Source organism: Marinobacterium arenosum (assembly GCF_019795155.1).
In the GTDB taxonomy this organism is placed as follows: Bacteria; Pseudomonadota; Gammaproteobacteria; order Pseudomonadales; family Balneatricaceae; genus Marinobacterium_C; species Marinobacterium_C arenosum.
On sequence record NZ_JAILYN010000027.1, the window covers coordinates 1 to 57,671 of the forward strand.

The 57,671-nt window shown below is 63.1% G+C and carries 39 protein-coding genes (1 of these 39 running past the window's edge); 15 read left to right on the top strand and 24 right to left on the bottom strand.

Annotation, left to right across the window (positions count from 1 at the left end; genetic code table 11):
* Positions 1-398: 398 nt before the first annotated feature.
* The 4 genes from K6T12_RS13035 to dctP all read right to left on the bottom strand — a co-directional run bounded on the left by K6T12_RS13035 (position 399) and on the right by dctP (position 5,700).
* Positions 399-2,384 carry a methyl-accepting chemotaxis protein gene (locus K6T12_RS13035; protein ID WP_222223189.1) on the bottom strand — a complete coding sequence of 662 codons (1,986 nt, stop codon included), beginning with the start codon at positions 2,382-2,384 and terminating at the stop codon, positions 399-401.
* Positions 2,385-2,578: 194 nt separating this feature from the next.
* Positions 2,579-3,883 (bottom strand): TRAP transporter large permease, encoded by a 1,305-nt coding sequence (locus K6T12_RS13040; protein ID WP_222223191.1) that lies wholly within the window; start codon positions 3,881-3,883, stop codon positions 2,579-2,581.
* Between the two features lie 4 nt (positions 3,884-3,887).
* On the bottom strand, positions 3,888-4,562 hold the full coding sequence (locus K6T12_RS13045; RefSeq protein ID WP_222223193.1) for a TRAP transporter small permease: 675 nt from the start codon (positions 4,560-4,562) through the stop codon (positions 3,888-3,890).
* Positions 4,563-4,668: 106 nt separating this feature from the next.
* Complete coding sequence (dctP, locus tag K6T12_RS13050) at positions 4,669-5,700, bottom strand: TRAP transporter substrate-binding protein DctP (RefSeq protein WP_222223195.1); 1,032 nt, start codon at positions 5,698-5,700, stop codon at positions 4,669-4,671.
* Positions 5,701-6,183: 483 nt separating this feature from the next.
* Between dctP and K6T12_RS13055 the strand changes: the two genes are divergently transcribed.
* The 6 genes from K6T12_RS13055 (at position 6,184) to K6T12_RS21760 (ending at position 18,764) form a co-directional block, all read left to right on the top strand.
* Entirely contained in the window at positions 6,184-7,872 is a 1,689-nt protein-coding gene (locus K6T12_RS13055) for an efflux RND transporter periplasmic adaptor subunit (RefSeq protein WP_222223197.1), read from the top strand.
* Between the two features lie 11 nt (positions 7,873-7,883).
* Positions 7,884-10,016, top strand: coding sequence for a hypothetical protein (locus K6T12_RS13060; protein WP_222223199.1), 2,133 nt, complete (start codon positions 7,884-7,886; stop codon positions 10,014-10,016).
* A gap of 42 nt (positions 10,017-10,058) precedes the next feature.
* Positions 10,059-10,925, top strand: coding sequence for an efflux RND transporter periplasmic adaptor subunit (locus K6T12_RS13065; RefSeq protein ID WP_222223200.1), 867 nt, complete (start codon positions 10,059-10,061; stop codon positions 10,923-10,925).
* Between the two features lie 287 nt (positions 10,926-11,212).
* On the top strand, positions 11,213-13,555 hold the full coding sequence (locus K6T12_RS13070) for a DUF4347 domain-containing protein (RefSeq protein ID WP_222223202.1): 2,343 nt from the start codon (positions 11,213-11,215) through the stop codon (positions 13,553-13,555).
* Positions 13,555-15,840 (top strand): putative bifunctional diguanylate cyclase/phosphodiesterase, encoded by a 2,286-nt coding sequence (locus K6T12_RS13075; protein WP_222223204.1) that lies wholly within the window; start codon positions 13,555-13,557, stop codon positions 15,838-15,840. The genes K6T12_RS13070 and K6T12_RS13075 overlap by 1 nt, the downstream gene beginning before the upstream one ends.
* 395 nt (positions 15,841-16,235) lie before the next feature.
* A complete protein-coding gene (locus K6T12_RS21760) occupies positions 16,236-18,764 on the top strand; it encodes an EAL domain-containing protein (protein ID WP_222223206.1) in 2,529 nt (842 codons plus the stop codon).
* Positions 18,765-18,801: 37 nt separating this feature from the next.
* Here K6T12_RS21760 and K6T12_RS13085 read toward each other — a convergent pair whose 3' ends face one another.
* Positions 18,802-19,767 (bottom strand): GlxA family transcriptional regulator, encoded by a 966-nt coding sequence (locus tag K6T12_RS13085; protein WP_222223208.1) that lies wholly within the window; start codon positions 19,765-19,767, stop codon positions 18,802-18,804.
* Positions 19,768-19,922: 155 nt separating this feature from the next.
* Between K6T12_RS13085 and K6T12_RS13090 the strand changes: the two genes are divergently transcribed.
* The 4 genes from K6T12_RS13090 (at position 19,923) to K6T12_RS13105 (ending at position 24,771) form a co-directional block, all read left to right on the top strand.
* Entirely contained in the window at positions 19,923-20,813 is an 891-nt protein-coding gene (locus K6T12_RS13090; RefSeq protein ID WP_222223210.1) for an alpha/beta hydrolase, read from the top strand.
* 76 nt (positions 20,814-20,889) lie between these two features.
* On the top strand, positions 20,890-21,771 hold the full coding sequence (locus tag K6T12_RS13095; RefSeq protein ID WP_222223212.1) for an amidohydrolase family protein: 882 nt from the start codon (positions 20,890-20,892) through the stop codon (positions 21,769-21,771).
* Between the two features lie 228 nt (positions 21,772-21,999).
* Positions 22,000-23,970, top strand: coding sequence for a methyl-accepting chemotaxis protein (locus K6T12_RS13100; RefSeq protein ID WP_222223214.1), 1,971 nt, complete (start codon positions 22,000-22,002; stop codon positions 23,968-23,970).
* Positions 23,971-24,312: 342 nt separating this feature from the next.
* Positions 24,313-24,771 (top strand): REP-associated tyrosine transposase, encoded by a 459-nt coding sequence (locus K6T12_RS13105; RefSeq protein ID WP_255611719.1) that lies wholly within the window; start codon positions 24,313-24,315, stop codon positions 24,769-24,771.
* Between the two features lie 100 nt (positions 24,772-24,871).
* Here the strand turns inward: K6T12_RS13105 and K6T12_RS13110 are convergent, their stop codons facing one another.
* From K6T12_RS13110 to K6T12_RS13160, 11 genes are all read right to left on the bottom strand, one after another.
* Positions 24,872-26,200, bottom strand: a complete 1,329-nt coding sequence (locus K6T12_RS13110; protein ID WP_222223216.1) for an MmgE/PrpD family protein — start codon at positions 26,198-26,200, stop codon at positions 24,872-24,874.
* Positions 26,201-26,265: 65 nt separating this feature from the next.
* The gene (locus K6T12_RS13115) at positions 26,266-27,102 is read right to left on the bottom strand and encodes a nitrilase-related carbon-nitrogen hydrolase (protein ID WP_222223218.1); all 837 of its coding nucleotides are present in this window, start codon (positions 27,100-27,102) and stop codon (positions 26,266-26,268) included.
* 70 nt (positions 27,103-27,172) lie between these two features.
* A complete protein-coding gene (locus K6T12_RS13120; protein ID WP_222223220.1) occupies positions 27,173-28,060 on the bottom strand; it encodes a glycine betaine ABC transporter substrate-binding protein in 888 nt (295 codons plus the stop codon).
* A gap of 70 nt (positions 28,061-28,130) precedes the next feature.
* Positions 28,131-28,862, bottom strand: a complete 732-nt coding sequence (locus K6T12_RS13125; RefSeq protein WP_222223222.1) for an ABC transporter permease — start codon at positions 28,860-28,862, stop codon at positions 28,131-28,133.
* A 14-nt stretch (positions 28,863-28,876) separates the two neighbouring features.
* Entirely contained in the window at positions 28,877-30,031 is a 1,155-nt protein-coding gene (locus K6T12_RS13130) for an ABC transporter ATP-binding protein (protein ID WP_222223224.1), read from the bottom strand.
* A 49-nt stretch (positions 30,032-30,080) separates the two neighbouring features.
* Positions 30,081-30,734, bottom strand: coding sequence for an ABC transporter permease (locus tag K6T12_RS13135; protein ID WP_222223226.1), 654 nt, complete (start codon positions 30,732-30,734; stop codon positions 30,081-30,083).
* Positions 30,735-31,470: 736 nt separating this feature from the next.
* Positions 31,471-32,877 carry a sodium-dependent transporter gene (locus K6T12_RS13140; protein ID WP_222223228.1) on the bottom strand — a complete coding sequence of 469 codons (1,407 nt, stop codon included), beginning with the start codon at positions 32,875-32,877 and terminating at the stop codon, positions 31,471-31,473.
* A 263-nt stretch (positions 32,878-33,140) separates the two neighbouring features.
* Positions 33,141-34,208: a Leu/Phe/Val dehydrogenase gene (locus K6T12_RS13145; RefSeq protein ID WP_222223230.1), complete on the bottom strand. Its 1,068-nt coding sequence runs from the start codon at positions 34,206-34,208 to the stop codon at positions 33,141-33,143.
* A 53-nt stretch (positions 34,209-34,261) separates the two neighbouring features.
* Entirely contained in the window at positions 34,262-37,729 is a 3,468-nt protein-coding gene (locus K6T12_RS13150; protein WP_222223232.1) for an indolepyruvate ferredoxin oxidoreductase family protein, read from the bottom strand.
* Between the two features lie 402 nt (positions 37,730-38,131).
* Complete coding sequence (locus K6T12_RS13155; protein ID WP_222223234.1) at positions 38,132-39,322, bottom strand: amino acid aminotransferase; 1,191 nt, start codon at positions 39,320-39,322, stop codon at positions 38,132-38,134.
* Between the two features lie 130 nt (positions 39,323-39,452).
* Positions 39,453-42,929 (bottom strand): indolepyruvate ferredoxin oxidoreductase family protein, encoded by a 3,477-nt coding sequence (locus K6T12_RS13160; protein ID WP_222223236.1) that lies wholly within the window; start codon positions 42,927-42,929, stop codon positions 39,453-39,455.
* Between the two features lie 247 nt (positions 42,930-43,176).
* On the opposite strand from K6T12_RS13160, the gene K6T12_RS13165 reads away from it, so the two are divergent.
* The gene (locus K6T12_RS13165) at positions 43,177-43,656 is read left to right on the top strand and encodes an Lrp/AsnC family transcriptional regulator (protein WP_222223238.1); all 480 of its coding nucleotides are present in this window, start codon (positions 43,177-43,179) and stop codon (positions 43,654-43,656) included.
* 87 nt (positions 43,657-43,743) lie between these two features.
* Here the strand turns inward: K6T12_RS13165 and K6T12_RS13170 are convergent, their stop codons facing one another.
* A complete protein-coding gene (locus K6T12_RS13170; protein ID WP_222223240.1) occupies positions 43,744-44,442 on the bottom strand; it encodes a M48 family metallopeptidase in 699 nt (232 codons plus the stop codon).
* Positions 44,443-44,707: 265 nt separating this feature from the next.
* Here K6T12_RS13170 and K6T12_RS13175 point away from each other — a divergent pair, with 265 nt between their 5' ends.
* From K6T12_RS13175 to K6T12_RS13185, 3 genes are all read left to right on the top strand, one after another.
* Positions 44,708-46,801 carry a TonB-dependent receptor plug domain-containing protein gene (locus K6T12_RS13175; protein ID WP_222223242.1) on the top strand — a complete coding sequence of 698 codons (2,094 nt, stop codon included), beginning with the start codon at positions 44,708-44,710 and terminating at the stop codon, positions 46,799-46,801.
* Between the two features lie 86 nt (positions 46,802-46,887).
* A complete protein-coding gene (locus tag K6T12_RS13180; protein ID WP_222223244.1) occupies positions 46,888-47,790 on the top strand; it encodes an ABC transporter substrate-binding protein in 903 nt (300 codons plus the stop codon).
* 26 nt (positions 47,791-47,816) lie between these two features.
* Positions 47,817-50,408 carry an ATP-binding protein gene (locus K6T12_RS13185; protein ID WP_222223246.1) on the top strand — a complete coding sequence of 864 codons (2,592 nt, stop codon included), beginning with the start codon at positions 47,817-47,819 and terminating at the stop codon, positions 50,406-50,408.
* A 461-nt stretch (positions 50,409-50,869) separates the two neighbouring features.
* On the opposite strand, the gene K6T12_RS13190 is transcribed toward K6T12_RS13185, so the two are convergent.
* The 7 genes from K6T12_RS13190 to glnA all read right to left on the bottom strand — a co-directional run bounded on the left by K6T12_RS13190 (position 50,870) and on the right by glnA (position 56,931).
* Positions 50,870-51,244 (bottom strand): hypothetical protein, encoded by a 375-nt coding sequence (locus K6T12_RS13190; protein ID WP_222223248.1) that lies wholly within the window; start codon positions 51,242-51,244, stop codon positions 50,870-50,872.
* A 16-nt stretch (positions 51,245-51,260) separates the two neighbouring features.
* Entirely contained in the window at positions 51,261-51,740 is a 480-nt protein-coding gene (locus tag K6T12_RS13195) for a DUF2489 domain-containing protein (protein WP_222223250.1), read from the bottom strand.
* 129 nt (positions 51,741-51,869) lie between these two features.
* Positions 51,870-52,184, bottom strand: coding sequence for a hypothetical protein (locus tag K6T12_RS13200; RefSeq protein ID WP_222223252.1), 315 nt, complete (start codon positions 52,182-52,184; stop codon positions 51,870-51,872).
* Positions 52,185-52,211: 27 nt separating this feature from the next.
* On the bottom strand, positions 52,212-52,604 hold the full coding sequence (locus K6T12_RS13205; RefSeq protein WP_222223254.1) for a tRNA (cytidine(34)-2'-O)-methyltransferase: 393 nt from the start codon (positions 52,602-52,604) through the stop codon (positions 52,212-52,214).
* 106 nt (positions 52,605-52,710) lie between these two features.
* Positions 52,711-54,138, bottom strand: coding sequence for a nitrogen regulation protein NR(I) (gene glnG / locus K6T12_RS13210; protein WP_222223256.1), 1,428 nt, complete (start codon positions 54,136-54,138; stop codon positions 52,711-52,713).
* A complete protein-coding gene (glnL, locus tag K6T12_RS13215; protein WP_315853606.1) occupies positions 54,122-55,192 on the bottom strand; it encodes a nitrogen regulation protein NR(II) in 1,071 nt (356 codons plus the stop codon). Before glnL ends, glnG begins: the two co-directional genes overlap by 17 nt.
* Before the next feature lie 332 nt (positions 55,193-55,524).
* Entirely contained in the window at positions 55,525-56,931 is a 1,407-nt protein-coding gene (gene glnA, locus K6T12_RS13220; protein WP_222223260.1) for a glutamate--ammonia ligase, read from the bottom strand.
* A gap of 609 nt (positions 56,932-57,540) precedes the next feature.
* Here glnA and typA point away from each other — a divergent pair.
* Positions 57,541-57,671, top strand: the beginning of a protein-coding gene (typA, locus tag K6T12_RS13225; protein WP_222223262.1) for a translational GTPase TypA. 1,687 nt of this gene lie beyond the right edge of the window; the window shows 131 of its 1,818 coding nt (coding positions 1-131); the start codon lies at positions 57,541-57,543; the stop codon falls past the right edge of the window.

Consider the following 57,671-nt stretch of genomic DNA (forward strand, 5'->3'; position numbering starts at 1 on the left):
TTACCAGTCTGGTGGATTACTGGCGCCAGCTTGCGGTGTTCACATGAACCGCCGTGGTACGGAACCGTATGCCCGGTGGTGTGGGAGGACGGCGGGGGTAACCCCGCCTCCTACCCGATCCCGCTTGCCTCCACAGAACGCCTGATCCTGCGTTTATGCCCTTAAGTCTGGGTGCGCGGCCCGATCCACCGGCTGGCAAAAAGAACTCGCTCGTACCTCGCTCAAACAGCTTTTTGCCTGATCGCCGCTGTATCGAACCGTGCTCGGGACGCTCAGAGTCGGCGTAGTTAGGGGTGCCCGGCCAGGGGTGCCAGCGGCAAGGCTATGACTGGCGTAGAGGTTTTCCTCTGGTCTGCTGATAACTCACCACTCACCACTCACCACTCAAAACTTAATCCCTACAACTTAAACCTTTCCAGCAACGCCTGCTGTTGCTGGGCGACGCTCAGCAGCTGGTTGCTGCTCTGCGCCGCCTGTTCGGCGCCCTCGGCGGTTTCGGCGGCGGTGCCGTTGAGGCGGGTCAGGGTCTGGCTGATCTCCGCCACCGCCTGATTCTGCTGCCGGGCCGCTTCGGCGATCTGGCTGTTCAGTGCGCGGATATTGGCGATCGCGGCGTTCATCGAGCTCAGCGACTGCTGCGAGGTATTGGCGTGCTCTACGCAGTGCTCCGCCTGCTGCTGGCTGTCCTGCATCGCATGGACCACCTGCTGGATGCTGGCTTGCATGTTGCCGATCATCTGCTGGATCTGCTGGGTCGAATTGCGGGTGCGGCCGGCCAGCTCACGCACCTCGTCGGCCACCACCGCGAAACCACGGCCGTGTTCGCCGGCCCGGGCCGCTTCGATGGCGGCATTCAGCGCCAGCAAGTTGGTCTGTTCGGCAATCGACTCGATGGTCTCCAGGATCAGGTCGATCTCGCTGCTGTAACCGGCCAGTTCGTCGCTGACCGTCACCGCCCGGCCGATCGTGCCAGCCTGGCTATGGATCCCCTGCAGGGTATCCTGCACCTTATCCGAGACATCCTGGCTCAGGTTTTCGCAGGCCTGGGAGGCGTCCAGGGTGGTGTCGCTGTGGCGGGCCACCTCGTTGACGCTGCTCTCCATCTGCACCGAGGCGGCGGCGGTCATCTCCAGCAGGCGGCTCTGCTGCGACATCGCCTGGGTGGTCTGCAGGCTGATGGCGGCGTTGCGCTGGGCGGCGTCCGACAGATGCACGGCGCCGTCGGCGATCTGGCCGAGGATCTCCTTCAGACTGCCGACCACCGCGTTGAGCGAGCCGCCCAGTTGGCCGAATTCGTCCCGGCGCTGCTGGTCGAAGGTTACCCGCAGGTCGCCGTTCTGCACCGCGGTCAGCTGTTGCCGGATCTGGCTGAGCGGACGGTTGATGGTGCGGATCACCACGACTGCCACCAGCAGCGCGACCAGGCAGGAGCCGGCCGACAAGCCGATGATCAGTGAATGGCTCAGGCTGCTGTTCTGTTCGGCGGCCAGCCGGGCCTGGTCGGCCAGCTGTTGCGCCTGCTCGATGAAGGCGGCACTGGCGCTGCGGCTCTGTTGCAGCAGCTGGCGGGCCTGGGTCCGCTGCTGGCGCAGCGCCTGTCGGTTGTCGTACTGCTGCCGGTACAGGTCGACCAGACCGTCGCTCCCGTGGAAGTGTTTAACCAGCTCGCTGATCAGCGATTCGATCTGACCGGCTTTCGGTTCCACGTCGGCCAGCGCCTGGAACTTGCCGGCCGGCTCGCCTTTGCGGCGGGCCATGGCGGTCGACAGCGCCTTGATATCACCGCTGCGCTTGAACGCGATCAGCTGCAGGCGCTGGTCGGTCAGGCTGCGGCTCAGGCCGTTGACGGCGATGGTCGCCTTGATGTTCTTGCCCTTGCTGAGTTTCTGGTAGCGCTGGATCCAGGAGGTGATCGAATCGCTCTGGCCCTGGAAGCGGATCTCCTCTTCGATCACCTGTCGATCGAGCTGCAGCCGCTGGCCGTGCAGTGCCATCAGCTGACGGGCGTTGTCGCCAAAAGCCGTGCCGAGCCGTTGTACCTCGGCCAGCGAGGCCGACAGTTCGGGCTGGCCGGCCAGTTGCGGCGCCAGCGCCGCCAGCTTGTCGTTGAAGCGGTTCAGGGCGTTGTCGAAGTTTTCCCGCTCGGCGCCGAGCGCCGTCTTGTCCTCTTGCGCCAGGGCGCTGAACAGCGCCTGGTTGGCCTGTTGCAGCTCGATCATCTGGTCGAAACTGCCGACCAGCAACGGCATGGCGGTATCGGTAACATGGTGCAGGCGCCGGTTGATGCTGTCGTTGCCCAGCAAGCCGCCGCCGCCGACCACCAGGATAAAAAGCACCAGGGTCAGAAAGCCGAGAGTGATTTTCCGGATCACGGTCAGGCTCATATCCATTTCTCCAACAGTGATGTGTAGGCTGCAAAAACCTTGTCAGACCGGGCCGGGGGAGGGGACTCAGGCGACCCACTGCAGCGTGGCGGGGAGGGTCGCCGCGACGCCGATGGCCGGCGCTGGCACAAGGTTTCGAACGATGAGTAAAGCGCCGGTCCGGGCGGGGCGCCCGGCCGGCGGCCGGTTGGTCGTTACTCGATGCCCATCAGCTCGCGCGGCAGATACAGCGCCAGGTCCGGGATGAAGGTGACGATCAGCACCATCGGCAGGTGGCCGAAGATCAGGAACTTCAGCGTCGGCACGATGTACTTGTCGAGCGGTAGCTTACTGACCCCGCCGGCCATGTAGAGCATTGGCGCACAGGGTGGCGAGACGTTGCCGAGGCCCAGGTTGACGCCGACGATGGCGGCGAAGTGGATCGGGTGGATGCCGAGCTGGCCGATCACCGGCAGGAAGATCACCGCCGCCAGCACCGCGCCGGAGATGTCGTCGACGATCATGCCGATCAGCAACAGCAGCAGGTTGATCACCAGCAGGATGATGATCTTGTTGTCGGAGATCTGCAGCAGCGCCTCGGCCAGGTGTTTCGGGATCTGTTCCATGATCATCGCCCGGCTCATGATGAACAGGAAGAACAGCACCGCCAGGATCGAACCGGTGGTGATCACCGCCCGCACCGTGGCGTGGCCGAGCGACTTCATGTTCAGTCCCTTGTAGATATACAGCCCCACCGGAATGGCGTAGACCACGGCGATCGCCGCCGCTTCGGTCGGGGTGGCGATGCCGCTGTAGATCACGCCGAGGATCAGGATCGGCATCAGCAGCGCGAAGCTGGCCTTGTAGCCGGAACGCACCACGCCGCGGCTGGCTTCGGCGAACGAGACCTTTGGCGCCACGGTGATGGAGGTGTTGTTGCGCAGGAACCAGAAGTTCAGCCCGCAGTACACCAGCGTCAGCAGGATGCCGGGGATGATGGTCGACAGGAAGGCGGCGCCGACCGAGATGCCGCCGGTGATCGAGAACACGATCATCGGGATGCTCGGCGGGATCAGCAGCGCCAGCACCGACGAGCAGGCCACCAGCGCGGTGGCGTGGCCCTCGGGATAACCCTCGCGGGTCATGCGCGGAATCATGATCTGGCCGATCGCGGCGATCGCCGCCGACGAGCTGCCGGAGATGGCGCCGAACAGTGCGCAGGTCAGCACGGTGACCGCGCCGAGACCGCCCTTGATGCGGCCGACGAACGAGTTGACGAAGTCCAGCAGCCGCTCGGAGATGCCGCCGACCGCCATCAGGGTGCCGGCCAGTACGAACAGCGGCAGGGCCAGCAGCGCGAAGCCGCTGGCGGTGTTGAAGCCGTGCGGTACCAGGAACGAGATATTGTTGCCGGTCAGCACGGCGAACATCAGGGCGCCGATGCCGAAGGCGAAGGCGACCGGGATTTCGATCAGCAGCAGTACCACCACCGCCAGCATTACAAGAAGAAAGGTAACCATATGCTTAACTCCCGACGGACTGGTGGTCAGGGACGACGTTGCCATGGCGCTGGGCACGGTGGCGCATCAGGTCGCGGAACTCGGCGACCGCCTGCAGCAGGAAGTAGCCGGCCATCATCGCGAAGCCGACGATCATGCTGGCGCTCCAGAGCCCTTTCGGCCACTGCATGTAGAGGCTCAGACGGCCCTTGTCGATCACGAACAGCGCGTACTTGATGGCGAAGAAACCGAACGCGCAGGCGGCGATGATGCAGATGCAGGAGCCGATAAAGCGGATCAGCCGGATCTTGAACGGATCTTTAAGCACCAGCGAGACCACACCGCCGTGGATATGCTCGCGTACCCGGGTGGCATAACCCATGCCGAGGAAGTAGACCCAGACACCGAGCAGGATCGACATCTCCTCCATACCGGCAAACGGTGATTCCAGCACGTAGCGCAGGATCACCTGGCCGAACATCAACCCGGCCAACGCCAGGCCGGCGAAGATCATCAGGGCGCGGAACGCCTTGTCGAACAGGGCCTCCAGCTTGATCAGCTTGCGCTCGATCGGGCCGGGATCAGGGTGGAACAGGGATGTCAGGTGTTCGGGGGTATCGTGGTCGGACAGTTCAGGATCGTAGCTGTAGGAGTCGGTGCCGACCGGACCGACCGGGTGCTGTTTAATGGGCTGGTTCATGGCAGAGACCTCACGGATGTAGCAGCGGGGCGAGCCGCCGGCGCGGGGCCGGCGGTTCGAGGGGGCGCTCAGCCACGGGCCGTGGCTGGCGCACCGGGGTGTGAGATCAGTTCACGCCGGCGATGGCGCGAACCTTGTTCATGATCTGCGGGCCGACCTGTTTCTCCATAAACGGCCATTCGTTGGCGTACAGTTTCTCCTTGGCGGTCTTCAGCTCTTGCGGGCTCAGTTCCACCACGTTGATACCGGCCTCGCGCACCTGGTTCAGGAAGCCTTCGTCGATGCTCTGAGCCTCGCTCCATACCCACTGCAGAGTGGCGTTTGCGGCGGCGTTCAGCTTGTCACGCTCGGCGGCCGGCAGCTCTTCGTACCAGCTCTTGTTGACCAGCCAGAAGGCGTGCTCGAAGTAGTCGCGGGTCAGGATGTAGGACTCCAGCACGTCGCGCATCTGCCAGATCTCCACCGCCGGACCGAAGGCGCGGCCATCGACGGTGCCCAGCTGCAGTGCGGTGTACAGTTCGGAGTAGGGCATCGGCACGGCGGTGAAGCCCCAGTTCTTGAAGCGCTCGATGGCGATCGGTACCGGCGGTACCCGCACCTTCACGCCCTTGGCGTCGGCCGGGAAGCTGGTCGGCTGTTTGCCGATCCCCTTGCGGATCGCCATCGAGCCGAAGCCGGTCGGGATGGTGCCCAGCGCGACCAGGTCGAGGTCGGCCAGGATCTGGTTGTAGACCTCCTGGATCTCGCCGTTCGGGCCGTACACCTTGCGGGCGTCATCCCAGTTGTCGACCACGTAGCCGAGCCAGGTCAGATCCAGTCGACCGTCGAATTCCGAGGCGCCGAAGGTCAGCGTCATCGGGATCACACCCTCCATGCTCTGCTCGAACAGCGAGGTCCAGTCGCCCAGGTCACCGCCCGGGTGGTAGTCGATCTCCAGCTTGGAGCCCTGCTTGGCCAGCTGTTCGCGGAATTTCTCCGAGGTTTGATGGAAGATGTGTTCGGACGGGTAGGCGTGGGCCAGGATGAAGCTGTCGTCGGCTGCGGCCTGGGTCGGCACTACGGTCGTTGTCAGGGTGGCTGCAGCCAAAGTGCAGCTGCACAGAAGGGATTTCAGGGTATTGCGGCTTTTGCGGAACATGCGTTGCCTCCGGTTCAGACATAGTTGTTTTTGTTGTGTCTGCCGGTCAGTGTGCGGTGGGGCTTGGTTGTTGTAAATTCGTTCTGAGTAATGCTCGGTTTAGTGTTTGTTTAAGTAAATGTTTTGCTGTTTTTTCGACGTTACTGCGGTTTTTTTGAAAAATATCAGCACGATCGCTTCGTTTTTTAGGCTGAGGTTGTCCGGTTCGGTGCGACTGGTACCCAGGGCATTGGTGGACTGGTACCCAGTTTTCAGCATGCCTCGGCGCAACGCCCGAGGCTGACGCTCGGAAAAGCCGCACCGGCGGCGGCCGGATTTGCTGTTACTTTTCTGTTCTATAGTTAAGAAGCTTTTGAGCTGGCAGCCGATTGGCGTGTTGCCTGGCTCGACAGCCTGGGGATCTCAACGCCACTAACACTGGTCTTGACTATGGACACGTTGGCCCAATCCTGGCTCGCGTTACAGTGTCAGCAGATCACGGATGTGACACAGGGACTTATTCTGTGGGGACGTCCGCAACGGCTGAAACCACTGGCCCGCTGGCCCGAAGCCGCAGTACCTGATCCAGCCCTGCAGGGCTGTGCCGAGCAGGCCCTGACGGAGCAGCGGGTGGTCGAACAACCATCCCCTTCCGGTCACCTTATCGCCGTCCCTTTGTGTCTGCATGCAAAGCCTTGCGGCGCAGTGGCGCTGATGCTGTCCGAACGTGGCGCTGAAGGCCGTCAGGCGGCGATCCGACTGTTGCAGTGGGGGCTCAACTGGCTTGAACTGCTGCTCAGCCGTAAAGCCCTGAAAGCGGAAACCGCCCCGCTCGACCCTCTCCATCGCTTGCCCTTGATGCTGCTGCAGCGGTTGCTGGCGGCGGGCTCCTGCCAGGCGGCGGCCGACTTGCTGGTCAGCGAACTGGCCGGTCAGCTCGGCTGTCAGCGGGTCAGTCTCGGTCTGCTGCAACGCGGCCAGGTACGGGTTCTGGCGCTGTCCCACAACATCAATTTCGACCAACGCACTCAGCTGATGCGCCAGCTGAGCGCGGCGATGGCGGAGTCGCTGGATCAGAACGATCAACTCTGTTACCCGCAGCAGGGCCGCGATGGCCTGATCCGGCTGGCCCATCAGCAGCTGGCTCGGCTGCAGGGCGCCGACTGGCTGCTGACGCTGCCGCTGCGCGACGGCCGGCAGGCGATCGGCGCGCTGACCCTGGAACGCAGCGCCCCGCTCGATAGCCGCCAGTTGGAAGTGGTTCACTACCTGGGCGAGACCGTTGGCAGATTGCTGGAGACCCGCCGGTTGGCTGAGCAATCCTGGTCGGGCCGCGCCTGGCAGGCTGGGCGGCACTGGCTGAAGGGCCTGGTCGGTCGCGGTGGTTGGTCCCGCAAGCTGGCGCTGCTGGCCGTGCTGGCGCTGCTGCTGGCGCTGGCCGTTTACCAGGCGCCCTACCGGGTGACCGCCGATGCCAGCATCGAAGGCGAGATAAGCCAAGTAGTGGTGGCCGCGCAGGAGGGCTTTATCGCCGCCGCCGGGGCGCGGGCCGGCGATCGGGTCGAGCAGGGCCGGCTGCTGGCCACGCTGGATGATCGCGATCTGCAGCTGGAGCGGCTGAAGTGGCTCAGCCAGCGCGAGCAGTACCTGAAGGAGTACAACGGTGCGCTGGCCAGTTACGACCGTGCCCAGATCAGCATCCTTAAAGCGCAGATGGAGCAGGCCCAGGCGCAGATCGAACTGATCGACCAGCAGCTGGCGCGCAGCCGGCTGCTGGCGCCGATCGACGGCTTTATCGTCGAAGGCGACCTGAGCCAGTCGATCGGTGCGCCGGTGGAGCGGGGCCAGGTGCTGTTCGAGATTGCGCCGCTGGAGCGCTACCGGGTGGTGCTGCAGGTGGAGGAGCGCGACGTGGCGGCGGTGGCGGTTGGCCAGTCCGGCCAGTTGCGGCTGGCCAGCCTGCCGGACCAGCCGCTGGCCTTCCGGGTGCAGCGGGTGGTGCCGGTGCTGACCAGCGCCGACGGCCGCAACTACTACCGGGTGGAGGCGGAACTGGCGGCGGAACTGGACCAGCTGCGACCGGGGATGACCGGCATCGGCAAGATTGACATCGGCCAGCGCCGGCTGGGCTGGCTCTGGTTCCACCGGGCCGCCGATAGCGCCCGGCTCTGGGCCTGGTCCACATGGCAGTAGGAGTGACGCCTATGCCGTGCGCCGACTGGCAATCCCTGGCTGAACTGCGACCGCAACTGCATCCCCATGTCCAGCTTCATCGCCAGCGCAACCGCAACCGGGTCGGCTACATGCTGGAGGACCTGGCCAGCGGCCAGTGCTACCGGTTGTCCGAGGAGTCCTGGCGCTGTGTCGGTCTGATGGACGGTCGCCACAGCCTGGCGCAGATCGATCAACAGCTGACCGAGCAGCTCGGCGAGCAAGCCCCCGGCCGGGAAGCGCTGATGCAGCTGATGGAGATGCTGCACTGTGCCGACCTGGTGCAGTGCGGTCTGGCGCTGGACAACAGCGACCGGATCCAGCGCCGGTATACCCGCCAGGCGCTCTGGCGGCAGTGGTTGCGCAATCCGCTGGCACTGCGGATTCCGCTGATCGATCCGGACCGCTTCCTGGAACGCTGGCTCTGGCTGGCGCGACCGCTGTTCAGCCGCTGGGGGCTGCTGCTCTGGCTGGCGCTGGTATTGAGCGCCGCATTCCAGGCCTGGCTGAACTGGCCGGCACTCAGTGACAACCCGCTCGACCGTATCCTCAGCACCCAGAACCTGCTCTTGCTCTGGCTCTGTTACCCGCTGCTGAAGGCGCTGCACGAGTTCGGCCACGCCTTCGCCACCAAGGCGTTCGGCGGCGAGGTGCATGAGATGGGGGTGGTGTTCATCCTGCTGGTGCCGCTGCCCTATGTGAACGCCAGCAGCGCCACCGCCTTCGCCGAGCGCTCGCGGCGGATCTGGGTCAGCGCCGCCGGCATCATGACCGACCTGCTGCTGGCCTCGCTGGCGCTGTTCATCTGGTTGCAGGTGGAGCCGGGCCGGATCAGCGCCTTGGCCTACTCGGTGGTGTTACTGGGCAGTGTCTCCACGCTGCTGTTCAACGGCAACCCGCTGCTGCGCTTCGACGGTTACTACCTGTTGTGCGACCTGGTCGGCCTGCCCAACCTGGGCCCCCGTGCCGGCCGCTACCTGGGTTACCTCTACCTGCGTTACCTGGTTGGCGAGGGCGGTCTGCAGTCTCCGGCCAACGACCGATCCGAGGCGGCCTGGTTTGTCGGTTACGGCATCGCCGCCTGGTGCTACCGGTTATTTATCCTGGCGCTGATCACCCTGTTCGCCGCCGAATATTCGTTGGTGCTGGGCGCCTTTCTGGCCGCTTGGCTACTGCTGACCATGCTGCTGGCGCCGCTGGCCAAGGGGCTGCTGTTCCTCTGCCTGAGCCCGCGGCTGCGCGCCCGCCGTCTGCGTGGCCTGAGCCTCAGCCTGGCGTTGCTGGGGCTGGCGGTTGCCGGACTGGCGTTGGTGCCGGTGCCCCATGCCACCCATACCGAGGCACTGGTCTGGTTGCCGCCGCAGGCCGAACTGCGGGCTGGCGCCGATGGTTTCATCGACCACCAAGCGGTGGCCGACGGCAACCGGGTGCACGCCGGCCAGGTATTGCTGGTCAGCCAGGACCCGCAACTGCATGCCGAGGAGCAGCTGCTGCTGGCCCGGCTGAAGGAGCAGCAGGCCCGGCTGACGGCGGTCCAGGCCAGCGATAGGGTGCAGGCCAACCTGGTGCGTGAAACGCTGCGTACCACTGCGGCGGAACTGGCCCGGCTGCGCGAGCGCCAGGCGGCGCTGACCCTGCACAGTCCCGGCGATGGCATTCTGGTGCTACCCGATGCGGGGCGGCTGGCAGGGCGCTTCCACAACCAGGGTGCCCTGCTCGGCTATGTGATCAACGACGGCCAGCCGCGGGTGAGGGCGGTGGTCAGCCAGGACCAGATCGGTCAGATCCGGCAACACACCGAGGCGATCGAGGTGCGACTGGAAACCGATCGGCAGCAACTGCTGCGCGGCCGGATCGTCGCCGAGCAACCCGCCGCCACTCACCTGCTGCCCGGCGCCGCGCTCAATGCGCTCAGCGGTGGCCGGATCGCGGTCGATCCGGCCGATCCGCAGGGGCGCCAGGCGCTGGAAGGGTTGTTCCTGATCGATGTGGCACTGCCGGTCGACACCCGGCTGCGCTGGTTCGGCGGCCGTGCCCACGTGCGTTTTTCCCATGGCGAACAGCCGCTACTGGGGCAGTGGTACCGCCGGTTGCGGCAGCTGTTCCTGAAACGCCTGGATTATTGAACGAGCCGGCCGTTGCCGGCTGCGAGGATGGGGAGCGAGACCATGTATAAACAGACACAGATGAGTTTGGCGGTGGCGCTGCTGGGTGCCGCTGCACTGGCGCAGGCCGCTGAATCGGTGGAACAGCAGATGGCACCGTTCGACTGCTTTATCGAGCCCAATATGGTGGTCGATGTCAGCAGCCCGGATGAGGGAATCATCAAGCAGCTGGATGTCGGCAAGAGCGACAGCGTACAGCCGGGCCAGGTGCTGTTCACGCTGGATTCGGCGCTGGAATCGGCCACCCTGAAGCTGGCCGAGGCTCGGGCCCGGATGAGCGACGAGATCCGTGCCCGGAAAACCTCGCTGGCGCACAGCCAGCGCAAGATGGAACGGATTGGTCAGCTCTACAACCGTCAGGCGGTGCCGCTACACCAGAAGGACGAGGTGGAAACCGAGGTGGCACTGGCCCGCTTGCAGTTGCAGCAGGCCCGTGAGAACCGCCAGTTGGCCAAGCTGGATGCCGAGCGGGCCAGGACCTTGCTGGAGCGGCGTCAGGTGGCCAGCCCGATCAGCGGCGTGGTGGTCCAGCGGTTCAAGTTCCCCGGCGAATACGTCGAGGGTGAACCGGTGATGCGGCTGGCCCAGCTGGACCCGTTGCGGGTCGAGGTGATTGTGCCGGTGCGGCTGTTTGGTCGCATCCAACCCGGTATGAAAGCCCGGGTGTTGCCGGAGATCAACCCGGCGCAGCAAACTTACCAGGCTCAGGTGATTGTAGTGGACCCGGTGGCAGACGTTTCCAGCGGAACCTTCGGCGTGCGGTTGGAATTGCCCAACCCCGAGCTCAAATTACCCAGCGGTCTGAAGTGCAATGTACAGTTCGCAATGCCAGACCAGCCGGGCGATTCAGGCACGGTGTCAAGTTTATGAAACAGTCTTGTAAACCCCCTTTGCAACAAAGTACCAGAACCTGAACAAACCAGTACTAAAGCGCAATTCACATCCCATCTACGCTGAATACCAGTACCAACGCAAGGTAGAAGTCTAGGTACAGCGGCGCCTGAGATACGCGTCATAGGCAGTTACGCGTATCGACGGGCATCTCTGCTGAAGGGAGCGGTCTCGGCGGACATCCGAACGTAAATCGTTAGTCCCGATGAAACGTTGTACATACCAGTCAGGGAATAACCCTGGGCCTTCGCGCCTGAGGAGTTTGTATGAGTGGTTTCAAACGTGAAGGGGGCCAGCCCCTGCGCAAGGGATTGTTGTTCGAAGCGATGGAACCGCGCTTACTGTTTTCAGCCAGTCTGGATGCTGTGCTTATCGACAGCACCCTGGCCGACGACCAACTACTGGCCCAGGCGGCCGATAGCGCCGATTGGGTACACATCTACGATGGCGACCAGACCTCCGCCTCGACGTTGCTGTCCCAGGTGATCGCCTGGACGGAGACCAACAATCAGCCGCTGTCATCGCTGTCGATCCTGTCGCATGGGGCGGACGGCCAGTTCCAGCTGGGCAGCGACACCATCTCCAATACCACTCTTGATGACAGTGCCGCCCTCTGGCAGCAACTGGGCAGCCTGTTGGCCGACGACGGCCAGCTCCATCTGTACGGTTGCAGCGCCGGGGCTGACGACGCCGGCAGCGAACTGATCGACAGCCTGGCCGACCTGACCGGGGCTGATGTCTACGCCTCCGACGATACCACCGGGGCCGGCGGCGACTGGCAGCTGGAAACGGCCTCGACCGGCGCCGGTCCGGTCACAACCGATGAGTCCGGTGTGCTCAATAAGTCGTTGCTGCAGCGGTATGAAGGCACCTTGGGCAACGGCAACGGCAACGGCGGTGAAACCGGCCAGGGCAACGGAAACGGCGGCAATGGCAACAGCGGCGAGACCGGCCAGGGCAACGGCGGTAACGGCAACGGCGGCGAGACCGGCCAGGGCAACGGCAACGGCGGTAACGGCAACGGCGGCGAAACCGGCCAGGGCAACGGAAACGGCGGCAATGGTAACAGCGGCGAGACCGGCCAGGGCAACGGAAACGGTGGTAACGGTAACGGCGGCGAGACCGGCCAGGGCAATGGTGTTGATAATGGCAACGGCGGCGAGACCGGCCAGGGCAACGGTAACGGCGGCAACGGCAACGGTGGCGGTAACGGCAACGGCGGCGAAACCGGCCAAGGCAACGGTAATGGCGGTAACGGCAACGGCGGCGAAACCGGCCAGGGCAACGGTAACGGCGGCAACGGCAACGGTAACGGTAACGGTAACGGTAACGGTAACGGTAACGGCGGCGAGAACGGCCAGGGCAATGGTAACGGCGGCAACGGCGGCGAGAACGGTAATGGCAACGGGGTAATCAATCATCCGCCGCAGGTCTGGGGTTCGTTCGACGACGGCGAGCTGTTCTTCATCGCCCCGCATCCTTCCGACAAGCACGACGTCAGCGGTTACCTGATCGGCGAGATCAGTGGGGGCACGCTGTACCTGGCCGATGGCACGCCGCTGCATAGCGGCGATTACATCAGCCTGGTGCAGGCCCAGGCCGGGCTCTATTTCATCTCCGATACGGGCAGTGGCGAGTCTGCCGGCATCGAGTTGAGCAGCGCCACCGACGATGGGCAGGCGCTGCCGCCGGAGCCGGAATTCAATATCAACGATGAGACCGTGGTCGATTCCGACCAGCCGCCGTTCGTGCAGGACGATGAAGGCGGGCAACAGGATGAAAGCGGCCAGCAGGATGGCGGTGATCAGGAGAATCCACAGGTTGTAGATGTAGAGGGTAATTCGGGGTTGGCAGGCGGCACGGACGCTCCCCAACTGCCGAATAACGGTGAGCCGAGTGGTCTGTTCGACAGTGATGAGCCGTCCGATGAACCGACGCTGGTCGATAGCGGACAGTCTGCGGCAGGTGAAGGGGAGCCGGACGATCCGTTCGATTCGAGCGCGGGCAGTTCCACTGAGGGCGACGACCAGAGCGAACCTTTGAGCGACAGCGATATCGCCGCACTGCTGGCGCCGGTCGATGCGCCGGCGGCTGCAGGGGAGGGCTATATCGTCGAGCTGGCTGTCGGGTCAGGCGCAATGACCGCTGAGTCGGTGCCGGCTCAGCCGGATCATGACCAGGTTGCGCTGCAGCGGGTCGATCCGGTGCTGGTCCAGGGGGCGATGATCGGCAGCGTCGAGCAGTTGCTGCCGGATGAACAACTGCTGCTGCTCGATCAGCTGTTGATGTTCGAGGGCGGCTCGCTGCAGTGGTTGCAGGATGCCTTTGGCGACCAGGGGGAACTGCTGGAAGCCAGCTCCAAAGGGGTGGCGATGACGGCATTTGTCGGCACCCTGTCATGGGTGTTGCGAACCAGCTCGTTGCTGTCCAGCGCAATCACGGTGTTGCCGGTATGGCGGGGGTTCGATCCGCTGGTACTGCTGAACACCGGTGGGATTGGCGCCACGGTAGCCTCAACGCCGGCAACGGTCGCGACGGATGGTGTGGAAGCGTTGTTTGAACATGGTGGGTCCGCTGTTCAGGGCCGGAATCTGCAGGGAGAGGTGTGATGATCAAGTTATCGCCGGCAGTACGCATCAGCCTGGGGCTGGTCAGTCTGACATTGGGCATCCTGTTGATGGCCGACCTGGCCGGATTGACGCCGAAACAGGATACCGACCAGTTAGAGGGGCGGCGTCATATCAGCGAGGCGCTGGCGGTGCAGCTGTCCGTGGCGGCGCGCAGCAACGATAACGCGTTGCTGCGTGATACGCTGCGGGCGGTGGTGCATCACAACGACGCGATTCTCAGCGGTGCGATACGTCGGCGCGACGGCGCGGTGCTGGTGGAGCAGGGCGAGCATCAGCGTAACTGGGTACGGCAGGCGGAATCGCTGGTGTCGCTGAACCAACTGACGGTGCCGCTGAGCCGCAACGGTCAGCCGTTCGGCACGCTGGAACTGCGTTTCCGGCCACTGAACACGGTGGAGCAGGCCAATGTGCTGGTCGGCCTGTCGTTCGGCTGGATTCTGTTTATAGCGGCGGCCTGTGCCCTGGGCTACTGGGTTCTGATTAAGCGCTGCCTGAGTTTCCTGGATGCATCCTCGGTGATTCCGGGGCGGGTGCGTACCGCACTGGATACCCTGATGGAAGGGGTGCTGATCCTCGACAAGAAGAACCGTATCGTAATGGCCAACGCCGCCTTCGCCGAGAAGGTCCGCCAACCGATTTCCCAGTTGATCGGCCGCAAGGCCTCGGAGCTGGGTTGGGTGGCGCCGCACAGCAACCAGCCGGTGACCGAACTGCCGTGGAACTCGATTCAGGGCGGCGGCTGCGCCCGTGAAGGGGTGCAGTTGGGGCTGCGGCCGGCGGGTCAACGGGAGCGGGTGTTCCGGGTCAGCGGTGCGCCAATTCTTGACGACCAGGGGGTGGAACGCGGCGTACTGGCCAGTTTCGACGACGTGACCGAACTGGAGGATCGCAACACCCGGATGCAGAAGATGCTGACCGAGCTGGAGTCCTCCAAGGAGCAGGTCACCCAGCAGAACCGGCAGCTGCACCAGTTGGCGACCCGCGATCCGTTGACCGACTGCTTCAACCGGCGTTCGCTGTTCGACTGTTTCAACGCCGAGTTCGAGCGTGCCCGTACCCATAACCGCCCGCTCAGCTGTCTGATGCTCGATATCGACCACTTCAAGAACATCAATGACAGCTATGGTCACAGCGTTGGCGACGAGGTGATAAAAATGGTGGCTTCGATCCTGCACCATTCGGTACGTGAGAACGATGTGGTTGGCCGCTATGGCGGCGAGGAGTTCTGCGTGCTGCTGCCGGGCATGGATATACGCCAGGCGCTGCAGGTGGCCGAACGCTGCCGCGAAAGTATCCAGCACCAGGAGGTGCTGGAGGTGAAGGCGACTGCCAGCTTCGGCGTGTCGTCGCTGTCTGCCGGGCCGGAAAATCCCGAACAGATGGTCGACTGGGCAGATAAAGCGCTCTATGTCTCGAAAGAGAGCGGCCGTAACCGGGTGACCGCCTGGGATCAGAAAGCCTGCTCACAGATGTCGCCGCTGCATGCCGAGGCGGAGCTGCGCAAGGCTCAGTTGGCCGAGTTGCAGCAGGCGCTGGAGCGTAATGAGTTTCTGCTCTACTACCAGCCGCAGTTTGACTCCCTCGGCCATGTGATCGGTGCCGAAGCTTTGCTGCGCTGGTACAAGGGGGGCAAGGAGATCGTCTCGCCGGCCAGCTTTATCTCGCTGGTGGAGGAATCCGGCCTGATCGTGCCGCTGGGCGAGTGGGTGTTGCGCGAGGCCTGCACCCAGTTGTGCCAGATGGTGGACAACAACAGCTGCCCCAACTTCCGCAGCCTGTCAGTCAACGTCAGTCCACGTCAGTTCAAACATCCCGACTTCGTCTCCCAGGTGCACCGGATCATCCAGCAGACCAATATCGACCCCGGAATGTTGAAACTGGAGCTGACCGAAAGCCTGCTGATCGACGATATCAACGACACCATCGAGAAGATGCAGCGGCTGAAGGATGTCCATATCCGCTTCTCGATCGACGACTTCGGCACCGGCTACTCGTCGCTGCTCTACCTGCGCCATCTGCCGTTGAACCAGCTGAAGATCGACCAGTCGTTCGTCAGGGATCTGCTGACCGACCGGCACGACGCGGCGATCGTCAACACCATCATCGCGATGGCCGCTTCGCTGGAACTGGATATCATCGCCGAAGGGGTGGAGAACCGCGCCGAGGTGGACGCTTTGCAGAAGATGGGCTGTTACACCTTCCAGGGACACTATTTCAGCCGGCCGCTGCCGCTGCAGCAGTTCGTGGAGATGCTGCATCGGTAACTGAAACAAGCGATCGACTAACGTCCAGCCCGTGGCCGTGGCAGCCTGCAGTACTGTCACGGCTTTTTTTATGTTTTTTGTGGATTAGAGGGAAGCATCTACATCAGGTGAACAAGTGCCGCGTGGGCTCTTTCCACTTGCCATCACCGGGCCTGGCAATGCTTCTGAATTTAACTGGTGTGAAGTTTTCCCGCTAAAGCACGATAAATTTCTTTTATGTCTTTTCCACTGTCTTAGATTCAACCGTCACTACGCGGGGCGGGCGTCGCTCAGTTCTATAAGAATTACTTTATGTATGGGTAATTTTTTGTAACTATTTCAAAAACAGCGGATAGGCCGATATTGTCGTACCATTACCGGTCATACCCTCATGGATTCAGAGACCAGGACCCCGTGTGAGCGCATCGAACGAGCAGCCGACCTCCGTTACCAAATCGATTCGTCAGGTGGCGCAGCGCCATGTCATCACCTGCGAGCCTCACCATAGCCTCAGGGAAGCCACCCAGCGGATGCACCGGCACCACTGCAGCTCGATCGTGGTGGTGGACGAGGGCTGCCCGATAGGTATCTGGACCGAAGCGGATGCGCTGAAATTGGACTACGGCCGCCCCGACTATCAGGCGATGCCGATCCGCCTGCTGATGACCGCGCCGCTGAAAACCATCGGCCTGGAGTTGAGCCTGGATGAGGCGGCGGTGGAGTTCAAACGGCTGGGGATTCGTCACCTGGTAGTGGTCGATCAGCAGGGCCAGCTGTACGGCATCCTGTCGCAAAGCGATGTGGTCGTGCACCAGGATGCCGAATCCTTCATGCGCATGAACGAGGTCGGCGGCATCCTGCCCAGCGCCCAGCCGCCACAGCTGGATGTCGGGGAACCGATCGAGAGCGCGGTGCAGCTGATGCGTGCCCGGCACAGCGACAGCCTGCTGGTGACCGAACAGGGCCAGCCGGTCGGCCTGATCACCGAGCGCGACCTGGTGCGGCTGATCGCCCAGGACCGGGTCGACGACAGCCTGGCCGAGGTGATGAGCAAGCCGCTGATCGCGGTACCCGATTCGATGAGCCTGCTGGCGGCCCGTTCGCTGATGGAGAAACGTCATATCCGCCACCTCGGCGTCAACGACCCGCAGGGTCGGCTGGTCGGCCTGATCTCCTTCGCCGATATCCTGTCCAGCATCGAACACGCTTATGTCAGCCGTCTGCGTGAGGCGCTGGCGCGCCGGGTGGCCGACCTGCAGCAGACCGAGCAGAGCCTGTACATGGCCCATGCGCTGATTGACGCTTCGATGGACGGCATCATGGTGACCGACGAGCAGGGGCTCATCCAGTCGATCAATCCGGCGTTCACCATCCTGACCGGCTACTCGGAGGCGGAGGCGCTGGGTCAGAGTGCCAGCCTGATCAGTTCCGGCAAGCATGACGGCGCGTTCTATGAACGGATGTGGAACTCGATCCACAGCACAGGTACCTGGCAGGGGGAGATCTGGAACCGCCGCAAGAACGGCGAAGTGTTCCCGGAGTGGCTGACCATCACCCGGATCCGCGAGCCGCACACCGGCCGGATCCTGTTCGCCGGCATCTTCAGCGATATCACCGAGCGCAAGAAATCCGAGGCGATCATCGAGAACCTGGCCTACTACGACCCGCTGACCAAGTTGCCGAACCGCCAGCTGCTGTTTGACCGGCTCGACGTGGCGATCGCCAGCGCCCACCGCGATAAGCTCGGCCTGGCGGTGATCTTCGTTGACCTGGATAACTTCAAGCGGATCAACGATACCCTCGGCCATACCGTCGGCGACCGGGTGCTGTGCGAGGTGGCCGACCGGTTGCAGCATTGCGTGCGCGAAGGAGACACGGTGGCGCGGCTCGGCGGCGACGAACTGATCCTGATGCTGACCGAGCTGGACGACCTGGACCTGGTGCACCGCATCGCCCAGCGGGTGTTCGACGTCCTGCGCCGGAGCATCTGGGTGGACGGCCAGGAGCTGTTCGTGACCACCAGCATGGGTGGCAGCCTGTATCCGGACGACGGTCTGACCCGCGACGACTTGCTGAAGAACGCCGATACCGCGATGTACCGGGCCAAGAAGGCGGGCCGCAACCAGTTCCAGCTCTATTCGGCGGAGATGAACGCCAAGTCGATGCAGCGTCTCGGCATGGAGAACCGGCTGCGCACCGCCTTGCAGAACAACGAATTTTTTCTGGAGTACCAACCCAAGCTGGCACTCGACAGCCGCCAGGTGGTCGGCGTCGAGGCGCTGCTGCGCTGGCAGGACAAGCAGCTGGGCCGGGTGCCGCCCGATGCCTTTATCCCGCTGGCCGAGGAGCTGGGCCTGATCGGCGACATCGGTGCCTGGGTGCTGCAGGATGCCTGCCGCCAGTGCCGGCGTTGGCTCGATGCCGGCCTGCCGCCGCTGCAGGTGTCGGTCAATGTGTCGCCGCAGCAGTTCAAGCGTCGTGATCTGCAGTCCGATGTTGAACAGGCGCTGCGCCAGGCCGGCCTGCCGCCGCAGCTTCTGGAGCTGGAGATCACCGAGAGCTGTGCGATCGAAAAGCTGGCCGAGGTGGTGCGCTGCCTGAACCAATTGCGGGCCAAGGGGGTCAGCGTATCGATGGATGATTTTGGCACCGGCCACTCCAGCCTCAGCCTGTTGACCCGGGTACCGCTCGACAAACTGAAGATCGACCGCAGCTTCATGAATGGCATACCGGAGTCCCGCGAAGACGTGGTGCTGATCTCCACCATCATCCTGATGGCCCACAACCTGGACCTGACGGTGGTGGCAGAAGGGGTGGAAAGCCAGGCCCAGATGGATTTCCTGGCCGAGCACGGCTGCGACCAGCTGCAGGGCTACCATTTCAGCAAGCCGCTACCGGCCGACCAGATCGAAACCCTGCTCACAGGACAGCCGGAGCCAGCCTGAGCAGGACCGGCCCCGGTTTGACTCGTGTTAACTTGTCTTAACCTGTGGTGCTGCGCCGCTCCTCACGGGGCGTGCGGCCGTAACGCTTGCGATAACAGCGGGCGAAGTAGGAGGTCGAGCTGAAACCGCAGGCGGTGCTGATCTGCAACACCGACAGGGTCGATTGCAGCAGCAGGTGCTTGGCCCGCTCAAGCCGCAGGTTCATGTAGTGGCTGGCCGGCGATACCCCGAGGCTGTCGTGGAACAGCCGCTCCAACTGGCGGGTGGACAGCCCGACCCGGTCGCCGACCTGCTGGCAGGTCAGCACCTCCTCGATATTGCTGCGCATCAGCTCCAGCGCTTTCAACAACCGCGGGTGGCGGGTCTGATGGCGCAGCTGCAGTTCCATCCGCTGCTTCTCGTGGGCCGGCCGGATCGCCGGGTGGATGCACTGCTCGGCGACATCCTTGGCCAGCTCCTCGCCATGCTTCATGGCGATCAGGTGCAGCATCATGTCCAGGCCGGCCAGGCCGCCGGAGCAGGTCATCACATTGCGGTCCACCTCGTACAGTTCGCCGGTCACGTTTAGGTCCGGGAACTGCTCCGCCAGGCTGTCGCTGTTCTCCCAGTGGATGGTGCAGGTGCGGTTTTTCAGCAATCCGGCCTTGGCCAGCAGCAGGCTGCCGGTCGAGGTGGCGCCGACGTTGATTCCCTTACGCACCAATGCGCGCAGCCAGCGGAACAGCTCCTGCTGACCGACCTGATGCGCGCCGATGCCGGCCACCACCAGCAGAGTATCCAGGTTATCCACATCCTCCATCGGCCGGGTCGGGCTGAACGGCAGGCCGTTGCTGGCCTGTACCGGCTGGTCGTCGAGCGTGTAGAAATGCCACTGGTAGAGCTCCCGGCCACTCATCCGGTTGGCCATCCGTAACGGCTCCAACGCGGCGGCAAAGGACAGCATCGAGAAATCGCTGATCAGGAAGTAACCAACCTGTTCAATCTGGGCGGTACCATCGAGCATCGTAAAGACCTGCGTAAGACGTCGGATTATTACGCGATAATGTCGGAATTTCGTTCTTTTGGCCAGCGCAGATTCGCCATTATGAGCTCAGTTCCAGGGCCAACCCTGACTGCAACGCGAATAAAAAATCTAACAACAGGTCGGAATCTGCCACCATGATCGAACAGAAAATCAAATTCTACAGCGATGGCCTCCAGCTGGACGGCGCCTTCTTCACCGATGAATCCAACAACGATCCGTCTCTGCCGATCGTCATCGCCTGCTCCGGTTTCACCGGTCAGAAAAACATCCACCCGGAGCGCTATGCCCGCGCCTGGACCCCGAAAGGCTTCACCGTGTTCGGCTTCGACTACCGCGGTTTTGGCGAGTCCGAAGGCACCCGTGAGCGGGTGATCCTGGAGGAGCAGGTGCGCGATATCGCCAACGCCGTGGCCATCGTCCGCCAGCGCGCCGATGAGGAAGGCCGTAAAGTGGTACTGGCGGGCTGGGGCATGGCCGGCGGTCTGATCCTTGACGCCTACCGGATCTGCGAAGGTCAGGTGGACGGCCTGGTGGCGATGAACGGTTTCTTCGACGCGGTGCGGGTGCAGAAGGCATTGCGCGGCGAGCACGGCTGGAAGGCGTTCAAGCAGTTCATGGCTGAAGAGCGTCTGCGCCTGGCCCTGGGGGGCGAGCAAAAGGGCATCGACCCGTTCGAGATCTACCCGCTGGATCCGGTCAGCCGCGAATACGTCTACACCGAGCTGGTCAAGGCGCCGGGCTACGGCGTGACCTCCGACTTCGATTTCGCTGACTCGCTGATCAGCTTCAAGCCGGAAGCGCACCTGGACGAGCGTTTCTCCAGCGTGCCGCTGCTGATCGCCCACGGTGCCGAGAACGACCTGCACCCGGTGACTGAGCCGAAGTCGCTGTACGCCGCTTACCCGGGGCCGAAGTCGCTGTTCCTGCTGGCCAACGGCGGCCACACCGAGTGGATGCTGGACGACGACCCGCGCTTCATCGAGTTCTCAGGCCATATCGCCAACTGGATTGTCGATAACGTCTGAGGCTGGAAGCCGGGCCGCTGACCAAGCCAGACGGCCCGGCTTTTCCGAAGAGTCAGTAGAGTACGGAGAGCCTGAGATGAGTCAGCCGATCCCATTCTGTGAAGCGGCCGATCCGTTCCCGCGCTCGCCGGCGTTCGAGATGCCGGCCGGCGCCTGTGACAGCCACGCCCACGTGTTCGGCCCCGAGTGCCGTTACCGCTATACCCCGAACCGCAGCTACACCCCACCGGATGCGCCGGTCGGCGCCTACCTGCATCTGCACGATCAGCTCGGTATCGAGCGCGGGGTACTGGTGCAGCCGAGCATCTACGGCACCGACAACCAGCTGCAGCTGGACAGCCTGGCCTACCTGCGCTCGCTTGGCCGGCAGTACAAGGGGGTGGCGGTGGTCGACGCCGACGTCTCCGAAACCGAGCTGGACCGGCTGGCCGACGGCGGTCACTGCGGCGTGCGGATGAACCTGCTGTTCAAGGGCGGCATCCAGTGGCGCGATGTGGCGGCGCTGGCCGAACGATTGGCGGCCCGGCAGTGGCACCTGCAGTTCCTGGTCGACGTGTCGGAATTCGAGGCGTTGGAGCAGCGGGTGCGAGCACTGCCGCTGCCGGTGGTGGTCGACCATATGGGCCATATGCCCTGCGCCAAGGGGATCGAGCATGCCGGCTTCCAGGCATTGTTGAACCTGCTGCGCGACGGCCGGGCCTGGGTCAAGCTGTCCGGCGCCTACCGGATCACCGGCCAGCAGCTGCCGCCCTACGATGACGTGGTGCCGTTCGCCCGGGCGCTGATCGAGGCCAACCCGGAGCATTGCGTCTGGGGCTCGGACTGGCCGCATCCGCATTTCCCGATCCCGATGCCCAACGACGGCGATCTGCTGGACCTGCTGGCCCAATGGGCGCCGGACGAGGCACAGCGCAACCGTATCCTGGTGGACAACCCGGCCAGGCTGTACGGCTTCTGATGCCGCTGCCCGAGTGCGTGAGCGTGTTTCTTGTCATATCTGATTTCGCCCGTCCCCTGACGGGCTTTTTTATTTTCGGTTTTTATTTTCGGTTTTTATAGGAGTTGCTTCAGCGGCGACCTGACTGGAATTCGGTAACTGAGGTTGCGGCTAAATCTGCCCGGCCGGAGTTCCTCCTACAAGGTAAGACCCGAGATCCCTAATAAAAAATAAAAGAGACGGATTTTTATGAAGACACTGAATGTCTCCTGGCGGATTGGTGGTGGTTTTGCGCTGCTGCTGTTGCTGCTCGGGCTGCTGGGCCTGACGGCGCTGTTCAACTCGCACAGCCTTTCTGAACAGCTGCTGCAGATCAACAGCCGCAATATGCCGCAGCTGCGCAGTGCCGGTCAGCTGAGCAGCCAACTGCAGCAGCTGAACATCCTGCTGTTGCAGCATGCCCATGAAGATCAGCCTGAACGGCTGCAAGCGTATCGTCAGCAGATCGAGCAACGTCTTCCACGGCTGCAACAGCAGTTGGCGGAGCTGGCCGACAGCGGTCTGCCGGAGACACTGGGCGCGCCGCTGCTGGCCCAGGCGGAGCAGATGCAACAACAGGCGCAGCGGCAGCTGCAATTGCATGAACAGTGGCTGGCGAAAGGCGGCGAATTTCGTCGCCAGCTGAACGATGCGCTCGACAAGGCCGCCGAGCTGGAGGACGAACTGGCCAGCCTGGCGGACTACGCCGACCAGCCGCAGCAGCAGTGGGCCGCCGCCGCGATGCGCAAGGAGACCGGTTTCATCTTGTCGTCCTTTGCCTGGGTCGGACGGGCCGACGAGGCTGCCGGGTTGGTACCGGAACAGCAACGGCTACAGCGTAGCCTTAGCAAGCTGGCTGAACGGCTGCCGGAGCTGGGCGAGGATAACGCAGCAGAGCTGCAACCGTTTCTGATTGCGCTTGATAAAACCCTGGTGGCCGGCGGCCTGCTGGCGAACAAGCGGTCGCTGCTGCTACTGACGGCTGACCGTAGCCAGAGCCTGCAACAGCTGGCTGTCCAGGGGCGGGCGGTGACACCGATGCTGCAGGCGTTGCAGCAGCATGTGGAGCAGCAGGTCGAGCGGGCCCAGCGGCAGGCTGACCATAGCGTATTGAGGGGACGTTGGCAGGTGGCGGTGATCCTACTGCTGGGTGTGCTGCTGGCGGCGTTGACCGCTTCCTGGGTGGTGCGCAGTATCCGCCAGCCGTTGCAGCAGGTGAACCGCTTTATGGGCCAGCTCAGCGAGGGCGAGCTGCGCCAGCGCTGCGAGCTGAGCCGGGCCGACGAGTTTGGCCAGTTGATCGGCTGGAGCAACCAGCTGGCCGAGCACTGGCAGCGGCTGATCAGCGCTATTAGCCTAGAAGCCGGCGAGATTGTCGGCGAAGCGGACAGCAGCGCGGCCCTGAGCCGGCACTGTGCCGGCAGCAGCGAACAGCAGCAACGGGCCACCGGCGAGGTGGCAGTGGCGATGACCCAGATGAATCAGGCGGTACAGGAGGTGGCCGAGCGCGCCGCCATGAGCCGCCAGGGCACTGCGCAGATCAACCAATTGGCACAGCAGTGCGTCGCGCTGGTGGCGGCCAACAACCGCCAGGTGGTGGACCTGGCCGATCAGTTGAGGCAGGCGCAGCAGGTGGTCAGCAGTCAGCGCCGCAACAGCGCGCGGATCGACAGTATTGTCGAGGTGATCGACGGCATTGCCAACCAGACCAACCTGCTGGCGTTGAATGCCGCCATCGAGGCGGCGCGGGCCGGCGATGCCGGACGCGGCTTTGCGGTGGTGGCCGACGAGGTGCGCTCGCTGGCGATCGGCACTCAGCAGTCGACCCACGAGATTCAGCAGATGGTGGAGCTGATCCAGCGCGACAGCGCCACCTCCGCCGAGCTGATCGACGGCAGTTACCAGAGCGTGGAGCACTGCAGCGATCAGGCGACGCAGATCCGCCAGTCGTTGCAGAATATCGCCGCCACCCTGCAGCAAGTCGACACCCTAACCACCGAAATTGCCGCCGCCACCGAACAGCAGAGTACCGCCTGCAGCGATATCAACCGGCGGGTGGCGGAGATCGCCGACCAGGCCCGTCAAAGCGCCGACCACGCCGGCACCGTGGCCGAGCGCAGCGCCGAGCTGGCGCAGCGGGCGGTGCGGCAACAGCAGCAGCTGGAGCGGTTCAGGGTTTAGGGAGGGCGGTGCGTTCTTTTTGGTACCTGAATTATGTCGCCCACAGAGTGGGCTGCTACAAATCTCTCTCCGTAGATACCATCTCTCGATTCCGGCCACAACGGCCTTTTACAGCAGTTGTGGTTGGAATTCTTGCTGATTTCTCACCACACCAAAGCAGCGAGTAGGTTGGGGGGAGCTTGCGAACCCCAACGGATCCCCCCGGAGAGCTTTCTTGTTGGGATTCGTCCCTCATCCGAACCTACGGACTGTGTAGCAGCCCACTCTGTGGGCGACCCATTGTCCAATTTGATATCCGTGCTACGCTGATTTCCTGCCAATCGATCAACATGGATGTTGCACATGGCCCCATCACTCTTTCGCAGCCAAGACCTGCGAAAAGGACGTTACTCCACCCCCGATCAAATCTATCTGGTTACCGTGGTCACCCGGAACCGATCAGAGCTCTTTACCGATCTCCAATTTGGGCGTTGCGTAGTGCAAGCATTGATGGAGTCGGAACAATCCGCAGAGACTCTAGCGTATGTGTTGATGCTTGATCACCTGCATTGGCTGCTGCATCTACGCGACGCGTACAGCCTGTCACAGACCGTACGTTTCATGAAAAGTCGATCGACCCGCTTGATCAATCAATGCAGACAGGGTGAAGACAAGGATTGGTCCCGTGGCTTTCATGACAAGGCCGTAAGGCATGAGTCTCAAGTTATCGACTTTGCTCGGTATATCGTGGCGAATCCTTTACGTGCCAGGCTGGTTCGAACGGTGAGGGAGTACTCGCTGTGGGATGCGGTGTGGGTTTGAAAACAAAGTCGCCCACAGAGTGGGCTGCTACAAATCTATCTTCGTAGCAGCCCACTCTGTGGGCGACAGGGCGACAGGGCGATAGGAATCAGCAAAGGTTTCAGGCCACCGGCGTGGCCAGCAGTGCCAGGTACTCTTTCAGCGCACTTTCCGAATGGCTGTCCAGCGCCAGGCTCCGGTCGCGGATGGCGGCCAGCACCTCGCTTGGCAGGGCGGGGCCGGCCAGGGTCTGGTATTTGTCGATCAGCTCGTCGCGGCTGAGCGGGTTCTCCGGGTTGCCGCGGGCGATGGCCGGCCGGGACAGCAGTTCGCGGCCATCCTTCAGCCGGATGCGGGCGTGGGCCCAGCGCTCGGCCGGGAACAGCGCGTTGTAGTCGGCCACTTCGTGGGTGACCACCCTGTTGCTAAGCGCCCGCCGCGCCGGGTTGAACAGCCCCTGGTCGGTTTCCGCCACCGCCTGGGCGGTGACCACGTCATCCAGCAGTGCGCAGGCGACCGAGAACGGCAGGCTGTACTGGGCCTGTTCGGTGGTGTCGGGCTGGCGCACGTGCAGCCGGGTCGCTTCGTGGAAGCTGTGGATATCGATCTGTTCGATCTCGGCCGGCGCGAATTGGTGTTCGGCGCGCAGCTGGCGCACCGCTTCCACCGCCGGTTGGGCCCAGCGGCACACCGGGTAGGCCTTGAAGTACTGTTCGAGGATATACCAGCGCTGGCCCAGGTCGGCCCAGATCGATGCCACCTCCGGCGCCGACAGCGTTACCGCCGGTGCGCCGGTGAAGCCGGCCTCGGCCAGCAGTGCGGCGCTGATGCCGGTCAACGCGCCCCAGCCGGAGCCGTCCTTGACCATGGTCGGGTGGTCGATGCAGCGCATCATCTGGCTGCGCGGGCCGTAGAACTCGGCGCTGCCGAGCGCCTGCCAGGTCTGCTCGGCGTCGAGGCCGTGCAGGCGGGCGACCACCGCGGCCACGCCGATGCTGTTCCAGGCGCCGGAGGTGTGGTAATCGGCGGCGGTAGCGTGCAGCGCGATGCCGGCCCGGGTGGCGATCTCGTAGCCCAGTACCAGCGCGGTCAGCAGCTCCTTGCCGTCCAGCTGGCGTTGCTCGGCTGCCGCCAGCAGCCCCGGCAGGATCGCCACGCCGACATGGCCCTTGGTCAGTACCTGGCCGTCGTGGGCGTCGATACTGTCGATCAGCATGCCGCCAAACAGCGCGGCGCCGCAGGCGCTGGCCCGCTTATCGCTGAACAGCAGCGGCACGTCGCCGGGATACTGGCTGGCGACGAAGTCGCCGAGAATACGGCTCAAGCGGGTGGCGTGGCCGGCCACGGCGACGCCGAGCAGGTCGAGCAAGCAGATCTTGGCCTGTTCGACCACCTCGGCCGGTAACTCGTCAAACTGCAATCTGTGGATAAAATCGCTGACGGTTTTCATGGCAATGGGGGTCCCTTGGTGCCCGCCTGTGCGGGCCCCATTTGTGGTGTTGGTAAGAAGTTAGTTCAGAGCTCGTCGAGCAGCCGGCGGATCAGCGGCGTATCGGCATCGCGGATGGTCGGCAGGTCGAAGCGGGCGGCGGCGATATCGTCCAGCGTCAGTTCGGCGCTGATCAGCATCTCGCCGTCGCCGGCCTCGGCCAGGGTTTCGCCGCGCGGCCCCAGAATCCGGCTGCCGCCCCAGAACCAGGCGTCCTTCTCGGCGCCGTAGCGGTTGGCCATCAGCAGCGGGGTGCCGTAGGTCATCGCGTAGAAGCCGACGTTGGTCAGCCAGTTCTGTTCGTTGGAGAACTCGTCGCTGACGATCGCCGAGGCGGAGTTGATCGGCGCCAGTAGCAGCTCCGGCCGTTGCAGCAGCGCGCAGTGCACCAGCGCCGGGTTCCAGAGGTCGGCGCAGATCAGCGTGCTGGCGCTCCAGTGGCGGCGGATCTCGCTGCGGGTCAGCCGCTGGCCGCGACTGTACCATTTGCCCTCTTCAAGGCCGCCGTAGGTAGGCGGGTTCAGCTTGCGATGCACCGCCAGCACCCGGCCGTGCTGAAGCACCGCCATGGCGTTGTAGTACTCGCCCGGCGAGGCCTGTTCGACAAAACCGACCAGCACGCAGAGTTCCGGCGCCAATGCGGCCAACTGGTGCAGCCGCTCATCGTCGTCGCGCATCGCCGCCCGCGGGGTGTCGCGGCCCAGCTGGTAGCCGGTCAGCGAGAGTTCCGGGAACAGCAGCAGCTCGCTGCCCTGCTGGCGGGCCTGCTGGATATAGTCGGCGTGCTTGGCCAGGTTGGCGTCCAGCTCGAGCAGTTCGACATTGATCTGGGCGACGCTGGCACGAAGTACGGATGAAGACATGAGGTGCTCCATACCTGACTGGGTTGGTTAGGCACCGGGAACGCCCTCGGGCGGTTCCCGGTGCGGGTTCTTAGTTCAGGCCCGCTTCCTTCAGGAAGTCGGCGGCAACCTGTTCGACCGACTGGCGCTCGACATCGACCCGGGCGTTCAGTTCGGACATCCGGTCGCCGTCGATCCGGGCAGACAGCTTGTTCAGCTGATCGGCCAGCTGCGGGTTCTGGCTCAGGGTCTGCTCACGCACCACCGGGGTGATGGCGTACTCCGGGAAGTAGTTCTTATCGTCCTGCAGCACCTTGAAGCCGAACGCCGGGATACGGCCGTCGGTGGCGAACACCAGTGCCACGTCCACTTCCTTCTCCTTCAGCGCGGTGTAGGTCAGGCCGGAATCCATCCGCTTGATATCCTTACGCGGGAACTTGAAGTCATAGGCTTTCTGCAACGGCTTGAGGCCGTCCTTGCGGGCGTAGAACTCGGCGTTCACCGCCAGCACCAGGCCGGCATCGCTGTTGACCGCCTTGGCCAGGTCGCTGAGGGTGCTGATACCGCGCTTTTCGGCATCGTCACGGCGCATCGCCAGGGCGTAGGTGTTGTTGGCGGCGGACGGGTTCAGCCAGACCAGCCCCTTCTTGGCGTCCAACGCCTTGACCCGGCCGTAGACCTCGTTTGCCGGCACCTTCTCCTTGACCTTGTTGTAGTTCAGCAGCGAGGTGCCGGTGTACTCCCAGTACAGGTCGATCTGGCCGTTCTCCTGGGCCTTGCGCAGCACCGCGCTGCCCATGCCGGCGCGACGCTCCACGTCGTAGCCCTGATGGCCCAGGTACTGGGCGGTGATCTCGGTCAGCAGCTGCTGTTCGGTGAAGTTCTTACCGCCGATCACCAGTTCGCTGGCCTGGGCCGGCAGGGTGGCTGCGAGGGTCATCAGGCTGGCTGCGGCCAGTTTACGGATCTGTTTCAGCATCTTGTGCTCCTGTTATTTTTGTTCGGGCATTTTTGTAGGGCAATGGCCGGTGGGTCTCACCGGCGTTGGTTCAGCTTCGCAGTGGATTGACGCCTTTCGGCACGATCAGCAGGGCCAGCGCGGCGATCAGGATATCCACCAGGATGGCCATCAATGCGGTCGGGATCGCCCCGGCCAGCATCATGTAGGGTTCGTCCAGATCGATGCCGGTGAAGATCAGCTCGCCGAGGCCGCCGCCGCCGATCAGGAATGCCAGCGGCGCGGTGCCGACATTCACCGCCAGGGCGATGCGGATGCCGGCGAAGATTACGAACAGGGCGTTCGGCAGCTCCACCTTCAGCAGCATCTGGTTGGCGGTCATGCCGATGCCGGATGCCGCCTCCTTCAGGTGAGCCGGCACCTCGCGCAGGCCGGTGTAGGTATTGCGTACGATCGGCAGCAGCGAGGCGATGCAGAGGCCGAACACCGCCGGCAGGGTGCCGATACCGAGCAGGCTCATCGACAGCGCCAGGATCGCCAGGGTCGGCACCGTGGTACCGATGTTAAGGCCCTGCATGGCGGTCTCGGCGATGTGGGCCAGGCGCGGCCGGCTGAGCAGGATACCCAGCGGGATGGCGATCAGGATCGCGATGCTGCCGGAGAGCGCCACCAGTTCGATATGCTGCCAGGCCAGGTAGATCACATCCTCCTGGTAGCTCAGCATCTCGTCGATGAAGCCATCCTGCTGCAACTCGGCGCCGATCAGGAACATCAGTATCAGGCCGATGATGTAGAGATAGCGTTTAATGGCCGGTTTTCCCATGACGTCCTCCCGGCTCAGGCCAGTTTCAGGTTTTGCGACAAGGCCTGATCGCCGTCACGGTGATAGGTGGCGCCCAGGTAGTGGGTGATGCCGCGCTGATTGATCTGGCCGACCAGCCGGCCCTGAGCGTCGACGCAGGGCATCCAGGTGGTGTCGTGGGTGAACATCAGCGAAGCGATCTTGCGCAGGTCGTCGCCGACGGTCGCCAGCCCCTTGAGGCCGAAATAGTGCTCGCCGCAGTAGCCCTTGGTGGTCTGGGCGACCCCCTTGGAGACGTAACCGATCGGCTGCTGCTGGTCGTTGACCATGGTGATCGCGTGAGTGTAGCCGTGGTCTTCCATCCGCTTCAGTGCCTGCTCGAGGGTCTCGTTCGGGGTCACCGAAACCGGCTTTTCCATCACCTGCTCGACAGTCACCAGCCGCAGCCGCTTCAGGGCGCGGTCGTCGCCGACAAAGTCTTCGACGAACTTGTTCTTCGGATGGGCCAACAGGTCGTCCGGGGTGTCGTACTGCACCAGCTTGCCGTCGCGGAAGATGGCGATCCGGTTGGCCATTTTGACCGCTTCGTCGATATCGTGGCTGACGAACATGATGGTCTTCTTCAGCTCCTGCTGCATCTTCAGGAACTCGTCCTGGATCACCTCGCGGTTGATTGGGTCGATGGCGCCGAACGGCTCGTCCATCAGCATCACCGGCGGGTCCGCCGCCAGCGCGCGGGCCACGCCGACCCGCTGCTGCTGGCCGCCGGACAGCTCCTTCGGAAAGCGCTTGAGGAACACCGACGGGTCCAGCGCCACCATCTCCAGCAGCTCCTTGGCGCGAGCCTGGTAGCGGGCGGCGTCCCAGCCCAACAGCTTGGGCACGATGGCGATGTTCTCTTCGATGGTCATGTTCGGGAACAGGCCGATCTGTTGGATCACATAGCCGATATTGCGGCGCAGGTCGACGGTGTTCAGGCCGGTGGTGTCCTGGCCGTTGATGAACACCTTGCCCGAGGTCGGCGGGATGATCCGGTTGATCATCTTCAGGGTGGTGGTCTTACCGCAGCCTGACGGGCCCAGCAGCACGCAGATCTCGCCCTCCGGTACTTCCATCTGGATATGGTCGGCGGCGGTCACCGGGCCGTTCGGGGTGTCGAAAATCTTGGTCAGGTTGTCGATTTTTATCATTGTTGGAATCTCGTCTGGTAGTCGGCAACGGGGGGAGTCAGGGGGCCTGTCAGGCCGCTTCCAGCCCCTTCGGGGTCAGGCGTTTCTGTAGCCAGAGCAGGGCGTAGTCGGCGATGATCGCCAGCACGCTCACCGCGATGGCGCCGGCGATCAGCTGGCGCGGGTCGCTCTGCGAGATGCCGCGGCTGATCAGCACGCCGAGGCCGCCGGCGCCGATATAGGCGGCGATCGCCATCACGCCGATATTCATCACCACCGCGGTGCGTACGCCGGCCATGATCACCGGGATCGCCAGCGGGATCTCCACCATCCGCAGCCGCTGCAGCGGTGCCATGCCGATGCCGCGGGCCGCCTCGCGCAGCGCCGGGTTGACGTTGTTGATGGCGGTATAGGTGTTGCGGATGATCGGTAGCTGGGAGTACAGCAGCACCGCGATCACCGCCGGCAGGTAGCCGATGCCGTGGCCGATGCCGGACAGTACCGGAATCATCAGGCCGAACAGGGCGATGGAGGGGATGGTGATGATCACCGAGGCGATATAGAGCACCACGTTGGCGACCCGCTCATTCTGGGTAATGGCGATGCCGATCGGTACCCCGGTCAGGGTGGCCAGGCCGACTGCCACGGCGACCAGCGAGATATGCTCGATGGTCAGCTTGACCAGCAGGTCGATGTTCTGCGCCAGGAAATCGAATATTTCCACGGTCTGCCTCTCTTTTTCACGCGTTTTTGTTATAGGAACTACGGCTGCCGGGGCGTGTTTTCCACAGCAACAGCCTAACAGTACGCCGTTCACCCGGGATCCTTGGAAAAAATTGCGACATTTTAGGATAGAAAAGCGTCGTTCTGAGTGGGCCGGCAACCGGGCCCGGCTTATCCACAGGCGAGCGGGGGCGCACCTTGCCATATCCCTCAGGCGAAAGAAAAATTTCTTTTTTAAGGATAGAAGGGTGAGTGGGGCGGGGAGGGGAAAGGCTCGAACCAGCCTTATAGGGTGGGCACGTTTTGGGTGCCCACGCGGCGTTTGTTCACCTGAGGTGGATGTTTCCCGCTAATCCGCGATGAACCAAAAAAAGGGCCCGCGAGGGGCCCTGAAATTGGCTTAAGTGAGTTGAGGTATCTCAGGCCCTGTCCGGCTTTAGCGGAACAGCCAGGGGAGTTGCTCCTGGCCGGCAGGACCGGGACGCCGCTGTGCGGCGGCGCCCAGCGGCTGCCCAGGGAGCCTGTCAGACTTGGCGCTGATCTACTGCGGAAAAGCCGGCTTTGGTCATTTTCTGAGCTCTTTCTCGTTAAATAGAACCACTATTCGCCTCAAAAGAACTCAAAAACTGTCGCAAAGCGTCTTTCCCTCGTTACGATCGGCCAAGCCCGACAGGCTCCTGCAGCCGCGTTCGGTTATCTGCTGGTAAAGGTGGCAAACGTAGCTGTTTGAGTCCCTCTTACAGCAGGTTGTACAGGAACACCACCAGTACCAATACCGGGGTGATGAAGCGCAGCACGAACATCAGCAACGACTGCAGCGCCGGATGGCCGAGCGACAGTTCGTTTTCCACCGCCTGCTTGTTCATGAACCAGCCGACGAACAGGGCGATGAACAGGCCGCCCAGCGGCATCAGGATGTTGGCGGTCAGGTAGTCGAAGATGTCGAAGAAGGTCTTGCCTTCAAACGCCGGGATAAACGCCAGCGGGTGCACGTCGGCCCAGTCGTTGAACGACAGCACGGTCAGGATGCCCAGCGCCCAGATGGTCAGGCCGCCGATCAGGGTGCCGGTCAGACGGCTGATCCCTTTCTGCTCCTCCAGCCACTCGACCACCGGTTCCAGCAGCGAGATCGCCGAGGTCACCGCGGCCACCACCAGCAGGAAGAAGAACAGCGTGGCGAACAGGGTACCGCCGGTCATCTGGCCGAACGCCAGCGGCAGGGTCTGGAAGATCAGGCCCGGGCCGGCGCCCGGCTCCAGGCCGTTGGCGAACACCAGCGGGAAGATCGCCAGGCCGGCCAGCAGCGCCACCACGGTATCGACCACCGAGACCGTAACCGCTGTTTTAACGATGGAGACGTTCTTCGGCAGGAAGGAGCCGTAGGCCATCATCACGCCCATGCCGAGGCTGAGGGTGAAGAAGGCGTGGCCCAGCGCGGTCAGTACCCCTTCGGTGGTCAGCTTGGAGAAGTCCGGGCTGAACAGGAACTCGACACCGTGGCTGAACTCGCTGGTGGCCAGTGCATAGCCGACCATCACCAGCAGCAGCAGGAACAGCAGCGGCATCAGGATGTTGATCGCTTTCTCCATGCCGGACTTGAGGCCGCGGGCGACGATCATGATCACCAGCGCCATGAACACGCTATGCCACAGCATCAGGTTGGACGGGTCGCTCAGCAGACCGCCGAACATGCCGCCGATCGCTTCGGAATCAGCGCCGACGAAGGCGCCGCCGGCCGACTTGCCGACGTACGACAGCGCCCAGCCGCCGATCACCGAATAGAACGACAGGATCAGGTAGGAGGATAGAATCCCCATCCAGCCGACCCAGGTCCAACGGCTGCTGAGGCCGTCGCGCTGAGTCAGCATCCGCAGGCTGTTGATCGGGCTGCGGCCGCCACGGCGACCGATCATCACCTCGGCGATCATGATCGGCAGACCGATCGCGGCGATGCACAGCAGGTACACCATCACGAAGGCGCCGCCGCCGTTTTCGCCGGTGATGTAGGGGAATTTCCAGATGTTGCCAAGGCCCACGGCGGAGCCGCTGGCGGCCAGGATGAAGGCCAGTCGGCCGGACCACATCGGGTTGTCCTGGCGCGCCTCGGCGACGCTGCCGGTGTAACTCTGAGTCGTATCAGTCATAAATGCTCTCCTGAATACTTATTGTTATTGATCAGGTGGTTATTGGATTCGGTCAGTTCGGTCAGCGGGTGTCCCTGGAGGGCGGCCGGAGCAGAGCCAGTGAGACTCCGGCCGCCTTCCCGGGGATTGCCGTGTGAGCGATCCCCCCTCTACCCGCTGTAAACCTGGGTTTGGTGCATTTTTTAATACAAATTAAAAAAGCCCCGGCCGACCTGCCGGCCGGGTTGGCAGCCTTTCGGGCTTGGCCGAAAGGCTGCCAAGCGTCAGGCCATTTGATGACGCGTTGCAAACCGTTCCTCGGCCAGTTCGTTGGCGATCGCGCCGGTCGGCCGGCCGCTTTCGTCAGCCCGATCGAACAGTTCGTTGAGGGTGTCGGCGATGGTTTCGATATGGGCGGTCACCTTCTCCGGGGTGTGGCCGACCCGCTCGTAGAAGATGTCGATGATGCCGCCGGCGTTGATTGCGAAGTCCGGCGCGTACAGGATGCCGCGCTGGCGCAGCATCGCATCGTGACGGGCTTCGGCCAGCTGGTTGTTGGCGGCGCCGGCCACCACCGCGGCCTTCAGTTGCGGGATGATCTCATCGTTCAGGATGGCACCCATTGCGCAGGGCGCGATCACGTCCACGTTCAGCGTCAGGATCTGGTCGGACGGCACCACGGTGGCGCCCAGTTCGGCGACCGCGCGGTCCAGCTGATCCTGGTGGATGTCGCTGACGAACAGTTCGGCACCGGCGGTGTGCAGGTGCTGGGCCAGCCGGAAGCCGACGTTGCCGACACCCTGTACCGCCACTTTCAGGCCGCTCAGGTCGCTGCGGCCGAGGCGGTGCTGTACCGCCGCCTTCAGGCCGATGAAGGTGCCGTAGGCGGTGGCCGGAGACGGGTCGCCGCTGGACGGCTGGCCGTCGATGCCGGTGCGCTCGACGATGCCGGCGACGTTCTTGGTGTAACGGCCCATCACCCGCAGGTCCGGCACGCTGGTGCCGGAGTCCTCGGCGGCGATGTAGCTGCCGCCGAGCTGTTCCAGGCAGCGGCCCATCTTTTCCAGCAGCGCCTCGCTCTTGTGCTTGCGCGGATCGCCGATGATCACCGACTTGCCGCCGCCCAGGTCCAGGTTGGCCAGCGCCGACTTGTAGGTCATGCCGCGGGACAGCCGCAGCACGTCGGTCAGCGCGTCCTGGTCGCTGGCGTACGGGAACATCCGGCAGCCGCCCAGCGCCGGGCCGCGGTTGCTGTTGTGCACGGCGACGATCGCCTTCAGGCCGCTTTCGGCGTCGCAGAAGAAGTGTACCTGTTCGTGGTTGTCGAACTCTTTGTGGCTGAATACGCTCATTCTGATGTCTCTCTGAAATTCTTTAATTCTTTTATTTCTTTACGTATTGGGGCTCAGACGGCGGCGCGCTGCGCCACTTCCGCCTGCGGCGCCAAACGGGCCAGCAGCTGTTCGCGCTGCTGCTGGGCCTTCTCGTAGTTGGCATCCTTGACCGGGCCGTAGCCGCGGATGCTCTGCGGCAGCTCGGCCAGCGCGCAGGCATCGGTCTGGTTGGCGGCATTCAAGGTGGTCAGCAGCTGGCGGATGTCGCGTTCGTACTGACGGATCAGCTTGCGCTCCAGCCGGCGGTCGGCGCTGTAGCCGAACGGGTCCAGCGGGGTGCCGCGCAGAGTACGCAGCTTGCTGAGCAGGCGGAACGCCGGCAGCACGCGCTCGCTGAACTTGCGCTTCTTCGGCCGGCCGGTGGCCGGGTCGACCTTGCTGATCATCGGCGGCGCCAGGTTGAACTCCAGTTCGAAGTCGCCTTCGAACTGGCTCTTCAGCTGGGCGCGGAACTGCTCGGAACTGAGCAGCCGGGCCACCTCGTATTCATCCTTGTAGGCCAGCAGTTTGGCGTAGTTTTCCGCCACGGCGCGGCTCAGCCGTTCGCCGCCGACAGCGGCTTTCTCACGCTGCTGCACCTCGCGCACCAGCGCCTCGTAGCGGTCGGCCAGGGCGGCGTTCTGGTACTCGGTCAGGTGGCGTTTTTCACGCTTGATGATCTCTTCCAGGCCCGGCACGAACTGCAGTACCTGTACCGCGTCGGCCTTGGCCGGCTTGATCAGCGCTTCCACCGCGGCGCGGTCGTGGGCGGCGCGGCGGCCCCACAGGAACGCCTGCTTGTTGGCGTCGACGGCGGCGCCGTTCAGCTCGATCGCCTGTTCGATTGCGTCGCGGCCCAGCGGGATGCGGCCCAGCTGCCAGGCGTAGCCGATGGTGAACAGGTTGACCGCCATGGCGTCGCCCATCAGTTCGGTGGCCAGCTTGGTGACGTCCAGGCAGTCGCTGTCGCGACTGGCGTGCTGGATCGCCTGCTGCATCGCCTCGGTCGGCACCTGCAGGTCCGGCTCGCGGGTGAACGCCGCCGGCATGGTTTCGTGGTTGTTGACGATGGCGAAGCTGCGTTCGCGGTCCAACTTGCCGAGTGCTTCCTCGCTGGCGCCGACCATCAGGTCGAAGCCGATCATGCAGTCGGTCTCACCGGCCGGGATACGTACGGTGTGGATCTGCTGCTGGCTGTTGGCGATGCGGATATGGCTCATCACCGCGCCGAATTTCTGTGCCAGGCCGATCTGGTCCAGCACGCCGACGCCCTTGCCTTCGACATGGGCGGCCATGCCCAGCAGCGCACTGACGGTCACCACGCCGGTGCCGCCGACGCCGGTCAGCAGCAGGTTGTACGGGGTGCTGCAATCCGGCAGCTGCGGCTCCGGCAGCTCGGCGAACTGGGTGTCGCTGGACAGCCCCGGCGCCTTGCGCAGCTTGCCGCCCTTGACGGTGACGAAGCTCGGGCAGAAGCCGCTGACACAGCTGAAATCCTTGTTACAGGCGGACTGGTCGATCTGCCGCTTGCGGCCGCGCTCGGTTTCCAGCGGCAGCACCGACAGGCAGTTGGATTGCACGCCGCAGTCGCCGCAGCCTTCGCAGACTTCCGGGTTGATCACCACCCGCTTGTCCGGGTCCGGCATCTGACCGCGCTTGCGGCGGCGACGCTTCTCGGCGGCGCAGGTCTGATCGTAGATCATCGCGGTGCAGCCTTCGATCTCGCGCAGCTCGCGCTGCACCGCCATCAGTTCGTCGCGGTGGTGGAAGGTGACGCCGTCGGCGAAATCGGCCCGACTGGGGTACTTGTTCGGCTCGTCGGAGACCAGCGCGATCCGCTTGACCCCTTCGCCGTACAGCTGGTGGCTGATCTTCTGCACGGTCAGCTCGCCGTCATGCGGCTGGCCGCCGGTCATCGCCACCGCGTCGTTGTACAGCACCTTGTAGGTGATGTTGACGCCGGCCGCCACGGCGGCGCGGATCGCCAGCAGGCCGGAGTGGAAGTAGGTGCCGTCGCCCAGGTTCTGAAACACGTGCTTGTTGTCGGTGAACGGTGCCTGGCCGATCCAGGTGGCGCCTTCGCCGCCCATCTGGGTGAAGGTGTCGGTGCCGCGGTCCATCCAGGTGGCCATATAGTGGCAGCCGATACCGCCCAGCGCGCGGCTGCCTTCCGGCAGACGGGTGGAGCTGTTGTGCGGGCAGCCGGAGCAGAAGTGCGGAGTGCGTTCCAGCAGCGCGCGCGGCTGGGCCAGTTCGGCCTCTTTCTCGGCCAGGAACTTCAGCCGGGTGGCGATCTGCTGGCTGTTGTGGAACGGCGCGATACGGGCGGCGATGGCGCGGGCGATCATCGCCGGGGTCAGCTCGCCGCGCGAGGTCAGCAGTTCACGGCCCTGGTCGTCACGCTTGCCGACCACGGTCGGACGCTGCTGGTCCTGCCAGCTGTACAGCTGGTCTCTCAGCTGGTCTTCGATCAGGCCGCGCTTCTCTTCGACCACCAGGATCTCCGGGTAGCCCTGGGCGAATTCGCGCACGCCGACCGGTTCCAGCGGCCAAGGCATGGCCACCTTGTACAGGCCGATACCCAGCTCGGATGCCTGGGCGTGGCTGATGCCGAGGTCTTCCAGCGCCTGCAGCACGTCCAGGTAGGATTTACCGGTGGTAACGATGGCCAGGCGTGGCTGGCTCGGCTGGATGACGATCTTGTCCAGCCGGTTGGCGCGGCAGAATGCCTGGGCGGCGCGGATCTTGTAGTTGTGCAGCCGCTCTTCCTGGGCCATCGGCTTGTCCGGCCAGCGGGCGTTGAGGCCGTCGGCCGGCAGTTCGAAATCTTCCGGAATCACGATGTTGATGCGGGCCGGGTCCAGGTCGGCGGAGATCGAGCTATCCATCAGTTCGGCCAGCGCCTTGAAGCCGACCCAGCAGCCGCTGAAGCGGGACATCGCCCAGCCGTACAGGCCCAGGTCCAGCATCTCCTGGATGCCGCTGGGGTAGAGCACCGGCATCATCGCGTCCATGAACGCGTAGTCGGACTGGTGCGGCAGGGTGGAGGACTTGCAGGCGTGGTCGTCGCCGGCCACCGCCAGTACGCCGCCCAGCGGCGTGGTGCCGAAGGCGTTGGCGTGCTTCAGCACGTCGCCGGTGCGATCGACACCGGGGCCCTTGCCGTACCAGAGGGCGAACACGCCGTCATACTTGGCGCCTTCGAAAATATTGGCCTGCTGGGAGCCCCAGACGGCGGTGGCGGCCAGGTCTTCGTTGATACCCGGCTGGAAGGTGATATTGCGGTCTTTCAGGTAGTGGCGTGCCTGCCACAGGGTCTTGTCGAAGCCGCCCAGCGGCGAGCCGCGGTAGCCGGAGATGAAGCCGGCGGTATGGTGGCCGTTCTGCTTGTCCAGCTCGGCCTGCAGCATCGGCAGACGGGTCAGCGCCTGGCTGCCGGTCAGGTAGACGCGGCCGCTGCTCTGTTCCCACTTGTCGTTCAGCGTAATCTTCTTGCTCATCGGAATCCCTCCTGACACCTGGCGTTAGGCTGCAGCGGGGCAGCTGCTTCAGGTGCGAAACAGTAAAAACGGAACGGAAAATCGGCTCAGATCAGGCGCAACGAGATGCGGCTGAGCGGCGCGAACCGGGTTTGGGATACTGCTTGTATTGGAGTCTGCGCCGGGACGGCGCCGGAAACGGAGCGGGCAGATGGCGCAACGAAACTGCGGCCACACGCGGTATGGAAGTTCAACATGATTTCACCGTACCCATTGCCGGATCACGGCCTGGGCCCTGTATTGTTTTTATTCTCGCCGGCCGAGTCAGCCGGTCAGGTTGTTCCGCCCTTGTGGGGCGGAACGATGAAAGACCATATCAAAGTTTGATCAATATTCAAACAGAAAAATCAGTGATTTCCCTGATTATTGCTTGATCACTTTTGCCAGTGCATCGGCGATGGTTTCGATGTTGTTGCTGTTAAGGCCGGCAACGTTGACGCGGCTGGAGTCGACCATGTAGATGGCGTGCTCCTGCTTCATCCGGGCGACCTGTTCCGGGCTCAGGCCGAGGAACGAGAACATGCCCTGCTGCTGGGCGATGAAGGCCATGTCCAGGTCGCGCAGCGCCATCTGCTGCACCAGCTGCTGGCGCAGGTTCAGGATGCGGTGGGTCATGCCGTCCAGCTCCTGCTGCCAGTTCTGGCGCAGTTCGGCATCGCCGAGGATGGTTTCCACCACCGCGGCGCCGTGCGACGGCGGCATCGAGTAGTGGCTGCGGATGGTGCTGAACAACTGTGAGGCGCTGTTGGCGGCCTGTTCGGCATTGGCCGACAGCAGCATCAGGAAGCCGGTCCGCTCGCGGTACAGGCCGAAGTTCTTCGAGCAGGAGGCGGCGACCACCATCTCCGGCACGGCGGCGGCGATCAGCCGCAGGCCGGCGGCGTCCTGGTCCAGCCCCTGGCCGAGGCCCTGGTAGGCGATGTCGACGAACGGCAGCAGCCCTTTCTCCACCACCAGGTCGCTGACCGCCTGCCACTGTTCGAGGCTGAGGTCGGCGCCGCTCGGGTTGTGGCAGCAGCCGTGCAGCAGTACCACGTCACCGGCGCGGGCCTGCTTGAGATCTTCCATCATCTCGTCGAACGCCACGCCATGGGTGTTTTTGTCATAGTATCGGTACTGTTCGATAGCGAGGCCGGCACCGCCCAGCAGCGGGATGTGGTTGCCCCAGGTCGGGTTGCTGACCCAGATCCGGGTGTCGGCGTTGCAACGCTTCAGGAATTCCGCCGCCATGCGCAGCGCGCCGCAGCCGCCCGGGGTCTGGGCATAGGTCAACCGGCCGCTGCTCAGCAGCGGGTTGCCGGTGCCCAGTAGCAGCTCGGCAACGGCGTTGTTGTAGCCTTCGGAACCGGCCGGGCCGATGTAGCTCTTGCTGGTTTCCTGCTCCAGCAGGCGCTGTTCGGCCAGCTTGACCGCCTGCATCACCGGGGTGTTGCCCTGTTCGTCTTTGTAGATACCGATACCCAGGTCAATCTTGTTGCTGCGCTCATCGGCACGGTATTGCAGCATCAGTTGCAGGATCGGGTCCTGCGGCAAAGCTTTCAGATGTTCAAACATAGCTTTTATTCTTCTGTCCTGTACCAAAAAAAGGTGTTAACGGCGGGTCCTTTATCCTTGTCTCAGCCAAGGAAAAAGGACCCCCGGGCGGGCTTGGAATCGCCCGGCGCCGTTAACGAAGTGGTGCATATTAAGCTGCGGCATCGGTGAATTGCACCGGTTGCTTCAGCTCAGCCAGGAATTTCTTCTGCTGTTCGGCGACCTTCTCGGCGGCCTGTTCGCGCACCGGGCCGAAACCGCGTACTTCATTCGGCAGCGCGGCCAGCTTGACCGCCACCGCGTGGTTGTCGGCGTTGGTGTCGCGTACCAGGGTGTCAAGCAGCGCTTCGTAGTTGGCCAGCAGCTGGCGGTCCAGCTTGCGGTCGGCGCTGTGGCGGAACGGGTCCAGCAGGCCGCCGCGCATGCCGCGCAGACCGGTCAGCAGTTTCAGCCCTTTCAGCATCCAGGGGCCGAACTTGCGCTTCTTCGGCCGGCCTTTGCTGTCCAGCTTGTTGGACAGCAGCGGCGGCGCCATGTGGAAGTTGATGCTGTACTCGCCCTCGAAGGTCTGTTCGATCTCCTGCAGGAAGTCGGTCTCGGTGAACAGCCGTGCAACCTCATACTCATCTTTATAGGCCATCAGGCGGAACAGCTGCTCGGTGGCGGCGCGGGTCAGCGTCAGCTCATCGTTGCCCAGCGCCTGCTCGGCGGCACGAACCTTGGCGATACGCTGCTCGAAACGCTCGGCGTAGGTGCCGTTCTGGTACTTGCGCAGGTAGTCGCTGTGGCGGGCGATACGCTGATCCAGGGTTTCTTCGGCGATCTCCGCCTTCGGCGTCACCGCCTGGTTGACGAAGTCGCGGTCCGCCGCCGCCAGACGGCCCCAGCCGAAGGCGGTTTTGTTGGCGTCGATCTGCACGCCGTTCAGTTCGATGGCACGCTCCAGCGCCGCCAGCGATACCGGGATCAGGCCGCGCTGCCAGGCGAAGCCGAGCATCATCACGTTGGCAAATACGGTGTTGCCCATCAGCTGTTCGGCGATGCGGTTGGCGTCCATGGTGTCGAAGCGGTTGTCGCCGACCGCCTCGGCCAGCAGGTTCAGCCGCTGGCGGCCCTGCATGTCGGCGTCACGGAACAGTACGTAGTCGGCGGTCGGCATCTCGGCCTCGTTGACCACCGCCTTGGTGTGATCCTTGTGCAGCACGCTGAGCGCCTTCTGCGAGGTGGCTACCACCATGTCGCAGGCGACCAGCGCGTCGGCACGGCCGTTGTCGATCCGTACCTGGTTCAACTGGTCCGGCTGCTGGGCCAGGCGGATGTAGCTCAGTACCATGCCGCCTTTCTGGGCGAAGCCCATGAAGTCCAGCACGCTGGCGCCCTTGCCTTCCAGGTGGGCCGCCATGGTGATCAGCTGACCGACGGTCACCACGCCGGTACCGCCGACGCCGCCGACCAGCAGGTCGTAGCTGCCGTTCAGCGCCGGGCTGAGCGGCTGCGGCAGGGCGCTGACGCGGCTGTGGAAGCTGTCGCCGACCGCCTGCGCCTGTTTGCGGCGCAGCTGGCCGCCTTCGACGGTGACGAAGCTCGGGCAGAAGCCGTTGACGCAGGAGAAGTCCTTGTTGCAGCTGGACTGGTCGATCTGGCGCTTGCGGCCCAGTTCGGTCTGGCGCGGTACCACCGACAGGCAGTTGGACTGCACCGAGCAGTCGCCGCAGCCTTCGCAGACGTGGTGGTTGATCATCACCCGCTTGGCCGGGTCCGGGAACTGGCCGCGCTTGCGGCGACGGCGCTTCTCGGCGGCGCAGGTCTGGTCGTAAATGATCACCGTGACGCCCTTGATCTCGCGCAGTTCGCGCTGGATCGCGTCCAGCTCGTCACGGTGGTGGAAGCTGACCCCTTTCGGGAAGCGGTCGAAGTGTCCGTCGTACTTCTCCGGCTCGTCGCTGAGCACCACCACCCGCTTGGCCCCTTCGGAGGTGACCTGCTGGGCGATCGCGTCGACGGTGATCTGGCCGTCCACCGGCTGGCCGCCGGTCATCGCCACCGCATCGTTGAACAGGATCTTGTAGGTGATGTTGGCGCCGGCGGCGATCGCCTGGCGGATCGCCATCGAGCCGGAGTGGAAATAGGTGCCTTCACCGAGGTTCTGGAAGATATGGCCGTTGCCGGTAAAGCGCGACTTGGCCACCCAGTTGACCCCTTCGCCGCCCATCTGGATCAGCGATTCGGTGTCGCGGCCCATCCAACTGGCCATGAAGTGGCAGCCGATGCCGGCCAGCGCCTTGGAGCCTTCCGGTACCTTGGTGGAGCTGTTGTGCGGACAGCCGGAGCAGAAGTAGGGCAGACGACGTACGCCGCCCGGGTCTTTGGCATCGACGCCGCTGTGGTTGATCGCGTCCAGCTCGGCGCTGAAGTCCAGCCCGAACAGCCGGTTCAGCCGCTGCGCCAGGTAGCCGGCCAGCAGGCTGGGGCTCAGTTCGCCGACGTACGGGATCAGCGGGCTGCCGACCTCGTCCTGCTTGCCGGTGATCAGCACTTCGCCCGGACGGTCCGGTTCGGACATCGCCTCTTTGATCTGGCTCTCGATGATGCCGCGCTTCTCCTCGATGACCAGCACTTCCTGCTTGCCATGCACGTAGTCGAGGATGCCCTTGCGCTCCAGCGGCCAGACCAGACCGATCTTGTAGATCTCGATGCCCAGTTCTTCAGCGCGCGCTTCGTCGATGCCGAGCAGCGCCAGCGCTTCCATCAGGTCGAGATGGGCCTTGCCGGTGCTGACGATACCCAGCTTCGGCTTGGACGCGGACCAGATCTTCTTGTCGATCGGGTTGGCACGGGCGAACGCCTGCACGGCGGCCAGTTTGTGCTCGATACGGGTTTCCAGCTGCGGCCCCGGCAGGTCCGGCCAGCGGTAGTGCAGGCCGCTTTCCGGCGGCGTGAAATCGGTCGGGATGTTGAAGGTCGGCAGCGGTTTCAGTTCGACGGAGGCGGCGCTCTCGACGGTCTCGGAGATCGCCTTGAAGCCAACCCAGCAACCGCTGTAGCGAGACAGCGCGTAGCCCCAGAGGCCAAATTCGAAGTACTCGGCAATGTTGGCCGGGTTGATGGTCGGCATGAACCAGGCCATGAACGCGACGTCGGACTGGTGCGGCATCGAGCTGGATACACAGCCGTGGTCGTCGCCGGCCACCACCAGCACACCGCCGTGCGGCGAGCTGCCGTAGGTGGTGCCGTGTTTCAGCGCGTCGCCGGCGCGGTCGACGCCCGGACCCTTGCCGTACCAGAGGCCGAAGACGCCGTCGACGGTCTTGTCTTCGTCGGTCTCCACCTGCTGGCTACCCAGCACCATGGTGGCGCCGAGGTCTTCGTTGATGGCGGGTACGAATTCGATGGCGTGCTCTTTCAGCAGCTTGCCGGCTTTCCACAGCTCCTGGTCATAGCCACCCAGCGGCGAGCCGCGGTAGCCGCTGATCAGGCCGGCACTGTTGATGCCGTCGCGGATGTCCATCTGCCGTTGCATCAGCGGCAGGCGTACCAGCGCCTGGGTACCGGTAATGAAGACCCGTCCTTCCTGACGGGTATAGCGATCTTCCAGCGCGTAGTCGTCCAGCGGCTTCTGCTCGCTCATGGCACACCTCACTTGTTTATTATTCTTGCAGCCTTCTTGCAGCCGGTCGGACTTGGCCGGTAGATCGGTAGCCGGGCCGACAGGCTGCTGGGCTCACAGCAATGACTGTTATTATTGGTGATCATTGTAGGAACTTAGTCTGGAAAGGTGCTTGCAAAGTTTGTGTGCTGATCGGGGTTGATTCGAAGGATGTTTGGATTTTTATGTATAATATGAAAGGAATTTTCAAATATCAGAGAAATGTGAAATGTCGCAGAGAGAAGAGGGGCCCCTGCTGGACAGTTACGACCGGCGCATCCTGACCGAACTGCAGCGCGATGGCCGGATCAAGAACCAGACCCTGGCCGACAAGGTGGGCTTGTCGCCGGCGGCCTGCTGGCGGCGGGTCAAGGCGCTGGAGCAGGCCGGGGTGATCCGCCGCTACACCGCCTTGGTCGATGCCGACAAGGTCGGCCGTGGCCTCTGCGTGCTGGTGATGGTGTCGCTGGTGCGCCACTCCACCGACAGCTCCGGCGAGTTCGAGGCGGCGGTACGCGACTATCCCGAGGTGTTGCAGTGCTTCGCGGTGACCGGCACCGCCGATTTCATGCTGCGGGTGGTGGTGCCGGATATGGCCGCCTACGACCGTTTCCTGACCGAGAAGCTGTTCCCGCTGCCGGACATCTCCCAAGTGCACTCCAACTTCGCGCTGCGCGAGGTCAAGCAGGACAGTGCGATTCCATTGTAGTTATTTTGCCGCCTTCCGCCTTCCGCCTTCCGCCTTCTGTCGTCCGATCGGCTGCTTCGCTGATCGGACGGAACAGTATTAAAAAAACTAAACAACCAGCGTATGGCCGTGGCGTTTCAGCCAGTCGCGCTGGGCTTTCCAGTCCGGGCAGAGTGTTTCGACCTGTTGCCAGAATGCCGCCGAGTGGTTCGGGTGGACCAGGTGGGAGACCTCGTGGGCGACCAGGTAGTCGATCACCGGCTCCGGCGCCGCCAGGATCAGCCAGTTGTACTGCAGGTCGCCGCGGTGGGTGCAGTGGCCCCATTTCGAGCGGGTGCGACGTACCCGTACCTGGCCGACCGGCCGGCCGATCCGCGCCGCCAGGGTGCGTGATTTTTCATCCAATAGTCGCAATGCCTGCTGGCGGTACCACTGCTCCAGCAGACGCTGAACGGCGGCCTGCTGGCGGGTCGGGTCCGCTTGTCGGCGCAGCCGTACGATCAACTGCTCGCCAATCCGCTCCACCTCGCCACGGCTGGCGGGCAGGATCCGCAGCTTCAATGGCCGGCCCAGGTAATCGAACGGCTCGCCATCGATATACTGTTTTTCCAGCAGTGGTCCGGCCTGCTTGAACAGCGCCAGTTTCTGCTCGATCCAGCCGGCCTTGCGGCGCAGCACCCGGTCGATCTCCTGCTGATCCAGCTGGCTGGGCACGCTGACGGTGACCCCGTCGGGGGCGACCCGGATGCCGATGGTGCGGCGGCGGGCGGAACGTTTGAGTCGGTAGTCGAAACTGAATCGGGACATGGTGACGGACTTGTTTAGATACGGCGGTTTGATCCGGCAGCCTAGCGGAAATCCACCGCCCGGTGAATTCGGGGAGTCCCTCGATTGCCACTTGTATCTGTTAGCGCCGCGTCGGTGCTAGCAAAAACTTATTTAGCAGGCGCTAAATAAGCCGTTCGGCGACTAGATAGTTTCATATTGAATGGACATACTTAACCCCGATGTCCATCGCGTCTGTTTGAATTCGCGATGCGTGAGTTAACCAAGGAATGACCAGAAGAATAATATGGCACCCTTCCAGACAGAGCTGCGACGCGCGCTGCGCGGTATCAGCAGCGTATTTTTGGCGCTCGGCAGTGCGGCGGCTTTGGCTGCCGACGATCCCGCGTTTTTGTTTACCGAGCAGGATTACCTGAGCGATATCCCGGAGGTGATCTCCGCCACCCGGATGTCGCAGAAGCTGACCCAAGCACCGGCGGCGATCACCATCATTGATCAAGAGACCATCCGGGCGGCGGGCGTCATCGAAGTGACCGACCTGTTCCGGCTGGTGCCGGGGATGCAGGCGTTCAACGTGGCCCACAACAAGTTCGGTGTCACCTACCACGGTGTCAGCGATAACTTTCCCACCAAATTGGAGGTGATGGTGGACGGCCGCAGTATCTACCTGCCGCTGCTGTCCACGGTGGACTGGGGCAGCCTGGGGCTGGCGTTGGAGGATATCTCCCATATCGAGGTGGTGCGCGGCTCCAACGTGCCGGCCTATGGTTCCAACGCCTTTCTCGGGGCGATCAATATCGTCACCCGCAGCCCGCTGGCCGAAGTCGAGCAGAACTCGATTAAAACGGTGCAGGGGGCGCAGGGCACCCAGCACTACGAGTTCCGTCACAGTGGCATGGGCGAGTGGGCCAACTACCGGATCAGCGGCGGTTATCGCAGCAATGACGGCACCGATCTGTTCGGCGACAGTGAGATCGACCGCTATTTCAACTTTGCCAGCTCGTTTTCGCCCAGCCTGAACGACACCGTCGAACTGCAACTGGGCGCCACCGACGGCCATGTCGATCTGGTGGCCGGCGATAAACTGGATGGTCCGGTCGACCGGCGCCAGAACGAGAGCAATTACCAGTACCTGCGCTGGAACCGGATTCTCGACGGCCGGCAAGATCTGCAGCTGTCGCTGTACCGCAACTACCTGGACCTGGATACCGAGCTGCTCAGCGCCGAGCAGGTGATCGTCCGCGAGGTCGATGCGATTGACGACCTGGCGACCGCTCATCTGTTCGCCCTGTCACAGGGGCTGGACGGCACCTTCCTGCGGGCCGATGCTGAGCATGGCAGCACCGAGACCTGGGATACCGAACTGCAGTACACCGGCCACCTCGACGACCGCTGGAGCCTGATTCTAGGCGGCGGTTACCGCTACGAAACCGCTGCCAGCGACAGTTTGCTGGCCTCCTCGGCCGATATCGGCGAGGAGCGCTGGCGGCTGTTCACTAACCTGCAGTGGCTACAGAGCGACCAGCTGACCTGGAACGCCGGCATGATGTACGAGTACAGTTCGGCGATTCACACCGGCCGGGTTTCGCCCAGGCTGGCGGCGAACTACCTGCTCAGCGAAGGTACCGCAGTGCGCGCCGCCTATACCCGGGCCTACCGGATGCCGTCGCTGCTGGATGCCCATAACTCGTCCCGGATTCTGCGCAATGACGGCACGGTCTGGGACTCGATTCAGGTGTCGAACGACCAGCTCAGCCCGGAAAAACTGGACTCCTTCGAGTTGGGGCTCTATACCCGGCTGGGACAGTGGGACAGCGAACTGGACCTGCGGCTGTTCCATGAACGGGTGCGTGACGGCCTGACCACCTTCTTCTTCGTGACCGACGACATCAACGGTTTCTCCAGCCGTATCGACAATACCGCGCAATGGGATGCCAACGGCTTCGAGCTGCAGTACCGGGCGCGCCCCTGGATGGATGGTCTGCTGCAGTTGAGCTATGGCTACGTCAATATCGACGGCACCCGCGACCGGGGCGTCAAGGATCCGGATCAGGCGGAGTTTGCCGGCGGCGCCGAGTCGATCGATAATGCGGCACCGGAGAACACCCTGTCGTTGCTGCTCAGCCAGCACTTTTCCGGCGGTTGGCAAGCCAGTATGGCGGTTTACCATATGAGTGATGTACGCTGGTTCGAAGGTGGCCAGCGGGAAGGCTATTGGCGCACCGACTTGAGGCTGGCGCGCACTATGCCATTGGACGCCGACTGGCGGGCAGAGCTGGCGTTGGTAGTGCAGGATGCATTCAACGAGAGCTATGCCGAATTCTACCCGTTCAACGAATTTGACAGGCGGGCATTCGTTCAGCTGCGATTAGTGCACTGAAACTGATACTCTGATCGCAAAGGACTGTGCGGATCAAAATGAAGTATAAGCGGCGTTTTAACCTCGGCCGATTCGGCGGACGGCTTTTGCTGAGCCTCTGTCTGCTGCTGTCGTCGTCACCGCTGCTGGCCAGGACGCTGGTGGTGCTGAGCGGCGATGCCGAGGTTTATCACAATGTCGCCGTTGCCCTGCGGGTGCAGTTGCGCGATTCGAGCGAGGTGCTGACGCTCGAACAGTTACGGCAAGATCCGCCAGCCGGGCTGGCGCAAAGCGATACCCTGGTGGCGGTTGGTGCCGCCGCCTTCGAGCAGCTGTTGCAGCTGCCGCCAGAGCGGCACCGGCTACTGGCCACCTTCATTCCCGAAAGTACCTACCATGCACTGCTGGCCCGCCACGGCGAAGCCTGGCGCCAGAAGCCCGGCCTCTTGTCCGCCATCTACCTTGACCAACCGCTACGGCGACAGCTGCAGCTGGCCCGCCTGGTGGTACCCAAGGCACGGCGCATCGGCACCGCGCTGGGGCCGGCGACCCGTCACCAGTTGGCCGAGTTGCAGGCCGAAGCCAAGTCGCTGAACTTCGAGCTGGTGCACGCCGAACTTTCGGCGGACGACAACCCGGTGCGCCGGCTGCAGCCGATCATCGAGCGCAGCGACCTGTTTTTGCCACTGCCGGACCAGGCGGTGTTCAACCGCACCACCGCCAAATGGATTCTCTATATCGCCTACCGCAAGCGGGTGCCGCTGATCGGCTTCTCGCGCAAGTACGTTGAAGCGGGGGCCGTGGCCGGGGTCTATTCCAGCGCCACCCAGATCGGCCGCCAGTCCGCCGAACTGCTTAACGACCGGGCCGATAAGCGCGCGCCGCTGCCGCCGCCGCAGTTTCCCAAATATTATTCCGTGATCACCAACCGGGTGGCCGCCCGTACCCTGCAGCTGGAGCTGCCGACGGATGCGGCATTGGAAGCCCGTTTGCAGGAGATGTCGCCTTGAACCCGCGGGGCAGTATCAAGAGCCAGATGTTGATCGTATCGGTGCTGCCGTTGCTGGCGTTCGCACTGATGCTGGGCAGTTACTTTATCCACAGCCGGGTACAGGATACCGACCAGGAGCTGACCAGCCGTGGCCAGACGATCGCCCGCCTGATGGCGGTGTCGGTGGAGTTCGGCTTGCTGACCGGCAACCAGCCGATGCTGGCCGGCCAGTTGCGGGCGCCACTGCAGCAGGAGGATGTCGCCGATATCGTGGTGCTGGACCGCCAGTTCGACGAATTGGCCCGCCGACACGACACCGATATCCCGGTGGAGCGGCAGGATGCCTATCCCCGTTTCGAAGATGATCACGGCTTCTTCCTGGCGCCGGTGACCACCAGCGGCATCGCCTTCCTGGATTCGCCGGAGCTGGCTGGCGGCAGCGCCGAGAAGGAGATTATCGGCTGGGTGGTGGTGGTGATGTCACGTGAAGCCACCTACGTGCGGCAGCGGGATATCGTGCTGAACGGCATCGGTCTGCTGGTGTTGGGGATGGTGGTGGCGTTGCTGCTGGTATCCCGCTTCAGCCGCAATATTATCGGCCCGGTGGTCGACCTGACCGGGGTGGTGCAGGAGATCCAGAGCGGCAACTATCGCCGCCGCGCGCGTGAGCACGCCCGTGGCGAGCTGCAGGTACTGGCGCGCGGTTTCAACCGGATGGCGGAGCGGATCGAGGAATCGAACCGCTCGCTGGAGGCGCGGGTGGAGGAGAAAACCCGCATGGTGCGTCGTACCCTGGCGGACCTGGAACGTAAGAACAACGACCTGACCCGGGCCCGCGAACGGGCCGACCGGGCCAATGTGGCCAAGGACGAGTTCCTGGCCCGGATGAGCCACGAACTGCGTACTCCGCTGACCTCGGTGTTGGGCTTTTCGCGGATGCTGAGCGATACCGAGCTCAACCCCGACCAGCGGGAGTTCACCCGGATCATCAATCACACCTCCAACCTGTTGCTGTCGATCATCGATGACATTCTCGACTTCTCCAAGCTGGAGTCGAACGCCATCAGCCTGGAGGCATTGCCGTTTTCGCTGGCTGACTGCGTACAGGATGTACTGGAGATGCTGGCACCGGTGGCGCATGAGAAACGGATCGAACTGGTACTGCTGCTCGATCCGGAGTTGCCGATGCAGGTGCTGGGCGACCAGGTGAGGGTACGCCAGGTGCTGTCCAACCTGGTCAGCAATGCGTTGAAGTTTACCGACCAGGGGCAGGTGCTGGTGTCGCTGACGCCGGGCGCGCGCAATGGCACCATCCAGACGGTGCAACTTCAGATACAGGACACCGGCATCGGGATCCCGGCCCGCCAGGCGAAGAACCTGTTCCGGGCATTCAGCCAGGCCGACACCTCGATCACCCGGCGATATGGCGGGTCCGGGCTGGGGCTGGCGATTGCCCGCCGGCTGGTGCAACTGATGGGGGGAAGCATCGATCTGCAGTCGGAAGAGAACCGCGGCACCGAGGTGACGCTGGACGTTCCGTTCCCGGTGGTGACGCCGGCGATGCGCGTGTCGCAGCCGTTGCTGGAGCGGGCGCTGATCTACGATGCCAATCCCCAGGCGCGCAAATCGGCGCGCTACCAGTTGCACCGGGTGGTCAACCGGACGCAGTCGGTCAGTTCGCCACAGGCGGTGCTCGATACGCTGAACCAGCTGTCCTTCGACGCGGTCTTTGTCGGCATCGGCCCGCAGGATGAGCTGTCCCATCAACTGGTCGATTGGCTGGCCAAGGTCCGGGCACTGCATCGGGGCCGACTGGTATTGCTGAGCGGCCAACAGCGTGAGCTGCCGGACACGCTGGCGGTCGATCAATTACGTAAACCGCTGCAGCCGAAGGCGCTGCAGACGTTGCTGCAACCGGATGGCGAGGCGATCGAAGTGTCGGATCCGGCGGGGCCTTCGTTATTGCCGGCGAGTACCCAGATTCTGGTGGCCGAGGACAACAACTTCAACCGCCTGCTGCTACGTCGCGTACTGGAACGGGCCGGCGCTCAGGTACTGGAGGTGATCAGCGGCGTCGAGGCGGTGGTCTGTGCCGAGGAGTTCGATCCGGCACTGATCCTGATGGATGTGCATATGCCGGAGATGGATGGCATCGAGGCGACCTCGCGTATCCGCCAGGCCGGCTATCGCAAGCCGATCCTGGCGTTGACCGCCAATGTGGTGGACAGCGAGCACGAAGCGTTGCGTGCCGCCGGCGTCAACGAGGTGCTGTTGAAACCGATCGACGACCGTCTGCTGATCGAACAGATCAACCGTTATCTCGGCGAAGTGCTGGCACCGCTGCCGGATAATGGCGAGCAGGGCACCGACCTGTCCCGTTACGAGATCGGCCAGGACCAGCTGCATAATGAACTGGAGTCGCAGTTGGAGGGATTGCATCAGGCGTTCTCCGCCAGCGACCGGGAGCGGCTGCGGCACCATACCCACCAACTGATCGGCCTGGCCGGACTCTACGATATGCCGGAGCTGGAGGTGGTCAGCGTCGACCTGAACCGGGCCGCCAAGCAGCTGGGGATGCGGGATATCTGGCAACAGCTGTGGCGGCTGCGGCGGCTGATCGAGCATCAGCAGTATTAGATGAGTTAACAGTATTGAGTAAACAGTTAACAGTGGTTGGCTGCCAGCTGCAGGTTCCGGCTTCGTCTCTGGTGACTGTTAATTTCAAGTTAGTTAACAGGATTGAGTAAACAGGTGACAGTGGTTGGCTGCCTGCTTCAGGTTCCGGCTTCGTCTCTGTCTACCATTAATTTCATGTTAGTTAACAGGATTGAGTAAACAGATGACAGTGGTTGGGTGCCGGTTTTGGGTTCCGACTTCGCTCTGTCCACTGTTAATTTCAAGTCAGTTAACAGGATCGAGTAAACAGGTGACAGTGGTTGGGTGCCAGCTTCGGGTTCCGACTTCGCTCTGTCCACTGTTAATGTCAAGTCAGTTAACAGGATTGAGTAAACAGATGACAGTGGTTGGGTGCCAGCTTCGGGTTCCGGCTTCGCTCTGTCTACTGTTAACTAAAAAACTGTTAACTCAAATCTGTTAACTCAAAACTCCCTATACACCGGCTCTTTTTCGATCAGCCGGGCCAGTTCGTCGGCCAGTTTGGCGATCCGTTCTCGGCCGGCGCGGTCGTACAGGTAGCCGTTCAGGCCGGGCGAGGCGGGCGGTAGTTCGTCGCTGCCCTCTTCGATTTCAACACAGCACTGGCGGATGCGGTCCAGTTCCGGGTCGTAGTAGAGCGGATAGCCGATGAACATCTCCCAGGCCGCCCGTTCGGTGGTGCGCGCTTCGACGCCGCGCAGCAGCTTCAGTATCTGGCGCCGGGTGGGGCGGTAACGGGTATTGCGGGTGTAGTACAGGACCACCGCCAGCAGCCCCGTCACCAGCAGGGTGAACACGAAGACGGCGATAAATTCCATATTTTCTAGAAAAACCCTAGTGTCGGTCGAAGGCGTAGCTATGGATTGCCCGCGCGGCCGACAGGATCTGCTCCTGATGCTGGTTTTCCAACTTCCTCATCTCACGGATATAGCGCCGTTGCTGCGTTTTATCCAATTTCTGCCACTGTTCTTTGATCGGGATATGCTGGGTCTGTTCGAAGATCAGTACGAAGATGTCGTAGGGCTCCTGGCGCAGCAGGTGCGGTGCCAGCGACTCCAACAGCACCTTGATGCGGATGCAGCCTTCGGTGAGGGTCAGTTTTTCGTCGGTTTCCATCGCCTGGGACAGCACCCGGATACTCTCGATCAGGTAGTCGCGCTGCTGCTGGGCTTTCTCGGCGGCCTGCTGCTCGAGCGCCTGCTGGCGCTGGCGGTGGTCGCGCTGAAACTTCAGCTGTTTCCAGATGAAGAGGCTGAGGCCGGCAATCAGTAGCAGGCCGGTGGCGATCAACAGGTAGGTGACGTAAGAGGGCATTGCTGTTCCATCGTGTTCAGGGGCTCTGTCCGGCCGGTTCCGGACTCTGAACGCGATATTATCCATGATTTCGCCGCTAAACCCAGCGGCTCGGTCGGAAATGCCTGCCGAGGAGGTGGCCCGACGCGTTTACCGTCGGGCGATCGACTGCAGCACCAGCCCGGCCTGGCCGTTGGCCAGCAGTTGCTCGATGCTGTCGGCGGCCATCGGCAGCACGCTGATCAAGGCATCGGCCGGTACCCGCAGGCAATCTTCCTGCGGTTGCAGCTGGTCAACCAGCAACAACACCGGCAGCGGCTGGGCGCGCAAACTGGTGAGGTTGCGCTGCTGCTGCGGATCGCCGTCGAAGCGGATGGTGCGCTGGCGATGGTCCTGGGCGTCGAGGTGGTCTTCGCTGGCGAAAATATTGCCTTGCCAGTGGGTCAGTATCAGGCAGTGCTGCATGCGTGGGTACCGGAATGATCGAAGCTGTCAGTATCGGCTGTCGGCCGCCATCGGCAGGCGCAGCAGCTGGTCGGCCGGCAGGCTGTCGCGCACCTCGGCCGGCAGGCCGCGGGTTTCCGGGCCGAACAGCAGTACGTCACCGGCCTTGAATTCAACATCGCTGGGGAAGCGCTGTCCCTTGGTGGTCAGCGCCCAGACTTGCGGCGGTTGCAGCTCGGCCAGGCAGCTGTCCAGGTCGGCGTGGATCCGCACCGCGGCGAACTCGTGGTAATCCAGCCCGGCACGGCGCAGCTTCTTGTCGTCGAAATCGAACCCCAGCGGCTCAATCAGGTGCAGCTGGAAACCGGTGTTGGCACACAGGCGGATGATATTGCCGGTATTGGGCGGAATCTCGGGCTGGTAGAGCACCACATGCAGCATGGCGTTGCTATATCTCAGGCTAACGGGAGCGCCATTCTACGGCAGCCGGTGCCCCCTTTGCTACGGGTAGGCAGGGCGCCGCTTGCTGCTTGAAGCTTACCGCTCCCTACTCCTCATCATGGTTGTCGGCGGTTTCCATACCCAGCTCCTTGATCTTGCGGGTCAGGGTGTTGCGACCCCAACCGAGCAACTGGGCGGCGTCGCGGCGGCGGCCGGCGGTGTGCTTCAGGGCTGTCTCGATCATCACCCGTTCGAACGCCGGCACCGCTTCTTCGAGGATACCGCATTCGCCGCTGGCCAGCTGACGGTCGGCCCACTGCTGCAACGCCTGCTGCCAGTTGTCGCTCTGTGCCGGCCGCTCGCCATGCTGCTCGAGCAGCTCCGGTGGCAGGTCGGGGATCAGCACTTCTCGACCCGATGCCATCACCGTCAGCCAGCGGCAGGTGTTTTCCAGCTGGCGCACGTTACCGGGCCAGGGTAGCTGACTAAGGAAGGCTTCGGCTTCCGGATGCAGCCGCTTGGGCTCTACCCCCAATTCCTTGGCGGAGCGCTGCAGGAAGTGATGCATCAGTGCCGGGATATCCTCGCGCCGTTCGGCCAGTTTGGGTAGGTGGACGCGGATCACGTTGAGGCGGTGGAACAGGTCCTCGCGGAAGCGGCCCTGCTCTACCAACTGCTCCAGGTTCTGGTGGGTGGCGGCGATGATCCGTACGTCCACCTGTACCGGGGTGTGGCCGCCGACCCGGTAGAACTCGCCGTCGGCCAGCACCCGCAACAGGCGGGTCTGGGTGTCGGCCGGCATGTCGCCGATCTCGTCGAGGAACAGGGTGCCGCCGTCGGCCTGTTCGAAGCGGCCGTGACGGGCGCTGGCGGCACCGGTGAAGGCGCCTTTCTCATGGCCGAACAGTTCCGACTCGATCAGGTCGTGCGGGATCGCCGCCATGTTCAGCGGAATGAACGGCTTGGCGGCACGTGGGCTGTGACGATGCAGGGCGTGCGCGACCAGCTCTTTGCCGGTGCCGGATTCACCGTTGATCAACACCGTGATATTGGACTGCGACAGCCGGCCGATGGCGCGGAACACCTCCTGCATCGCCGGCGCTTCGCCGATGATTTCGGCCTGGCTCTCGCGGGCGCGGGCGGTGACCTGCTCCTGCTGTTTGTGAGCGTGGGCCACGGCGCGCTGTGCCAGCGCCACCGCTTCGTCGACGTCGAACGGCTTGGGCAGGTATTCGAAGGCGCCGCCGGAGTAGGAGGCGACCGCCGAATCGAGGTCCGAGTGGGCGGTCATGATGATGATCGGCAGCCCCGGATGCTGCTCCTGAAGCCGTTCCAGCATCTGCAGGCCGTCGGTGCCGGGCATCCGGATATCGCTGATGATGGCATCCGGCTGCTGGCACTCCAGCTGGTGCAGCATCTCGTCGGCGGTTTCGAAGCATCGGGTGGTCAGGCCGCTGTTGCTCAGCGCCTTTTCCAGAACCCAGCGGATGGAACGGTCGTCGTCGACGATCCAGACGTTACCGGACAGTGTCATGGTTTCGCTCCAGTGGAATAAATAGTTGGAAACAGGTGTGGCCGGGCTCGGTGGTGCATTCGATCAGTCCCTGGTGCTGGTTGATGATCGACTGGGCGATCGACAGGCCCAGGCCGCTGCCCTGCGGGTTGCCGCTGACCATCGGGTAGAAGATTTTGCTGAGCATCTCGTCTGGGATGCCGGGGCCGTTGTCGATGATCTCGACGCTACAGACCAGCCGGTGTTTCTCGCTGCCCAAGGTGATCTGGCGCAGCGCACGGGTGCGCAGCTTGATCTGGGGCTCGGCAATGTCGGCATCCTGCAGCACCTGCATGCCATTGCGCATGATGTTCAGGGTGGCTTGGATCAGCTGTTCCGGGTCGCCTTCGAACTCCGGGATGCTGGGGTCGTAATCGCGTTGGATCTTCACTTGGCCGGCGCTTTCGGCATCGATCAGGCTGGCAACCCGTTCCAGGATCGCATGAATGTTGACCGCTTCGATCTTCGGCAGCTGGCGCGGTCCTAGCAGCCGGTCCACCAGGTTACGCAGCCGGTCGGCCTCTTCGATGATCACCCGGGTGTAGTCGTGCAGGCTCGGGTCGGTCAGTTCACGCTCCAGCAACTGGGCAGCGCCGCGAATACCGCCGAGCGGATTCTTGATCTCGTGGGCCAGGCCGCGCACCAGCATGCGGGCGGTCTCGTGCCGGCTCAGCAACTCCTCCTCCCGCTCGATCCGCATCAACCGGTCGCGTGCCTGGAACTCGATCAGCAGGAAGGTTCGCTGCTGCAGCGGCACCGGGTTGATGCTGTAGTCGACGGTCAGTTCGTGGTTGGTCTGGCTGCGCATCTTGGCCTCGCGCCGGGTCAGCGGGTGGCCGCTGTCCCGGGCTTCGGCCAGTATCTGCAGGTCGGTCTGGCGATCGGAGAACCACTCGTCGATCCGTTTCTTGCGCAGCTGGCGCACGCTGGCTTCGAACAGCATCTCGGCGGCCGGGTTCATGTAGTCGATCACCAGATTGTCATCCAGCATCACCACGGCGTTGGATAGGTTGTCGAGAATCTGTTTATGGAGCATGGGCATTCCTGGTGTCCTGTTATCTATGTAACTGCAAGAAACAAACCAACTTTTTGTTTGGTCGAATAGCGCGGCCAGGCGCGACAACGGGCGGCTGTTGTCTTTTAGTGTAGCGCTGCGCACTTAGCAGTGCACCAATCTGGTGCATGGTAGGTCAGCTGATGGTGCGGCCGGTGAAGTGGTGGTGCAGGGTTCTGCTGTAGGGAGGGGCAGTGAACGTATTGAAGTGGGCCGCTAACGGCTCGAAGCTATTGACCTGCAGCCTGCAGCTCCCCGAAGGGGTACAAAAAAGCCTCCCGAAGGAGGCTTTTGTCTGACGGTGGAGAGAGATCTTATACGGAGTAGTACAGATCGAACTCGACCGGGTGAGTGGTCATGTTCACTTTTTCGACCTCTTCGCGCTTCAGGCCGATATAAGCGTCGATCATGTCGTCAGTGAATACGCCACCCTTGGTCAGGAACTCGCGATCCGCATCCAGCTCTTTCAGGGCTTCTTCCAGAGAGGAGGCAACCTGCGGGATTTCGGCCGCTTCTTCCGGCGGCAGGTCGTACAGATCCTTGTCGGCCGATTCGCCCGGGTGGATCTTGTTCTGGATACCGTCCAGGCCGGCCATCATCAGTGCCGCGAAGCACAGGTACGGGTTGGCGGACGGGTCCGGGAAGCGTGTTTCGACGCGACGGGCTTTCGGGTTGGTCACGTACGGGATACGGATGGAAGCGGAACGGTTGCGGGCGGAGTAAGCCAGCATAACCGGTGCTTCGAAGCCCGGTACCAGGCGCTTGTAAGCGTTGGTGGACGGGTTGCACAGCGCGTTCAGGGCTTTCGCGTGCTTGATGATACCGCCGATGTAGTACAGCGCGGTTTCGCTCATGCCGGCGTAAGCGTCGCCGGAGAACAGGTTGACACCGTCCTTGGACAGGGACATGTGAACGTGCATACCGGAACCGTTATCGCCAACCAGCGGCTTCGGCATGAAAGTGGCGGTCTTGCCGTAGGCGTGGGCAACGTTGTGCACGCAGTACTTCAGGATCTGAACTTCGTCCGCCTTGGCGGTCAGGGTGTTCGGACCTACGCCGATCTCACACTGGCCGGCAGTCGCCACTTCGTGGTGGTGGACTTCGATGGTCAGGCCCATGGACTCCATGGCGTCGCACATAGCGGCACGCAGGTCGTGCAGGGAGTCGATCGGCGGAACCGGGAAGTAGCCGCCCTTAACGCGCGGACGGTGGCCGACGTTACCGCCTTCGATGTTGTGGCTGGAGGCCCAGGCCGCTTCTTCGGAGGAGATGGTGTAGCCGCAGCCGCTGATGTCGGCGTGCCATTTGACTTCGTCGAATACGAAGAACTCCGGCTCCGGGCCGAACATGGCGGTGTCGGCGATGCCGGTGGACTTCAGGTACTCTTCGGCACGCTTGGCGACGGAACGCGGGTCGCGCTCGTAGCCCTGGCCGGTGGCCGGCTCGACGATGTCGCAACGAACGATGACGGTAGCGTCTTCGGAGAACGGATCCAGCACGGAGGCGCTGTCGTCCGGCAGCAGGATCATGTCGGATTCCTGGATGCCTTTCCAACCGGAGATGGAGGAACCATCGAACATCTTGCCTTCTTCGAAGAAGTCGTCACCCATGTCGGAAACCGGGATGGTCACGTGCTGTTCTTTACCTTTGGAATCGGTGAACCGCAGGTCAACCCAGCGTGCGTCGTTTTCTTTGATCAGATTCAGAGTCTTCTCTGACATTTGGCTTTCTCCACTATTGAATTGCCAGACCCTTAAATAGCTTCCGTCCGCCGGAGCAGATCGGCCTTGGTATCTCAACTAGCAAGGACTGTGCCATCATCCGTTGGCCGCTTGCTGCCGGGCTTTGGGCGGGGGTACACGCGCAGAGCCGGGTAATCTGTGCACCGTTTTTGTGCGACATGAATTTTATGTGCGCTATTTTGGTGCATTGCAGAGGGCGCATCGCCTGAGGCTCGATCATCATACTCCAACCCCGGCGAAACTTCCCACCGCTCGCACTGCTTGGGCACGAACTCTTTGGCTGATGAACGGAAAGGTCCGCATCAAATCGGTGCAGCGATTGGCTCACCCATCGTAATCTGCCTTCGGGTGGAGCCTGTTGAGCCCGCCTGGCGCGCGCTGTGGTGACCAGATCTCGGGCACAGCGGGGTGGCGCAGAGCCGGATATGCAGATGAGGGCGGTTCTTTCCGCTATTAGCTTTCACCTCTAAGCTGTTAATATACGCCCGCCCGACCCTGGCCGCAGTGATGTTGATAGAGGGTTGGCTTTATCAATTCAGTACACCGCGGTGTACATAGTTCAACCCAAGCTAGGGTCTAAAGCTTAATATGTCTTTTGAAATCAATAAGTTGCGCAATATTGCCATCATCGCTCACGTTGACCACGGGAAAACCACGCTGGTCGACAAGCTGCTGCAGCAGTCCGGCACTCTGGGCCGTCGCGATGAAGGTACTGAGCG

Excerpts from the sequence above, each read along its gene's own strand:
- K6T12_RS13035 (WP_222223189.1), bottom strand. The coding sequence starts at position 2,384 with ATGAGCCTGACCGTGATCCGGAAAATCACTCTCGGCTTTCTGACCCTG.
- K6T12_RS13040 (WP_222223191.1), bottom strand. The coding sequence starts at position 3,883 with ATGGTTACCTTTCTTCTTGTAATGCTGGCGGTGGTGGTACTGCTGCTG.
- K6T12_RS13045 (WP_222223193.1), bottom strand. The coding sequence starts at position 4,562 with ATGAACCAGCCCATTAAACAGCACCCGGTCGGTCCGGTCGGCACCGAC.
- dctP (WP_222223195.1), bottom strand. The coding sequence starts at position 5,700 with ATGTTCCGCAAAAGCCGCAATACCCTGAAATCCCTTCTGTGCAGCTGC.
- K6T12_RS13060 (WP_222223199.1), top strand. The coding sequence starts at position 7,884 with ATGCCGTGCGCCGACTGGCAATCCCTGGCTGAACTGCGACCGCAACTG.
- K6T12_RS13065 (WP_222223200.1), top strand. The coding sequence starts at position 10,059 with ATGTATAAACAGACACAGATGAGTTTGGCGGTGGCGCTGCTGGGTGCC.
- K6T12_RS13070 (WP_222223202.1), top strand. The coding sequence starts at position 11,213 with ATGAGTGGTTTCAAACGTGAAGGGGGCCAGCCCCTGCGCAAGGGATTG.
- K6T12_RS13075 (WP_222223204.1), top strand. The coding sequence starts at position 13,555 with ATGATCAAGTTATCGCCGGCAGTACGCATCAGCCTGGGGCTGGTCAGT.
- K6T12_RS13085 (WP_222223208.1), bottom strand. The coding sequence starts at position 19,767 with ATGCTCGATGGTACCGCCCAGATTGAACAGGTTGGTTACTTCCTGATC.
- K6T12_RS13090 (WP_222223210.1), top strand. The coding sequence starts at position 19,923 with ATGATCGAACAGAAAATCAAATTCTACAGCGATGGCCTCCAGCTGGAC.
- K6T12_RS13095 (WP_222223212.1), top strand. The coding sequence starts at position 20,890 with ATGAGTCAGCCGATCCCATTCTGTGAAGCGGCCGATCCGTTCCCGCGC.
- K6T12_RS13100 (WP_222223214.1), top strand. The coding sequence starts at position 22,000 with ATGAAGACACTGAATGTCTCCTGGCGGATTGGTGGTGGTTTTGCGCTG.
- K6T12_RS13105 (WP_255611719.1), top strand. The coding sequence starts at position 24,313 with ATGGCCCCATCACTCTTTCGCAGCCAAGACCTGCGAAAAGGACGTTAC.
- K6T12_RS13110 (WP_222223216.1), bottom strand. The coding sequence starts at position 26,200 with ATGAAAACCGTCAGCGATTTTATCCACAGATTGCAGTTTGACGAGTTA.
- K6T12_RS13115 (WP_222223218.1), bottom strand. The coding sequence starts at position 27,102 with ATGTCTTCATCCGTACTTCGTGCCAGCGTCGCCCAGATCAATGTCGAA.
- K6T12_RS13120 (WP_222223220.1), bottom strand. The coding sequence starts at position 28,060 with ATGCTGAAACAGATCCGTAAACTGGCCGCAGCCAGCCTGATGACCCTC.
- K6T12_RS13125 (WP_222223222.1), bottom strand. The coding sequence starts at position 28,862 with ATGGGAAAACCGGCCATTAAACGCTATCTCTACATCATCGGCCTGATA.
- K6T12_RS13130 (WP_222223224.1), bottom strand. The coding sequence starts at position 30,031 with ATGATAAAAATCGACAACCTGACCAAGATTTTCGACACCCCGAACGGC.
- K6T12_RS13140 (WP_222223228.1), bottom strand. The coding sequence starts at position 32,877 with ATGACTGATACGACTCAGAGTTACACCGGCAGCGTCGCCGAGGCGCGC.
- K6T12_RS13145 (WP_222223230.1), bottom strand. The coding sequence starts at position 34,208 with ATGAGCGTATTCAGCCACAAAGAGTTCGACAACCACGAACAGGTACAC.
- K6T12_RS13150 (WP_222223232.1), bottom strand. The coding sequence starts at position 37,729 with ATGAGCAAGAAGATTACGCTGAACGACAAGTGGGAACAGAGCAGCGGC.
- K6T12_RS13155 (WP_222223234.1), bottom strand. The coding sequence starts at position 39,322 with ATGTTTGAACATCTGAAAGCTTTGCCGCAGGACCCGATCCTGCAACTG.
- K6T12_RS13160 (WP_222223236.1), bottom strand. The coding sequence starts at position 42,929 with ATGAGCGAGCAGAAGCCGCTGGACGACTACGCGCTGGAAGATCGCTAT.
- K6T12_RS13165 (WP_222223238.1), top strand. The coding sequence starts at position 43,177 with ATGTCGCAGAGAGAAGAGGGGCCCCTGCTGGACAGTTACGACCGGCGC.
- K6T12_RS13170 (WP_222223240.1), bottom strand. The coding sequence starts at position 44,442 with ATGTCCCGATTCAGTTTCGACTACCGACTCAAACGTTCCGCCCGCCGC.
- K6T12_RS13175 (WP_222223242.1), top strand. The coding sequence starts at position 44,708 with ATGGCACCCTTCCAGACAGAGCTGCGACGCGCGCTGCGCGGTATCAGC.
- K6T12_RS13185 (WP_222223246.1), top strand. The coding sequence starts at position 47,817 with ATGTTGATCGTATCGGTGCTGCCGTTGCTGGCGTTCGCACTGATGCTG.
- K6T12_RS13190 (WP_222223248.1), bottom strand. The coding sequence starts at position 51,244 with ATGGAATTTATCGCCGTCTTCGTGTTCACCCTGCTGGTGACGGGGCTG.
- K6T12_RS13195 (WP_222223250.1), bottom strand. The coding sequence starts at position 51,740 with ATGCCCTCTTACGTCACCTACCTGTTGATCGCCACCGGCCTGCTACTG.
- K6T12_RS13200 (WP_222223252.1), bottom strand. The coding sequence starts at position 52,184 with ATGCAGCACTGCCTGATACTGACCCACTGGCAAGGCAATATTTTCGCC.
- K6T12_RS13205 (WP_222223254.1), bottom strand. The coding sequence starts at position 52,604 with ATGCTGCATGTGGTGCTCTACCAGCCCGAGATTCCGCCCAATACCGGC.
- glnG (WP_222223256.1), bottom strand. The coding sequence starts at position 54,138 with ATGACACTGTCCGGTAACGTCTGGATCGTCGACGACGACCGTTCCATC.
- glnL (WP_315853606.1), bottom strand. The coding sequence starts at position 55,192 with ATGCTCCATAAACAGATTCTCGACAACCTATCCAACGCCGTGGTGATG.
- glnA (WP_222223260.1), bottom strand. The coding sequence starts at position 56,931 with ATGTCAGAGAAGACTCTGAATCTGATCAAAGAAAACGACGCACGCTGG.